At 62.7% G+C, this 56,396-nt stretch carries 53 protein-coding genes, 1 tRNA gene, 1 pseudogene and 1 riboswitch (2 of these 56 running past the window's edge); of the genes and pseudogenes, 40 read left to right on the top strand and 15 right to left on the bottom strand.

Annotated features, from left to right (window positions below; genetic code table 11):
* The 8 genes from NMG46_RS15925 to NMG46_RS15890 all read left to right on the top strand — a co-directional run.
* Positions 1–1,493, top strand: the 3' portion of a protein-coding gene (locus NMG46_RS15925; protein ID WP_254818582.1) for a Fic family protein. 52 nt of this gene lie to the left of the window's left edge; 1,493 of the gene's 1,545 nt are visible here — the last part of the coding sequence; the start codon falls outside the window, past its left edge; the stop codon is at positions 1,491–1,493.
* Positions 1,494–1,660: 167 nt separating this feature from the next.
* Positions 1,661–1,777, top strand: a riboswitch (TPP riboswitch).
* A 103-nt stretch (positions 1,778–1,880) separates the two neighbouring features.
* The gene (thiC, locus tag NMG46_RS15920) at positions 1,881–3,716 is read left to right on the top strand and encodes a phosphomethylpyrimidine synthase ThiC (RefSeq protein ID WP_254818581.1); all 1,836 of its coding nucleotides are present in this window, start codon (positions 1,881–1,883) and stop codon (positions 3,714–3,716) included.
* Positions 3,713–4,714: a glycine oxidase ThiO gene (thiO, locus tag NMG46_RS15915; RefSeq protein ID WP_254818580.1), complete on the top strand. Its 1,002-nt coding sequence runs from the start codon at positions 3,713–3,715 to the stop codon at positions 4,712–4,714. The genes thiC and thiO overlap by 4 nt, the downstream gene beginning before the upstream one ends.
* Entirely contained in the window at positions 4,683–4,880 is a 198-nt protein-coding gene (gene thiS, locus NMG46_RS15910) for a sulfur carrier protein ThiS (protein WP_254818579.1), read from the top strand. Before thiO ends, thiS begins: the two co-directional genes overlap by 32 nt.
* A 3-nt stretch (positions 4,881–4,883) precedes the next feature.
* Positions 4,884–5,657 (top strand): thiazole synthase, encoded by a 774-nt coding sequence (locus NMG46_RS15905; RefSeq protein WP_254818578.1) that lies wholly within the window; start codon positions 4,884–4,886, stop codon positions 5,655–5,657.
* Positions 5,654–6,259 carry a thiamine phosphate synthase gene (locus tag NMG46_RS15900; RefSeq protein WP_254818577.1) on the top strand — a complete coding sequence of 202 codons (606 nt, stop codon included), beginning with the start codon at positions 5,654–5,656 and terminating at the stop codon, positions 6,257–6,259. Before NMG46_RS15905 ends, NMG46_RS15900 begins: the two co-directional genes overlap by 4 nt.
* Entirely contained in the window at positions 6,250–7,011 is a 762-nt protein-coding gene (thiD, locus tag NMG46_RS15895) for a bifunctional hydroxymethylpyrimidine kinase/phosphomethylpyrimidine kinase (RefSeq protein WP_254818576.1), read from the top strand. Before NMG46_RS15900 ends, thiD begins: the two co-directional genes overlap by 10 nt.
* A 506-nt stretch (positions 7,012–7,517) precedes the next feature.
* Positions 7,518–8,540: a LacI family DNA-binding transcriptional regulator gene (locus NMG46_RS15890; protein ID WP_254818575.1), complete on the top strand. Its 1,023-nt coding sequence runs from the start codon at positions 7,518–7,520 to the stop codon at positions 8,538–8,540.
* On the opposite strand, the gene NMG46_RS15885 is transcribed toward NMG46_RS15890, so the two are convergent.
* Positions 8,528–9,322 carry an alpha/beta hydrolase gene (locus NMG46_RS15885; RefSeq protein WP_254818574.1) on the bottom strand — a complete coding sequence of 265 codons (795 nt, stop codon included), beginning with the start codon at positions 9,320–9,322 and terminating at the stop codon, positions 8,528–8,530. The genes NMG46_RS15890 and NMG46_RS15885 overlap by 13 nt on opposite strands.
* 75 nt (positions 9,323–9,397) lie before the next feature.
* Positions 9,398–10,546: a Gfo/Idh/MocA family protein gene (locus tag NMG46_RS15880; protein ID WP_254818573.1), complete on the bottom strand. Its 1,149-nt coding sequence runs from the start codon at positions 10,544–10,546 to the stop codon at positions 9,398–9,400.
* 179 nt (positions 10,547–10,725) lie between these two features.
* On the opposite strand from NMG46_RS15880, the gene NMG46_RS15875 reads away from it, so the two are divergent.
* From NMG46_RS15875 to NMG46_RS15810, 14 genes and pseudogenes are all read left to right on the top strand, one after another.
* The gene (locus NMG46_RS15875) at positions 10,726–11,526 is read left to right on the top strand and encodes a class I fructose-bisphosphate aldolase (RefSeq protein WP_254818671.1); all 801 of its coding nucleotides are present in this window, start codon (positions 10,726–10,728) and stop codon (positions 11,524–11,526) included.
* A gap of 3 nt (positions 11,527–11,529) precedes the next feature.
* On the top strand, positions 11,530–12,480 hold the full coding sequence (locus NMG46_RS15870; RefSeq protein ID WP_254818572.1) for a PfkB family carbohydrate kinase: 951 nt from the start codon (positions 11,530–11,532) through the stop codon (positions 12,478–12,480).
* Positions 12,481–12,569: 89 nt separating this feature from the next.
* Positions 12,570–13,715: an ABC transporter ATP-binding protein gene (locus NMG46_RS15865; RefSeq protein ID WP_254818571.1), complete on the top strand. Its 1,146-nt coding sequence runs from the start codon at positions 12,570–12,572 to the stop codon at positions 13,713–13,715.
* Between the two features lie 120 nt (positions 13,716–13,835).
* The gene (locus NMG46_RS15860) at positions 13,836–15,083 is read left to right on the top strand and encodes a sugar ABC transporter substrate-binding protein (RefSeq protein ID WP_254818570.1); all 1,248 of its coding nucleotides are present in this window, start codon (positions 13,836–13,838) and stop codon (positions 15,081–15,083) included.
* 137 nt (positions 15,084–15,220) lie between these two features.
* Entirely contained in the window at positions 15,221–16,117 is an 897-nt protein-coding gene (locus NMG46_RS15855) for a carbohydrate ABC transporter permease (protein ID WP_254818569.1), read from the top strand.
* A gap of 5 nt (positions 16,118–16,122) precedes the next feature.
* Entirely contained in the window at positions 16,123–16,965 is an 843-nt protein-coding gene (locus NMG46_RS15850; protein WP_254818568.1) for a carbohydrate ABC transporter permease, read from the top strand.
* Positions 16,966–17,152: 187 nt separating this feature from the next.
* Positions 17,153–17,974: a sugar phosphate isomerase/epimerase gene (locus tag NMG46_RS15845; protein WP_254818567.1), complete on the top strand. Its 822-nt coding sequence runs from the start codon at positions 17,153–17,155 to the stop codon at positions 17,972–17,974.
* A gap of 4 nt (positions 17,975–17,978) precedes the next feature.
* A complete protein-coding gene (locus NMG46_RS15840; protein ID WP_254818566.1) occupies positions 17,979–19,055 on the top strand; it encodes a Gfo/Idh/MocA family protein in 1,077 nt (358 codons plus the stop codon).
* A complete protein-coding gene (locus tag NMG46_RS15835; protein WP_254818565.1) occupies positions 19,055–19,873 on the top strand; it encodes a sugar phosphate isomerase/epimerase in 819 nt (272 codons plus the stop codon). The genes NMG46_RS15840 and NMG46_RS15835 overlap by 1 nt, the downstream gene beginning before the upstream one ends.
* Positions 19,873–20,700 carry an alpha/beta fold hydrolase gene (locus tag NMG46_RS15830; RefSeq protein ID WP_254818564.1) on the top strand — a complete coding sequence of 276 codons (828 nt, stop codon included), beginning with the start codon at positions 19,873–19,875 and terminating at the stop codon, positions 20,698–20,700. The genes NMG46_RS15835 and NMG46_RS15830 overlap by 1 nt, the downstream gene beginning before the upstream one ends.
* The gene (locus NMG46_RS15825; RefSeq protein ID WP_254818563.1) at positions 20,697–21,419 is read left to right on the top strand and encodes a ribulose-phosphate 3-epimerase; all 723 of its coding nucleotides are present in this window, start codon (positions 20,697–20,699) and stop codon (positions 21,417–21,419) included. Before NMG46_RS15830 ends, NMG46_RS15825 begins: the two co-directional genes overlap by 4 nt.
* A complete protein-coding gene (locus NMG46_RS15820; RefSeq protein ID WP_254818562.1) occupies positions 21,419–22,438 on the top strand; it encodes an ROK family protein in 1,020 nt (339 codons plus the stop codon). The genes NMG46_RS15825 and NMG46_RS15820 overlap by 1 nt, the downstream gene beginning before the upstream one ends.
* A 7-nt stretch (positions 22,439–22,445) precedes the next feature.
* A pseudogene (locus NMG46_RS15815) lies at positions 22,446–22,581 on the top strand (ATP-binding cassette domain-containing protein); the annotation flags it as partial.
* Positions 22,582–23,019: 438 nt separating this feature from the next.
* On the top strand, positions 23,020–23,187 hold the full coding sequence (locus NMG46_RS15810; RefSeq protein WP_368389300.1) for a hypothetical protein: 168 nt from the start codon (positions 23,020–23,022) through the stop codon (positions 23,185–23,187).
* A 183-nt stretch (positions 23,188–23,370) separates the two neighbouring features.
* Here NMG46_RS15810 and NMG46_RS15805 read toward each other — a convergent pair.
* Together NMG46_RS15805 and NMG46_RS15800 are read right to left on the bottom strand one after the other, a co-directional pair.
* Positions 23,371–23,467, bottom strand: a tRNA-Pro gene (locus tag NMG46_RS15805).
* 82 nt (positions 23,468–23,549) lie between these two features.
* On the bottom strand, positions 23,550–24,737 hold the full coding sequence (locus tag NMG46_RS15800) for a site-specific integrase (RefSeq protein WP_254818561.1): 1,188 nt from the start codon (positions 24,735–24,737) through the stop codon (positions 23,550–23,552).
* Positions 24,738–24,950: 213 nt separating this feature from the next.
* Here NMG46_RS15800 and NMG46_RS15795 point away from each other — a divergent pair, with 213 nt between their 5' ends.
* The 7 genes from NMG46_RS15795 (at position 24,951) to NMG46_RS15765 (ending at position 36,847) form a co-directional block, all read left to right on the top strand.
* Complete coding sequence (locus tag NMG46_RS15795) at positions 24,951–25,109, top strand: hypothetical protein (protein WP_254818560.1); 159 nt, start codon at positions 24,951–24,953, stop codon at positions 25,107–25,109.
* 333 nt (positions 25,110–25,442) lie between these two features.
* Positions 25,443–26,384, top strand: coding sequence for an ArdC family protein (locus tag NMG46_RS15790; protein ID WP_254818559.1), 942 nt, complete (start codon positions 25,443–25,445; stop codon positions 26,382–26,384).
* Positions 26,385–26,619: 235 nt separating this feature from the next.
* Positions 26,620–28,740 carry a ParB/RepB/Spo0J family partition protein gene (locus NMG46_RS15785; RefSeq protein WP_254818558.1) on the top strand — a complete coding sequence of 707 codons (2,121 nt, stop codon included), beginning with the start codon at positions 26,620–26,622 and terminating at the stop codon, positions 28,738–28,740.
* Between the two features lie 348 nt (positions 28,741–29,088).
* Entirely contained in the window at positions 29,089–33,447 is a 4,359-nt protein-coding gene (locus NMG46_RS15780; RefSeq protein ID WP_254818557.1) for a strawberry notch family protein, read from the top strand.
* Complete coding sequence (locus NMG46_RS15775; RefSeq protein WP_254818556.1) at positions 33,447–34,493, top strand: toprim domain-containing protein; 1,047 nt, start codon at positions 33,447–33,449, stop codon at positions 34,491–34,493. The genes NMG46_RS15780 and NMG46_RS15775 overlap by 1 nt, the downstream gene beginning before the upstream one ends.
* Positions 34,494–34,805: 312 nt before the next feature.
* A complete protein-coding gene (locus tag NMG46_RS15770; RefSeq protein ID WP_254818555.1) occupies positions 34,806–35,741 on the top strand; it encodes a DUF2493 domain-containing protein in 936 nt (311 codons plus the stop codon).
* Positions 35,742–36,517: 776 nt separating this feature from the next.
* Positions 36,518–36,847 carry a DUF736 domain-containing protein gene (locus tag NMG46_RS15765; RefSeq protein ID WP_254818670.1) on the top strand — a complete coding sequence of 110 codons (330 nt, stop codon included), beginning with the start codon at positions 36,518–36,520 and terminating at the stop codon, positions 36,845–36,847.
* 194 nt (positions 36,848–37,041) lie between these two features.
* Here NMG46_RS15765 and NMG46_RS15760 read toward each other — a convergent pair whose 3' ends face one another.
* Positions 37,042–37,257, bottom strand: a complete 216-nt coding sequence (locus NMG46_RS15760) for a helix-turn-helix domain-containing protein (RefSeq protein WP_023674290.1) — start codon at positions 37,255–37,257, stop codon at positions 37,042–37,044.
* A gap of 126 nt (positions 37,258–37,383) precedes the next feature.
* Here NMG46_RS15760 and NMG46_RS15755 point away from each other — a divergent pair, with 126 nt between their 5' ends.
* The 10 genes from NMG46_RS15755 (at position 37,384) to NMG46_RS15715 (ending at position 43,403) form a co-directional block, all read left to right on the top strand.
* Complete coding sequence (locus NMG46_RS15755; protein WP_254818554.1) at positions 37,384–37,662, top strand: DUF2285 domain-containing protein; 279 nt, start codon at positions 37,384–37,386, stop codon at positions 37,660–37,662.
* Between the two features lie 167 nt (positions 37,663–37,829).
* Positions 37,830–38,015 (top strand): DUF6499 domain-containing protein, encoded by a 186-nt coding sequence (locus tag NMG46_RS29915; RefSeq protein ID WP_352476789.1) that lies wholly within the window; start codon positions 37,830–37,832, stop codon positions 38,013–38,015.
* 46 nt (positions 38,016–38,061) lie between these two features.
* Positions 38,062–38,586 carry a DUF2285 domain-containing protein gene (locus NMG46_RS15750; RefSeq protein ID WP_352804556.1) on the top strand — a complete coding sequence of 175 codons (525 nt, stop codon included), beginning with the start codon at positions 38,062–38,064 and terminating at the stop codon, positions 38,584–38,586.
* Between the two features lie 114 nt (positions 38,587–38,700).
* The gene (locus NMG46_RS15745) at positions 38,701–38,991 is read left to right on the top strand and encodes an AlpA family transcriptional regulator (protein ID WP_254818552.1); all 291 of its coding nucleotides are present in this window, start codon (positions 38,701–38,703) and stop codon (positions 38,989–38,991) included.
* A 16-nt stretch (positions 38,992–39,007) separates the two neighbouring features.
* Positions 39,008–39,439, top strand: coding sequence for a replication initiator protein A (locus NMG46_RS15740; protein WP_254818551.1), 432 nt, complete (start codon positions 39,008–39,010; stop codon positions 39,437–39,439).
* Complete coding sequence (locus NMG46_RS15735) at positions 39,436–39,996, top strand: S26 family signal peptidase (RefSeq protein WP_254818550.1); 561 nt, start codon at positions 39,436–39,438, stop codon at positions 39,994–39,996. The genes NMG46_RS15740 and NMG46_RS15735 overlap by 4 nt, the downstream gene beginning before the upstream one ends.
* 45 nt (positions 39,997–40,041) lie before the next feature.
* Complete coding sequence (locus NMG46_RS15730; protein WP_254818549.1) at positions 40,042–40,368, top strand: DUF736 domain-containing protein; 327 nt, start codon at positions 40,042–40,044, stop codon at positions 40,366–40,368.
* A 262-nt stretch (positions 40,369–40,630) separates the two neighbouring features.
* Positions 40,631–41,416, top strand: coding sequence for a lytic transglycosylase domain-containing protein (locus NMG46_RS15725; protein ID WP_254818548.1), 786 nt, complete (start codon positions 40,631–40,633; stop codon positions 41,414–41,416).
* Positions 41,413–41,664 carry a hypothetical protein gene (locus NMG46_RS15720; protein ID WP_254818547.1) on the top strand — a complete coding sequence of 84 codons (252 nt, stop codon included), beginning with the start codon at positions 41,413–41,415 and terminating at the stop codon, positions 41,662–41,664. The genes NMG46_RS15725 and NMG46_RS15720 overlap by 4 nt, the downstream gene beginning before the upstream one ends.
* On the top strand, positions 41,661–43,403 hold the full coding sequence (locus NMG46_RS15715; RefSeq protein WP_254818546.1) for a VirD2 family relaxase/mobilization nuclease: 1,743 nt from the start codon (positions 41,661–41,663) through the stop codon (positions 43,401–43,403). The genes NMG46_RS15720 and NMG46_RS15715 overlap by 4 nt, the downstream gene beginning before the upstream one ends.
* A gap of 126 nt (positions 43,404–43,529) precedes the next feature.
* Here the strand turns inward: NMG46_RS15715 and NMG46_RS15710 are convergent, their stop codons facing one another.
* The 10 genes from NMG46_RS15710 to NMG46_RS15665 form a co-directional block, all read right to left on the bottom strand.
* Positions 43,530–44,579, bottom strand: a complete 1,050-nt coding sequence (locus tag NMG46_RS15710; protein ID WP_254818545.1) for an L-idonate 5-dehydrogenase — start codon at positions 44,577–44,579, stop codon at positions 43,530–43,532.
* Positions 44,576–45,982 carry a TRAP transporter large permease gene (locus NMG46_RS15705; RefSeq protein ID WP_254818544.1) on the bottom strand — a complete coding sequence of 469 codons (1,407 nt, stop codon included), beginning with the start codon at positions 45,980–45,982 and terminating at the stop codon, positions 44,576–44,578. The genes NMG46_RS15710 and NMG46_RS15705 overlap by 4 nt, the downstream gene beginning before the upstream one ends.
* Positions 45,983–45,985: 3 nt before the next feature.
* Positions 45,986–46,558, bottom strand: coding sequence for a TRAP transporter small permease (locus NMG46_RS15700; protein ID WP_254818543.1), 573 nt, complete (start codon positions 46,556–46,558; stop codon positions 45,986–45,988).
* A gap of 141 nt (positions 46,559–46,699) precedes the next feature.
* The gene (locus NMG46_RS15695) at positions 46,700–47,620 is read right to left on the bottom strand and encodes a sialic acid TRAP transporter substrate-binding protein SiaP (protein WP_254818669.1); all 921 of its coding nucleotides are present in this window, start codon (positions 47,618–47,620) and stop codon (positions 46,700–46,702) included.
* A gap of 105 nt (positions 47,621–47,725) precedes the next feature.
* Complete coding sequence (locus NMG46_RS15690) at positions 47,726–48,445, bottom strand: FadR/GntR family transcriptional regulator (RefSeq protein WP_254818542.1); 720 nt, start codon at positions 48,443–48,445, stop codon at positions 47,726–47,728.
* A 175-nt stretch (positions 48,446–48,620) separates the two neighbouring features.
* On the bottom strand, positions 48,621–49,526 hold the full coding sequence (locus NMG46_RS15685; RefSeq protein WP_254818541.1) for a DMT family transporter: 906 nt from the start codon (positions 49,524–49,526) through the stop codon (positions 48,621–48,623).
* Between the two features lie 87 nt (positions 49,527–49,613).
* Positions 49,614–52,214 carry a TRAP transporter permease gene (locus NMG46_RS15680; protein ID WP_254818540.1) on the bottom strand — a complete coding sequence of 867 codons (2,601 nt, stop codon included), beginning with the start codon at positions 52,212–52,214 and terminating at the stop codon, positions 49,614–49,616.
* Positions 52,215–52,270: 56 nt separating this feature from the next.
* Positions 52,271–53,224 (bottom strand): TAXI family TRAP transporter solute-binding subunit, encoded by a 954-nt coding sequence (locus NMG46_RS15675; RefSeq protein ID WP_254818668.1) that lies wholly within the window; start codon positions 53,222–53,224, stop codon positions 52,271–52,273.
* Between the two features lie 93 nt (positions 53,225–53,317).
* Entirely contained in the window at positions 53,318–54,649 is a 1,332-nt protein-coding gene (locus tag NMG46_RS15670; protein ID WP_254818539.1) for an aspartate aminotransferase family protein, read from the bottom strand.
* Positions 54,646–55,551: a MurR/RpiR family transcriptional regulator gene (locus NMG46_RS15665; protein ID WP_254818538.1), complete on the bottom strand. Its 906-nt coding sequence runs from the start codon at positions 55,549–55,551 to the stop codon at positions 54,646–54,648. Before NMG46_RS15665 ends, NMG46_RS15670 begins: the two co-directional genes overlap by 4 nt.
* Before the next feature lie 96 nt (positions 55,552–55,647).
* Here NMG46_RS15665 and NMG46_RS15660 point away from each other — a divergent pair, with 96 nt between their 5' ends.
* Positions 55,648–56,396, top strand: the 5' portion of a protein-coding gene (locus NMG46_RS15660; protein ID WP_254818537.1) for a 3-keto-5-aminohexanoate cleavage protein. 100 nt of this gene lie beyond the right edge of the window; only the first 749 of its 849 coding nucleotides appear in the window; it begins with the start codon at positions 55,648–55,650; its stop codon lies beyond the right edge, outside the window.

The raw sequence follows: 56,396 nt of genomic DNA, 5'->3' as shown, positions 1-56,396 counted from the left end.
AAATCCGCCTTCCTGAAAGGGCCACCCCGGCCGGGTACAGCGCCCTGATAGGAGCCTACAGGCTCCCCGTGCCCTTGCCCCGCACGTTGTTCGCTACTGGCGAGCATCATCGCATTACCGAACGGGATGGCTGGCGGATCATGACTCCCCGCCATGCCCCAAATCCTACCCTCGAAGGTCACCTGACCTTCGCGCTCAAGTACGAGGGACTGGACCTTGCCGTCCTCAAGCAGCTGTTCCTAGTGACCGGTCCCGCGCCGATCGAGGCGCTGGTCCGTGAAAGTCGGACCGGCAGTTATGCCCGCCGCATCTGGTTTTTATATGAATGGCTGAGGGGCGCGCGCATCGATCTGCCGGACGCGGATGCCGGACGATACGTTCCGGTTGTCGATCCTGAGCTGCAGTGGCCCGGACGCGAGAAGACCGCTTCGCGCTACCGTGTAAGGGACAATCTCCCCGGCACGCGTGAGTTCTGTCCTCTGGTGTTCCGCACCAAGATTCTCGAAAAATTCATCGGCCTTGAACTATCGAGGCGCGCGGAGGCAATCGTAGCGGACGTGCCGCGCGACGTCCTTGCTCGGACCGCCGCCTTTCTTTTGCTCAAAGACTCGCGATCAAGTTACGCGATCGAGGGCGAGCGGCCGCCGCAAGATCGCATCCAACGCTGGGGCCGCGCGATCGGCGAAGCCGGCCGCCGGCCCATAGATCGCGATGAGCTGCTGCGTCTGCAAAGAATTGTACTCGGCGACGCCCGTTTCGTCAGACTGGGCTTCCGAAAAGAAGGAGGATTCGTCGGTGAGCATGACCGAGACAACCGCATGCCCCTGCCCGATCATATCAGCGCTCGGCCCGAGGACCTGCCGCAGCTAATTGATGGAATGGTGGCCTTCGATCAAGGCTCGGCGCAAAACCTTGATGCAGTTATAGCCGCCGCAATTCTCGCCTTCGGCTTTGTCTATATCCACCCGTTCGAGGACGGAAACGGCCGCATTCACCGCTACCTAATCCACCACGTCCTTGCCATGCACGGTTTCAATCCACCGGGAGTGGTCTTTCCCGTCTCAGCGGCGATCCAGGACAAGATCAACGAGTACAGGGGCGTGCTCGAGAGCTATTCGCAACGCCTTCTGCCGTTGGTTGAATGGGAACCGACGCCCGAATTCAACGTCCGGGTTCTGAATGACACCGGTGATTTCTACCGTTTCTTCGATGCAACCCCACACGCCGAATTCCTCTATGCCTGCGTTCAGCGGACGATCGAACGGGACCTTCCGGAGGAAACCGCTTTTTTGCAGCGCTATGACCAATTTCGGCGGCAGGTGGACGCCTCTATCGACATGCCCGAGCGGCTGACGGACCTGCTCTTCCGTTTCCTTCACCAGAATGGTGGCCGTCTGTCCAATCGCGCACGCGAAAAGGAATTCGCCGCGCTGACCAATGAGGAGGCAGGGAGAATCGAGGCCATCTACGCGCAAACCTTTGGTGGCAAGTGAAGGCGTAACCTTCACAAGGATCTTCAGGCCAACGGTTGCGATCCTTATCCCGGCCTTCGTCACCAACTCTTGGGTTGTCGAGTTTTTTCCGCATGGTCTGACCGACCGCCGATCACGGCCTGGGCTCAAATGCGCTTGACAAATCAACGCCGGCCCGTTCAACCTGAGGTATTCACCAGGGGGGTCCCGGCAAGGGGCTGAGATACTGCTGGCTTTCGCGGCGCAGTGACCCGTTGAACCTGATCCAGTTCATACTGGCGTAGGGACGGTGCAAGCGCTTTGCGGGAGTTTACGCCCCAGGTCCTGTTTCGGCAGGTCAACCAAAGCGTCTTTTCATCCTTCCGGCACAGAACTGGGTCTCCAATGCATGAGCAAAGGAGCCTCAAGATGAATGCCCTCACCCCAGCCGTCTCAACGGGACCGCTGCCTGCCTCACGGAAAATCCACAAGCGCGGCACCATCAACCCACAGATCAGGGTGCCGATGCGCGAAATCTCCGTCCATCCGACGGCCGGCGAGCCGCCCGTCACCGTCTACGATCCGTCCGGCCCTTATACCGACCCGGCTGTCGAAACCAGCATCGAAAAAGGCCTAGCCCGACTTCGCCACGAATGGATTTTGGCGCGCGGTGATGTCGAGGCCTGTGACGGGCGCCATGTCCGGCCGGAGGACAACGGGTTCGCTACGGGCGAACGCCTGACGCCAGAATTTCCCATTCGCAACCGGCCACTCAGGGCCAGGGCCGGCAAGGCGGTGACACAGCTTGCCTATGCGCGCGCCGGCATCATCACGCCCGAAATGGAGTTCGTCGCCATCCGCGAGAACCTTGGTCGTGAGATCCTGCATGGCAAGCTTGAGCGTGACGGCGAGGCTTTCGGCGCGACGCTGCCCGATTTCGTGACGCCGGAATTCGTCCGAGAGGAGGTGGCGCGCGGACGCGCAATCATTCCCGCCAACATCAACCATCCCGAGAGCGAGCCGATGATCATCGGTCGCAATTTCCTGGTCAAGATCAACGCCAATATCGGTAACTCCGCCGTCACCTCGTCCATGGCCGAAGAGGTCGAAAAGATGGTGTGGGCGATCCGCTGGGGCGCCGATACGGTGATGGACCTGTCGACCGGCCGCAACATCCACAACATCCGCGACTGGATCGTGCGCAACTCGCCGGTGCCGATCGGCACGGTGCCGCTCTACCAGGCGCTCGAGAAGGTTGGCGGCATTGCCGAGGATCTGACCTGGGAGGTCTACCGCGACACGCTGATCGAGCAGGCCGAACAGGGCGTCGACTATTTCACCATCCATGCGGGCGTGCGGCTGCACTACATCCCGCTGACTGTTGACCGGGTCACTGGCATCGTCTCGCGCGGTGGCTCGATCATGGCCAAATGGTGCCTGCACCATCACCGGGAAAGCTTCCTCTACGAACATTTCGCCGAGATCTGCGACATTTGCCGCGGCTATGACGTGTCCTTTTCGCTGGGCGACGGCCTTCGTCCCGGCTCGATCGCCGACGCCAATGACGCAGCACAATTCGCCGAACTGGAAACGCTCGGCGAGTTGACAAAGATCGCCTGGGCCAAGGATTGCCAGGTCATGATCGAGGGGCCGGGCCATGTTCCCATGCACAAGATCAAGGAGAACATGGACAAGCAGCTCGCCGTCTGCGGCGAGGCGCCGTTCTATACGCTTGGGCCGCTGACGACCGACATCGCGCCGGGCTACGACCACATCACCTCCGGCATCGGCGCGGCGATGATCGGTTGGTTCGGCACCGCCATGCTCTGCTACGTCACGCCCAAGGAACATCTCGGCCTTCCGGATCGCAACGACGTCAAGACGGGCGTCATCACCTACAAGATAGCCGCACACGCCGCTGATCTGGCGAAGGGTCATCCGGCGGCGAAACTCAGGGACGATTCCCTTTCCCGCGCGCGCTTCGAGTTCCGCTGGGAGGACCAGTTCAACCTGTCGCTCGATCCCGAAACCGCGCGGTCCTTCCACGATCAGACCTTGCCCAAGGAGGCGCACAAGCTGGCGCATTTCTGCTCGATGTGCGGGCCGAAATTCTGCTCCATGCGTATCTCCCACGACATCCGCGCCGAGGCGCAGAAGGAGGGCATGGCGGCGATGGCGGCGAAATACCGCGAGGGCGGCAATCTCTACATACCGGCGGACGAGACCGGCGCACCGGCCATGCCACAGGCGCGTGCGCCATCATGAGGGTGCTGGTCAAAGGGGCCGGTGTTGCCGGCCTCACCGCCGCCTTCGAGCTCGCCGCACGCGGCGCGGTGACCACCGTTGCCGAGACAAGGCCTGCCATCGAGGGCAATGCGTCGTGGTTCGCCGGTGGTATGCTCGCGCCATGGTGCGAGCGTGAAAGCGCCGAGCAGCCGGTGCTGGATCTCGGACGCGACGCCGCCGACTGGTGGGATGCGGTGCTACCGGGTCAGGTGATACGTGCCGGAACGTTGGTCGTGGCCGCGCTGCGTGATACTGGCGAGCTCGACCGGTTCGCCAGCCGCACGTCGGGATATCGGCGGGTCGCCGAAGATGAAATTTCGCTCCTGGAACCCGACCTCGCCGGCCGCTTCTGGCGCGGATTGCTCTTCCCCGATGAGGCTCATCTCGACCCGCGCCAGGCGATGGTAGCACTTCATGACAAGCTCGCGGCCATGGGCGTCGAATTTCGCTTCGGCGCCGACGCCCAGCCTGTTTCCGATTTCGATCGTCAGATCGACTGCACTGGAATCGCAGCAGCCGATGACAGGCTGCGCGGCGTTCGCGGCGAAATGCTGATCCTGCGCACGCGTGATATCTCGCTGTCGCGCCCGGTCAGGCTGCTGCATCCGCGCTTTCCGCTTTATGCGGTGCCGCGTGCCGACACGCAGTTCATGATCGGCGCGACTATGGTTGAAAGCCAGTCCGCCGGACCGGTGACGGCGCGTTCGATGATGGAACTGCTCGGTGCCGCCTATGCCCTCCACCCGGCTTTTGGTGAGGCCGGGATCGTTGAAACAGGTGTCGGCATCCGTCCAGCCTTTCCCGACAATCTGCCGCGCGTGGAGGCACTTGGAACTGCCGTCGCGATCAATGGACTCTATCGCCATGGTTTTGTTCTCGCGCCTGCCATGGCGCGCCAGGCTGCCGACCTCGTTTTCAATCAAGACGCAACCAAGGAACTTGCTCATGAAACTGATGGTCAACGGCGAAGCGCATGAGGTTGCCGCCGCCACGCTGGCCGAACTGCTTGCCGCGCTCGACTATGAGGGCGATTGGCTGGCGACGGCGGTCAACAGCGACCTCGTGCACAAAGCCAAGCGGGCGGAATTCCAGTTGAGCGACGGCGACCGGATCGAAATCCTCTCGCCCATGCAAGGCGGTTAGACCATGTTAGAGCTTTATGGAACCGAGCTTCCGTCGCGCCTGCTTCTCGGTACCGCTCAATATCCTTCGCCGGCCATCCTTGCCGAGGCCGTCAAGGCGTCGGGAACCTCGGTGGTGACCGTCTCGCTGCGCCGCGAGATGGCAGGCGGCAGGGCTGGCGAAAAATTCTGGTCACTGATCCGCTCGCTCGGCGTCAGAATCCTGCCCAACACTGCTGGCTGTCACTCCGTCAAGGAAGCGGTCACGACCGCGAAAATGGCGCGCGAGGTCTTCGGCACCAGCTGGATCAAGCTCGAAGTGATCGGCAATCACGACACGCTGCAGCCGGACGTGTTCGGCCTGGTCAAAGCCGCGCGCATCCTGTGCGAGGACGGTTTTGATGTATTCCCTTATACCACCGATGACCTTGTCGTCGCCGAGCGGCTGCTGGAGGCGGGCTGCAAGGTCTTGATGCCATGGTGCGCGCCGATCGGTTCGGCGCTGGGGCCGGTCAACATCACAGCGCTGCGCTCGATGCGCGGACATTTCCCTGGCGTCCTACTGATTGTGGATGCGGGGCTGGGACGACCTTCGCACGCGGCCACCGTCATGGAACTCGGCTTTGACGCCGTCCTCCTGAACACAGCGGTCGCCAGGGCGGCCGATCCGGTCGGCATGGCGCGTGCGTTCGGCAAGGCGGTCGACGCCGGCCGTGAGGCTTTCAGTTCGGGAATGCTCGAACCGCGCGACGTCGCCGTGCCATCGACACCGACGATCGGCAGAGCAGTTTTTTCATGAAGCTCGATCCCTTCTACCTGATCGTCCACAGCGCTGCCTGGATCGAACGGCTAGTGCCACTCGGCGTCAGGCTGGTGCAGCTGCGCATCAAGGATAGGGACGAGGTCACGCTGCGCTCGGAAATCCGCCGCGCGAACGACGTCTGCGCGGTCCATGGTTGCCAACTGATTGTCAACGACTATTGGCGACTCGCCATTGAGGAAGGCTGCGACTTCGTACATCTCGGCCAAGAGGATTTGGCTGCGGCTGACCTGCTGGCGATTAAGTACGCCGGATTGAAGCTCGGGCTTTCGACCCACGATCATACCGAACTGGAAACGGCGCTAGCGGCCGAGCCGGACTATGTGGCCCTGGGGCCTATTTATCCCACTAGCCTCAAGAAGATGAAATGGGCGCCGCAAGGGCTCGAGCGGATCAGCAAATGGAAGCATCGGGTAGCGCCGATCCCATTGGTCGCCATCGGCGGCCTCAACCCCGACCGGCTCGACAGTGTCTTTGAGGCTGGTGCGGACAGCGCGGCCGTGGTGACCGACATCACGCTCAACGCCGATCCCGAAACGCGCACGCGAGAATGGATCGAAAGGACAGAGAAATGGCGCTGAGGCGAGAACCGCATGTGCTCGTCGTTAGTGGTTCGGACTCCAGCGGGGGCGCCGGAATAGGACGCGATATCGAGACGATCTCCTCCCTTGGTGTGCGCACCTGCCTGGCTGTCACCGCGCTGACGGTGCAAACGCACGAAACCGTCATGGCAGTCCATCCTTCTCAGCCCGATTTCGTGGCCGATCAGATGCGCGCTGCGCTGCAGGCCAACAATGTGACGGCCATCAAGATCGGCATGCTCGCAACCGCTGAGATCGTGGCTGGGGTTGCCGCCGTGCTGCGCGAAAATCCGCAGGTGCCGGCAGTGCTCGACCCGGTTCTGGTCTCCACTTCAGGTCGAGCGCTACTCGAAACGGACGCCATCGCCGCCATGAAACGTGATCTGATGCCGTTTTGCCGTCTGGTCACACCCAATCTTTTCGAGCTGGCGCTCCTTGTTGGCGCTGAACCGGCGGCGAACGAGAGCGATGCGGTGAGACAGGGGCGGAAATTGCTGGCCGCCGGCGCGCAGGCCCTGCTGATCAAGGGCGGCCACGCGGCGGGACTCCGATCGACCGATATTCTGTTGCACTTTGATCAAGAACCAATCCGCTTTGACACACCGCGACTTGCCGTATCGATGCGCGGGACGGGCTGCATGCTGGCCAGCGCGATTGCGGCGCATGTGGCGAACGCGAGCCCACTCGAAAACAGCGTGCGCAAAGGCAAGCTGTTTGTGTTCGAGCAGCTTCAGAAGAAGGCAGCCGAATGACCGCGGCATCTCCCGGCCCAGTCAAGCTTAAGTCCGCGTCGCTCGCCGCGAGATTCTCGACGATACGGCTCCCGCTCACATCTTCGATCATGCGCACGCGCGGTTCGCTGTCGAGAGTGACGCCAGACTCCTCCGGGGCGAGTAAGTTCGTTCACTGGCGCAGATCAGATCGTGCCAAGATAGAAAACAATCGTCGCACATGACTGTCGCACCTCGATACGGCTTGATCTGAGCGACGGTCGAGGGCGCTCAAAGCCCGAGGCCTCGTTTCCGGCCTAAACTCCAATCCACCGCGCCGCTCGCGCGTGCAACGTCCCCGATGTAAATACGGCTCGGTATTTTTCACGTCTATTTATAAATTTACGCATGCAATAATTTTTGTCCACGCGTTGATAATTTACAAAGCGTCCTGTAAAATTTCAACTTGCAGTCGCGCGCCGGCTCACCGTAGGGAATCATCGGGGACAACGCATGGACCAGGCCGAAATCCATGCTGCGAGGTTTAAATGGCGATGACGCACAAGACGATGGAGGATTTCGCCCGTTCGTGCGGCGTGTCCCGGCCCACGCTCTCCAAGTATTTCGACGATCCGACCAGCGTCAAGCCGGCGACGCGCAAGCGCATCGAGGAAGCGCTGCGCTCGTCCGATTACCAGCCTAATCTGTTTGCGCGGAACCTCAACCGCAAGCGCACGCGCAGCATTGGCATTGTCGTGCCGACTGTGACCGATCCGTTCTATTCGGAGATGGTCAGCCGCATCGAGCTTCGGCTGCGCGACGAAGGCTACTGGCCGATCGTGATCTCCTCGCACGGCTCGACCGAACTCGAAGTCGAGGCGACGCGGACCATCCTGTCGCTCAAGGTCTCGGGCGCGCTCGTCGCGCCGCTCGGGCGGCGCTCCGACCATCGGACGCTCGAAAAGCTGACGCAGGCGATCCCGATCGTCTATTTCGACACTTACCTCGAGGGCAACACGCCCTTCGTCGGCAACAACAACACGCAGAGCGTCGCGACCATCGTCGACTATCTCTGCCGCTCGGGCGACGCGCCGGTTTATTTCGACATCCCGCACGTCAACCACAATTCGCCCGAACGGCTGAGCAGCTATGTCGCCTCGATGAAGCGGCTCGGGCATGAGCCCATCGTGATCGGCAACACCAAGGACTACACTTGGGATTTCGAGCGCATCGGCTACGAGCAGACCGAAAGAATGCTTAGCAATGGCGACCTGCCGGGCAAGACCATCCTGTGCAACAATGACCGTCTGGCCTTCGGCCTGATGGCGGCAGCCTTCGCCCGGGGACTCAAGGTCGGCCGCAAGCCCGACTGCGACCTGCGCGTCGCCGCGCATGACGACCATCCGCTTAGCCGCTACGCATGCCCCGGCCTCACCACCATGGCACAGGACTTCGCGTCGATGGCCGGCCGCAGCGTCGAGACGCTGCTTGCCCTGCTCAATGAAGCCGAGACGGCGGTCGCGCCCAAGGTCAAACTCGACGCGAGGCTAGTGATGCGTCAGTCGGCTTGATCTTTCGTGAAAGCGCGATCGAAGCCTTGCCATGCGGCAACCGCCGCCTCGACCGCCTGCCGTGATGCCGGCCCGTGACGGCCCATCGAGACGAAGCCGTGGATCTGGCCCGGCCAGCGCCTGAGCACGACCGGCACACCGGCGTCCTGTAGGCGCCCGGCATAGGCTTCGCCTTCGTCGGCGAGGATGTCATGACCGGCGATGGCGATGAAGGCGGGCGCCACTCCCACAAGGCTTTCGGCTTTGAGCGGCGAGACGCGCCAATCGCCGACATCGGCGGCGTCGCGGACATAGTGGTCGCGGAACCAGGCCATGGTCGTGGCGGTCAGGCCAAAACCTTCGGCAAAGCGACGATAGCTGTCCGCCGTCTGCGCGGCATCGGTGTTGGGGTAGAGCAGCAGTTGCGCCGTCAGCGGATGTTTGTCCCCACGCGCAATGAGGCTGAGCACAGTGGCCAGATTGCCGCCGGCGCTGTCGCCTGCGACGGCGATGCGTTTCGGGTTGATGCCGACATCGGCGGCATGATCCTGCATGAGGGACAGCACGGCGCGGCAGTCTTCCACCGCGGCCGGAAACTTGTGCTCCGGCGCCAGGCGGTAATCGGGCGACACGACGACGCAAGCCGCGACATTGGCGAACCAGCGGCAGATCTCGTCATGCGATTCGAGATTGCCGATTACCCAGCCCCCGCCATGCAGATAGAGCAGCGCCGGAGCATCCGCATCAGGCGCGCCCTGCCCGCGATAGCGGCGTGTTAGCCCGGCGGCCGAGATCGAGAACATGTCGCGCCTGCCGGTCGAGCGCGGACGGGAACGGTGTTGCCATCAGTGGCGTTGTCGTCATCGGCGGACCTCCCGTCAGGCCAGCAGGCTCGCCGCTTCGTCCTCGCCGAGCAGCGGCGGCTGGTCGACCGTGCCGTTGACGGCAACCGAGCCGCGGCTTTCGCCCGAGGCCAGGATGGCTTCCATGATCTCAAGTACATGCAGCGCCAATTCACCGGACGCGCGGGGCTTGCGTCCCTCGACCAACGCTCGCGCCAGATCGGCGACGCCGAGCATGCGGTAGTTGGCACGGTCGGGCGCCGCATAGGGCCAGTTGCGCGCGCCGTAGACTTGGCTCTCACTCTCGTGATCTTTCCAGTCGGCGCCGCGCGCCGAGAGCGAAACGGTGCCGCCGAAGGTGTCGGGATCGGGCAGCCCCAGCGAGCCCTCGGTGCCGTGCAGTTCGATCGGATGGTTGGAGTGTTTGAAGACGTCCCAGGAGGCGCCGAAGGTGACCGTGGCGCCGGAGCGGAATTCGAGCAGCGACACGATGTTGGTCGGTGTGCCGACCTTGAAGGTGGTGTTCTTGTAAGGCCCGTCGGCGGTGATCAGACGCTCCTCCTGGCCGCGCGTCGCCATCGCCATGACGCGGGCGACCGGGCCCAGCAGGTTGACCAGCATGGTCAGATAGTAAGGACCCATGTCGAAGACCGGGCCACCGCCAGGCTGGTAGTAGAATTGCGGGTTGGGATGCCAGTGCTCCATGCCGCGCCCCATCATGAAAGCGGTGCCCGTCACGGCGCGGCCGATCGCGCCCTCATCTATGAGCCGGCGCGCCCGCCGTCCGGCGGCGCCGAGGAAGGTGTCGGGGGCCGACCCGAGCAGCAGCCCGCGCTTTGCCGCCTCCGCCACCAGCCGGCGGCCATCGGCAACGGACGTCGCCAGCGGCTTTTCGGTGAAGACGTGCTTGCCCGCTGAAAGCGCCGAAAGCGAAATGTCCAAATGCGCCGCCGGTATCGTCAAATTGAGGACAAGGTCGATGTCCGGATCGGCCAGCAGCGCGTCGACCCCGAGCGCGCGGATGCCATATTCCTTGGCACGGAGCGCCGCCATGTCGGCTGAAATGTCGGCACAGGCGCGCAACTCGACCCCGCCGAACAGGCCCGCATTGCGCAGATAGGTCATCGAGATGTTGCCGCATCCGATGATGCCGATGCCGAGCTTTGTCTTTGATGTCCCGTGCATTTCAGATCTACCTCCCCCACCGGTCATGGCCTGGCTGCACCCTTGCGCCAGCAATGGATCACAGTCGAAAGCCGCTATACAACATTTTAATTCTTGACGCGCGTAAAATTTTTATAGAGCATATGAAAATGCTGGCGCAGCAGGATTTTGAAAACAAACGATTGGGGAATTTTGAACACATGAGCCTAGGAACCAAGGTGCGTCTTGCGCGCCTCTTCTCGCATCCATCGGGGAACCTTTTTGGCGGCGCGGTCGACCACTTCGTCGGCTACGGCGACGTGCGCAAAGGCGGACTTGCCGACCTGCCGGGTGCGCTTGCCCGCGTCATGGCGGGCAAACCCGACTACGTCAGCATCCAGCCTGGCACCGCGCGCCATCTGTGGCCGCAATATGCGGGCAAGGCTTCCCTGGTGATTCAGGCGGGCTGCTTCACTCCGGACGATCGCATCAGCGAGTTGATAGCAACACCCGAGGATGCGGTGCGCGCGGGGGCCGATGCCTTGGCCGTGGCCATTCCGGTGCGCGGCGCGACCGAGGGCAAATACATACGCTGGCTGACCGATTCGGTGAATGCAGCGGCCCGCTACGGCATGCCTGTGGTCGCGCATATCTACCCTCGCGATTTCACCGACGGGGCAACGATAGTCTTCACCCCCGACGAGATCGCCTACGCGGCGCGCATCGGCTACGAGTCCGGCGTCGACGTGATCAAGATCGGCTACACGGGCGATTTCGAGTCGTTCCGAGAGACCGTCCGGACCTGCCCGGTGCCGGTTGTGATCGCGGGTGGTCCGAAAACCGATACGCTGCTCGGCGCGCTTAAGCAGACGGCGGACGCCATCCGTGCCGGCGCACGCGGTGCCGTGGTAGGCCGCAATCTCTGGGGACATGGCGATCCGGAGAAGGCTGCGCTTGCCTTTCGGGGCGTCATCCATGACGGCCTTTCGGCGCAAGACGCCCTGGCGAAGGCGGGTGCCTGAACGATGCCCACCGTCCCTTCAATCCTCGGCTTCGGCGCTATTGCGATCGACGACATCGTCTATGTCGATCAGCCGTTGTCGGCCGGCAAGGGGAAGGTTCTGCATAGTACCCGGTCTTTCGGGGGAAATGTCGCGACGGCGCTAGCCGCCGTTGCAAGGCTCGGCGGAAGCGCCGGGTTCGTCGGATGGCTGGGCAGCGCCGCTGACGACGCCGTGCTGCGCGATCTCGTTGCGAGCGGTGTTGAAACCGAATTCGCGCCGCGCCACCCGGACGCGCGCCCGGTGCGCTCGCGCATTACCGTCGGCTCGGACGGGGAACGGTTCATCGCGTATGACGACGACGCGATGCTGGGCACCGCGTCGGACTTCCCGGACGAGGTCCTCAGCCGCGCGACTGTCCTGATCGTCGATAGCTACGCGATCCGGTCGCTGGATGTCGTGGCTCGGGCTCGCGATCTCGGCCTTGCGATCCTCGGCGATATCGAATGGAGCTGCGGCCCAGCCACGGAGCGGCTGATCGCGCTCTGCGACCATCTCATTCTTCCCCTCGGCTTTGGGCGGACTGCCACAGGGCGCCGATCGCCCGCCGAGATGCTCGATGCATTGTGGTCGCCGTCGCGGTCCGCCGTGGTTCTGACCGATGGCGACAGGGGCGTGTACTATCGCGGGCGTCAAGAGACAGGTCTCTGGCATCTGCCCCCGCACCGGGTTGTGGTCGTCGACTCGACCGGCGCGGGTGACTGCTTTCATGGCGCCTACGCCCATGCGTTGATGCGCGGAGCCGACACCGCAGGCCGGGTGGCATTCGCGGCCGCGGCGGCGGCCCTCTCGATAACGGGACGTGGCGGGCGCGAGGCGCTTCCGACCGACGACCAGGTCACGGAACTCCTGGCATCGACGAACGCGCCGTCAGCAGTCGAACTAAAAAATGCGTATGTCGATACTGGAACGTAGCCTGAAACTATCCGAGGAAACATTTCGCCGATGAACATAGGCCGAGGAAATTATAAGAATCACTGGCTTATGCTTGTGGAGGGAGGAAGATGGCAGAAGTCATTCTTGAGAAGATCTGCAAAACCTACGGGAACAATTTTCGCGCAATCGACCAATTGAACCTATCGGTCGAGGACGGCGAGTTCTTGATTCTCGTCGGGCCGTCCGGCTGCGGCAAATCCACCGCGTTGCGAATGATCGCGGGATTGGAGGACATCACCAGCGGCAGCCTTCGGATCGGCGGATTCGATGTCGTCGACATGCCGCCCAAGGACCGCGACATCGCGATGGTCTTCCAGAGCTACGCGCTCTACCCGCACATGACGGTGTTCGAAAACATCGCCTTTTCGATGCGGCTGGCAGGCAAGCCGAAGGCCGAGCGCAAGAAGCGCGTCGACGAGATCGCCAAAACCCTTCAGTTGACGTCTTTGCTGGACAGCAAACCCGCGAACCTGTCAGGCGGACAGCGTCAACGGGTTGCCATGGGCCGCGCCATGGTGCGCGAGCCGGCCGCCTTTCTCATGGACGAACCGCTTTCCAATCTGGATGCAAAACTGCGCGTGCAAATGCGTGCCGAAATCACCAGCCTGCAAAAGCAACTCGGCGTCACGACCATATACGTGACCCACGACCAAATCGAAGCGATGACGATGGGCGACAGGGTCGCGGTGTTGAAAGGTGGCGTGCTGCAGCAGGTCGACACACCCAAGAGACTCTATGAATCGCCGGTGAACGCCTTCGTTGCCGGCTTCATCGGCTCTCCTTCGATGAACCTTTTCGAAGCGACCCTGAAGGGCAGCGAGCTCGTTTTTCGCGACTTCGCCATCCGGCTGCAGGATGCAGCCTTCGTACGCAGGCCGGGCTTGCGGTCCTATGCGGGGCGCAAGATCGTGTTCGGGATACGACCGGAGGATCTTTATGACAGCAGCCTCGAATCCGGCCGCAAGTATCAGACTATACCCGCAAAGGTGACTTCGATCGAAGAGCTCGGCTCTGAACATATCGTCCACCTGAACATCGACGCGGTCCGGGTCGACTCCGGCGATCCGGACGCGGTGGACGATTTTGGCCTGGCATCGAACGCGGTGGCGAGATTCGAGCCGGCCAGCGCCGTCCACTCCGGCTCGGAGATCCGGTTGGCCCTGGATGATTCCAAGTCCCATTTCTTCGATCCCGAGACCCATCTGGTGATCTGAGGATCTGCGGCAGACCGCAGGCGGGAGCGAGGCGCCTGCGAAAGATACTCGCAAGAAGGTTTCTGAATAAACCAGATGATCGTCCGCATTGTGGGGTCGATCTTGAAGAAGGAGGAGAAAATGATGTTTCGGATACAACCCGCGATGCTGAAGGTAGCCGCGGCCGCATGGTTGCTTGGCGCAACCAGCGCCATGGCGGATACGACGCTAGAATTCACCCAGTGGTGGGAGCCCGAATTGCCGGCCGGCTCGCTCAGGGCAATCATGAATGACTTCGAGGCTGCAAACCCCGGAATCAAGGTGACGCTGGTCAGCGGCCCCTATGCGACCACGCGAGACCAGATCTCGGTTGGTGCTGCAACTGGAACGCTTAGCGACGTCGTGGGTCTCGACGGCGCCTGGGTGAACAATCTGAACGCGCAGAATGCGCTGGCCGACATGAACCCGATGATGGATGCGAGCGGGTTCGACAAGACCCAGGTCGCGGATATCATCAAGGTGGACGGTAAGGCGGTGATGTTTCCCGTGGCTTCGTTCGTCTATCCGGTTTTCGTGAATTTGGACCTCGCCGCCCAGGCAGGCGTGACCAAGCTGCCGTCGACCCGCGCGGAGTTTCTCGAAGCCGCCAAGAAGATGACCCATGCCGACAATAACCAGTATGGCTGGGTGCTACCCCTGTCGCTGCAAACGCCGTCCGGTGTCCAGAACGACATGATGTCGTGGGTCTGGGCATCGGGTCAATCGATGATGGCGGACGGCAAGCCGGCTCTCGAGGGCAAGCCGGTGGTGGATATGCTCACCTTCGTCAAATCGCTGAACGACGCCGGCGTCATCTCGCCCGGCATCGCCACCAAGACCGAACAGGAAAAGGTCGAGGAATTCGTCAACGATCGGGTCGGGATGATGATCGACTCGCTTGCGCACGTGAACCTCATTCGCAAACGCAATCCCAAACTGAACTTCGATCTCATCCCGGTCCCGGTCGTGGAGAACTACAACGGCAAGCGCGGCCTTCCCTACGCCTCCTGGGGCATAGGCATCTCTGCCGCCTCGAAACATCAGGAGGAAGCCTGGAAGCTCGTCCAATATCTGATGGGTGAAAAGGTGAACGCCAAGCTCGTGTCGCTGGCAAACGCCTTCCCCGGCAACGTCAACGCCAAGCCCGATTTCGTGACCTCCGACAAGGCTTTCGGCAAGGCTTTCGAAATCTTCAAGACCGGTTATCTTGCCAATGAGTTCACAGGCCTGCCGGTGGCGGAAGACCTGATGACCCAGTTCGACGTGGAGGCCCAGAAGATGCTCACCGGCGAGCAGTCTCCGGAACAAGCCGCGGCCAACGCTCAAAAGGGCTGGATGGCGAAATTCTGATCGGCCTGTTTCCTCGTTTTCGATCCTCGACCGGGGGCCTGACTTCGGGCAGGCCTCCCGGCAACAACGGATCGGCAATGTGAGACGGACCTGTTTCCGAAGCCCCTTCTCTTGAAGGCGTATCCCAAGGTTGTCATATGACCCGGCAGAAGCGCTCTCGCCATAGACTGAAACGAGCGGTCGCACCCTATCTCTACCTGTCGCCCTCGCTCCTCATAATCGGCCTGCTGATGCTGCTGCCGATGGTGACGGTGATTGGCTATTCGTTCCAGAACAGCGCAGTGCTGCGTCGCGACCCGTCCTTTGCCGGACTGAAACACTACCAGGCGATCTTTAACGATCCCGTGTTCTGGGCTTCGCTGTGGCATACGCTCTACTTCACATGCATGAGTGTGGTTTTCCACATGACCATCGGCATGATCTTCGCGCTCATGCTGAACAGCGACCGCATCAATCCCACGCTGCGCAATATCCTGCGCGTGCTCTACATTCTGCCCTGGCTGTTCACCGCGGTGATTATCGCCGTGATCTGGCGCCTGCTGCTCGAGCCGAATGGTGTCGTTAACAGCGTTCTCATGCAGATGGGCATCATCGGTTCCAAAGTCGAGTGGTTTTCCTCGCCTGAGACCGCGCTGCACGCCGTCACCTTCGCCAATATCTGGGCGGGCTATCCGCTCTTCATGGTCAGCCTGCTCGCGGGTTTGCAGGGCATTCCCAAGGATTTCTACGAGGCCGCCGATATCGACGGGGCGAAGGCCTACCAGAAGCTGATCTTCATCACCATCCCGCAGCTGATGCCGATCATCATCAGCATCTCGCTGCTGGATTTCATCTGGACGATGCAGGTCTTTCCATTGATCTGGATAACGACGGGCGGCGGTCCGATCTACTCGACCGAGGTCCTCAGCACCTACACGTACAAGCTGGCGTTTTCGAGCTACAACCTGTCGCAGGCGTCTGCAAGCGCCGTGGTCATCCTGCTGATCTCTCTCGGCCTGACGCTGTTCTACATCCGCTATCAAAAGGCTCGGTAGCCACCATGAGGAAAAGGCACTCGCCGAAAGACAGGCTGATCACCGTCGCGCTCCATGTCGCGCTTGCCGCAGGGCTCTTTTTCGCGGCCTTCCCGATCTACTGGATGCTGAGCAGCTCGTTCAAGTCGAATACCGAAATCTTTGCCCTGCCACCAACCGTCTTGCCGAAGGCTTTCACGCTGGAAGCGTATGCGGCCATCCTTGGCGACCCGGTAAAGCTGCGCTTCTTCTTCAACAGCTACTTCGTGGCCGGAGCGGTGACAGTGTTGACGGTGCTGATCGCCTTGCTGGCGGCCTATGGGTTCAGCCGTTTCAATTTCCGCGGCAAGGGCAGCCTCAACACGCTCATCATCAGCACGCAGACGATCCCGCCGATCACGCTTTTGATCCCCTTCTTCGGGCTTGTCGTCTCGTATGGCATCTTCGACACCTACGTCGCGCTGATCCTGACTTACCTGGTGTTTACGCTGCCCTACGCGATCCTGCTGATGACGGGATATCTGAACACCTTGCCCCGCGATCTCGATGAAGCGGTGGCTGTCGACGGCGGCAGCAGCTGGACGGCACTCTGGCGGGTGATCGTCCCGATTTCACTGCCTGGTATCGTGGCGACGTCGGTCTACACCTTCCTGTTGTGCTGGAACGAATTTCTGTTTGCGCTGACGCTGACGAAGTCAGCGTCCATGCGCACCGTCCCGATCGGCATCCAGCTGTTGATGGGGCAGCACGCCTTCGAATGGAACCAGATGATGGCGATGAGCGTGCTCGGCTCGCTACCGCTCTTGCTCATCTACCTCGTTGCCCAGAGATTCTTCCTCGCCGGCATGACCGCGGGCTCGGTCAAGTAGCATGTCCCTCCCACGGAGAACTGATGGAGTAGGCCGCGCATCGAAATCGATGGATTGGACCTTCTCTGCTGACAGCCGATATTGCCGCGGCCTCGGGCGTCGTCACAGCGCCGCTGATCGTGCCGATGCTGTTCTTACAGCGCCACATCATCGAAGGCCTACGCAGGTAGAATCAAGGAATGAAAGGATGAATGTGAAAGACCTCAAAATCGGCTGCCAGACCTTCACCTGGGAAATGCTCGGAGACCGCTTTGCCGGCGGCCCCGACGACCTGCTCAAAGCGATCGCCGATGGCGGCTATGCCGGTATCGAGATCACCGACACGATGATCGGCCGCTATGCCGGCAAGCCGGCGGAGTTCGCTGCGGCGCTGAAGAGATCCGGCCTGACGCTGGTCTCCTTCGCCTTCGGTTCGGACAGCGGCTTCACACTCAAGGAGACGATCGGCGCCGACCTCGAGACCGCCAAGCGCTGGATCGATTTCGCCGCCGCCTTTCCGGGCGCGATGGTGTCCATGGGCTCGGCCACCGTCGTGTCGGACGGTCCGCGCGACGACAAGTTCGCCATTGCGGCCGAGGTCTACAACAAGGCTGGTGAACTCGGCCGCGAGGCCGGCGTCCAGGTCGCGGTGCATCCGAGCTCGCACCACAACACGCTGCTCTACGATCGCGCCGATTACGACCGCATCTTCGGGCTGCTCGATGCCTCGCTGGTCGGCTGGGTGCCGGACACCGGCCACATCCTGCGCGGCCACAGGGACATGGCCGACACGCTCACCACCTATCGCAATCGCATCTGCTACGTGCACCTTAAGGATGTCGATGCGAGCGGCACCTGGGCGATGCTCGGCAAGGGCGTCTGCGACACGGCGAAGGTGATCGAGATCGCCAGTGCGGCACCCAACTTCAATGGCTGGCTGGTGCTGGAGGAAGAGTCCAAGACCGCCGCCGCCGATCCGGCCGGCGCGGTCAAGACCAACCGCCAGACCATGCGCGGCTACGGAGCCTGACACGATGATCCGCAAGAAAGACCGTCGCCTTCGTGTCGGTGTGCTCGGCTGCGGGCCGATCGCGCAGTTCGCGCATCTGGCGTCCTGCGTGAAGGCGAGCAATGCCGATCTCTACGCGATCTGCGACGCAGCACCCGATCTGCTCGCGCGTATGGGCGCGACCTACGAGGCGCAGAAGATGTATGGCAACTATGACGCGATGCTCGCCGACCCTGCGCTGGAAGCGGTGATCGTCGCCACCTCCGACGCCTATCACGTGCCGATGTCGATCAAGGCTCTGGAAGCCGGCAAGCACGTGCTGTGTGAAAAGCCGATCGGCGTCTCGGTCGAGGAAGGTGAAAAGCTGGCCGATGCGGTCAGGCGTTCCGGCAAGGTGCTGCAGGTCGGGCATATGAAGCGCTTCGATCCGGCGCTCGAGGCAGCGCGCGATTTCGTACGCGACGAGATGGGCGAGATCCTCGCGCTGAAGGCCTGGTACTGTGACTCAACCCATCGCTATACCAACACCGACGCGGTGCAGCCGCTGCCCGTCACCAGCAAGCTGGCGCGCAAGCCGGCCGGCAACCCGAAGGCGGATCCCAGACAGTATTTCATGCTGGCGCATGGCTCGCACCTCGTCGATACGGCGCGCTTCCTGTGCGGCGAGATCACCGCCGTGCGCGCCCGCCTCAACGAGAAATTCGGCGCTTATTGCTGGTTCGTCGAAACGGAGTTCGCCAATGGCGCGCTCGGCCATCTCGACCTCACCGTCGCCGTGCGCATGGACTGGCACGAGGGTTTTCAGCTCTATGGCGAGAACGGCTCGGTGGTCGCGAAGACCTTCAATCCTTGGTACTTCCGGGCGAGTGAAGTCGACATTTTCCACGAGAAGGACGCCACCTCGCGAAAGCCGCTCGGCGCTGACGGCCATTTCTTTCGCCGCCAGCTCGAAGGCCTCGCTGAGACGGTGCTCGACGGCAAGCCGATGCGCGGCGCCAATGTCGACGACGGGCTCGCATCAATCCGCGCCATGGTGGCGATCGCGCGCTCGGTCGAAAGCGGCGAACGCGTCGAGGTCGCCAGCGTGACTGGAGCGGTTTGATGCAGATCGGGGTGTTCGCCAAGACCTTCCCGGGCAGCGAGCCTGCCGGCGTGCTGGCGTCTGTCCGTGACGCAGGTTTTGCGGTCACCCAATTCAATCTCGCCTGCGCCGGCCTGCCGTCGATGCCGGATGATGTTCCCGCAGCGGCGATCCGGGCAATCGATGCCGCAGTCGACAGCTCCGGCGTCGGTCTCGTGGCGCTGTCCGGCACCTACAACATGGCGCATCCGGACAAGCAGGTACGCGACGATGGCTTGCGCCGGCTGGCGGTGGTGATCGAAGCCGCCGCAAGGCTTTACACGCCACTCGTCACGCTCTGCACCGGAACGCGCAATCGTGACGACCAATGGGCGCACCATCCGGACAATGCCGATCCCTCGGCATGGACCGACATGGCGGTCGAGATGGAAAAGGCGCTCGAACTCGCCGAGCGTTACGGTGTCGATCTTGGCATCGAGCCTGAACAGGCCAACATCGTCACCTCCGCCCGTGACGCGATGCGGCTCATCGCCGAGATGGGTTCGAAGCGGCTGCGCATCGTGCTCGATCCGGCAAACCTGTTCGAACAGGCGGATGCCGCGCAGGCGCGCGCCATGGTTGCGGCTGCAGTCGAGCGCACGGCGAGCCATGTCGCCATGGCCCATGCCAAGGACCGTTTCGCCGACGGCCGCTTCGCCACCGCCGGGCAAGGCGTCGTCGACTTCGCCGACTTCATCGCCCGGCTGAAGGCAACAGGTTTCGACGGGCCGTTGGTGACGCATGGGCTTTCGGCCGGGGAAGCGCCCGGCGTCGCCCGTTTCCTCAAGGGGCTGCTGTGATGGCGCGCCCGACGATCCTGCTCCGCGATGGCGCCGCGCTTCGGGTTTCCGATACGGGCGACGGGCTGGCGGTTGTCTTCCAGCACGGGCTGGGTGGCGGCGAGGCGCAGGTTGCGCAGACCTTCCCCACCGGCTTTCGTCGCATCACGCTGGAATGCCGCGGCCATGGCGGCTCCGGCATTGGCGAACGACGGCCATTTTCGTTCGAGATGTTCGCCGACGATGTGCTCGCGGCCGCCGACCAGGCCGGCCTCGACCGCTTCGTTGCCGGCGGCGTCTCGATGGGTGCCGCGATCGCGCTCCGCCTCGCCTGCCGCCATCCCGACCGCGTCGCCGCGCTGGTGCTGGTGCGGCCGGCGTGGACGTTCACGGCAGCACCGGTGAACATGCAGCCTATAACCGAGGTCGCCGAACTCATCCTCGACCGTGGCGCCGACAGGGCGCGGAGTATCTTCGCGCAATCCGAGACGGCGACGCGGCTTTGCCGCGAGGCGCCCGAGAACCTGTCCTCGCTGTTCGGCTATTTCGACCGATCGGACGCCCACACCTTTGCGCAGGTGCTCGCCAACATCGCCGCCGACGGGCCCGGTGTTTCCGAGCGCGACGCCGCCGCCCTGCGCATCCCGACGCTGGCCATTGGCAACGCCAGCGACGCGGTCCACCCGCTGTCGGCCGCCTATACGCTCGCCGCAGTCATCCCCAATGGGATCTTCGCCGAGATCACCCCCAAGGCGCTCGACAGCGCCAGGCATTTCACCGAATTAGACGCCGAGATCTCGGCCTTCCTTCACGCCCACTCGAACGTCCGGAGCCTCGTTCCGTCATGATCAGCAAATCTCTCTCAGGCCCCGCCGCGATAGCCGCTCTGCCGCGCAACCGGCTGCTCGGCGAATTCTCGCTGTGGTCGGCCGACCTCGCCAATATGGAGCGCGACCTGAAGCGCATCGAGGCCCATGCCGATCTACATCACATCGACGTCGCCGACGCCCGCTTCACCCCCGGCTTCCTGTTCTTCCCGGATCTGGTGGCGCGCATCGCCAAGCTGACGGCGAAGCCGATCCATGTGCATCTGATGGTCGAGGCCGAAATCGTCGAGGCGCAGACGCGGCAGTTCATCGAGGCCGGCGCCGACCTCATCACCATCCATGCCGAGAATGGCGAGGCGGGCTTGCGCGCCGTCAAGCTGGCGCATGAGCTCGGCGCCGAGGCCGGCGTCGTGCTCAGGCTGGAGACGCCGGTCGCGGCAATCGTGCCTTTCCTGCCCGAGGTCACCTTCGTCACGCTTCTCGGCACCTCGATCGGCGTCAAGGGCCAGAGCCTGTCCGAGCAGGCCTGCCCCCGTCTCATCGAGGCGCGCGCGCTGATCAGGAAAGCCGGCCGCGAGGCCGACATCGTGCTCGCCGCCGATGGCGGCATCCGCCATGAGACGGTGCCGCTGCTGCGCGCCGCCGGCGCCGATACCGTGGTGCTGGGCTCGCTCGCCTTCGGTGACCCTGACCTTGCGCAACGCATCGCCTGGCTGCACGGGCTGAAAGCAGCCGCCTGATGAGCACGCTTGCGCTTGCCTTCGATCTCGGCGGCACGGAGCTGCGCGGCGCGCTGGTCGAGCGCGGTGGCGACGTCGTCGCCCGCGTCTCGGCGCCGACGCTTGCCGGCGCAGGATCGAAGGCGGTGATCGCCCAAATCATCACGCTAGCGGACACGTTGCTCAAGGAGCACCCACAAGCGAAAGTCACCGGTATCGGCATGTGTGCGCCCGGTCCGCTCGACCCCAAGGCGGGCATCGTCATCGGGCCGCCGACACTGGCCGGCTGGCACAATGTGCCACTGATCGACATCCTCAGCCGGCAGTTCGGCCTACCGGTGCGGCTGGAGAACGACGCCAATGCGGCGGCGCTTGGCGAATGGCGCTTCGGCGCGGGCCGCGGCACCGGATCGCTGGTATTCGTGACCGTGTCGACCGGCATTGGCGGCGGCGTCATCGCCGACGGCCACGTCTATCACGGCAGACGCGGGCTGGCGGCCGAGATCGGCCACATGACCATCACCGGCGAAGGCGACCGCTGCTTCTGCGGCGCCGTCGGCTGCTTCGAGGCGGTCGCCTCCGGTACGGCGCTCGGACGCCGGGCGACACGGCTGACCGTGCCGGGCGACGGCTCGCTGCTCCGGCGGCTTTCCGCCAATGGCGACGTTTCGGCGCGACACGTCGTCGAGGCCGCGCGGGCGGGTGATGTGGCGGCTCGCGGACTGATCGAGGCCGAGGCGCAGTGGCTGGGCATCGGCTTCACCAACCTCCTGCATCTCTACTCGCCCGACCTGATCGTCATGGGCGGCGGCCTTTCCAATGGCTTCGACCTCTTGGCACCGACCATCAGGGCGACCATCGAGCAGCGCGCCATGCAAGCCTATCGCGACGTGCCGATCGTTCCGGCCGAACTTGGCGATCGGGCGGGCCTGGTCGGCGCGGCGAGCCTGATCCTATGGGCGGGCGAGCCCGGCACGGCGTTGGCGATGGTGCAGAACGACGAGACGACGACCGGCGCCAGGGAGGCAAGCCAAGACTGAGCTCAAGCTGCGCGGCGCGCGCAAATCCTATGGAGCCGCCGAGATCATCAAGGGTATCGGACCTCGACCTCCAGGACCGCGAAGTCGTCGTCTTCGTCGGCCCGTCCGGCTGCGGCAAGTCCACGCTGCTGCGCATGATCGCCATCGGGACTAGGCAGCGTCGTGATGTTCGACCAGCGCTTTCGGATTATCGAACAGTACTTCCGTTGGAACCCCGCCGAAGCGAAGGAAGGCTCCTTCCATCCACCTTGGTCACGAGCTCCTGCTAAACGGCACCCCTTGACGAGAGCGGTCAATCCCGCGTCTCGGCCGCGGCGGCGCTATGCTGACGCCTCCTTTAGGCCGCCCCATTGAACCGGACTCGGGATCACGAACTGCCTCCGTTAATGAATGAACGCTGTCCGTCTTACGGACATTTCATCGTCACCCCGGTCTGCTCAAGCGATACAGGCCATCGCCTGTCATTCAAGGGATTATCGGCTTCGAAAAACAGTGAAGCTTCATCCGTCCTTGCATCCGCTTCGCTCAGGCTCAGCACACGTCAGCAGATTCTTCACAATCTACGCAAAGAGCGAGGGCGTGTGGCTCAAGCCGGCGTGGCTCGAGGGCCGGAAGTGATCGCGGTGTTCGAGACCGAGCTGACGCGAAGCCCAGTCGGCTATGTTGCCAATGACGCGGAGCTGGCGCTGGACGCCAGATCCCACGGCGACGGCGCTTATCGCGATGTTCTCTGCCTCATGCACCACTGAGCTGCGCTACCCGGCGTCCCTATCGACGCGACGGGCAGCAAAACATCATATGGAGCAGGCCCGCTACGTAGCAGGGCAGTTGATCCCCTCGATCGCGCTGTGCCCACTCCCGGCGATCTCGTCGAGCGTGCCGGACGCGAGTGCTCGCAGGTCTTTACCCATCGTGCCGAAGAATGAGCGGGGTGCGAGTGGCAGGATTTAAACCTGCGACCCCATCGTCCCGAACGATGTGCGCTACCAGGCAAAGCCGCAGGTTTCTGGGCTCTTTCGTCACGCTCGCTCCGCAATGATTGCATTTCCTTTTGGGCTTTGTGTGGGGAACCTGTGGTGCCACCGCGCCGACTTCACGTTTTCATCGTCACCTATCCCGCGAGAGGTTTTCGTCGCCTTGGCGCAACGTGCTTCTTCGCGATCTTCTCGGCGGCGTCTGCCTGGAAGTCGGGATGATGGTGGCCATAAGTATCGATCAGAACATCCACGGTGATGCCGAGAAAGCCCGCCGCCTGCCACATGTCGGCGCCGGCCCGCATCAGCCAGGTCGCAGCGGTGTGGCGAAGCGTGTGCGAAGTGACGTCGGGACCGAGGCCGGCTGCGTCGCGAGCTCTCCTGAAGCTCTTCTTGACCGACCCCACCGGCTTTCCATTCCACTCCACCACAAAGTCTTGCGATATCTTACGACCAGTATTTGCGCTCTTGCCGCGCGCCTTGGTCCTGATATCGAGATCTGTGCACGCCCAGCGGCGGAGATGCGCCAAAAGCCTGTCGGGCAAGCGCACAGGCGGCTGGCGTTTTTTGGTCTTCTTTGCGCTAGCGGCGCGGCGGTAAAAGATGCCGCGGTCGAGGTCCACGTAACCATGCCCTTTGGTTGGACGGATGGCGGCACCGCAGACTGCGGCAGAGCGCGTTCCTGTATAAAGCGCGACAAGCATGAAGCGGGCGAGGTGTCGTCCGGTACGCCGGTCGCTCTCCCGGCCCTTCCATTTCTGCTTCATACGCCACGCGGCCCAGATGAGGGCGGCCGCCTCGCTGCGCGTCAACCAGCGCTCGCGCGCACCGGCCTTGTCAGGCAGGACAATCGTCGGTGCGGCAGTCGTGTGGCCTTCCCTGCGGTAGTAGTTGATGGCCGCACGAAGATCCTCGAGTTGGCGGCGCGCAGCGGCTTCGGTGGGACAGAACGCGACGTAGTCGCGGCAAAGCTTGCCATTGATAGCGGCGAGCGTCTTTTCACCGAAAAAATCGAGGATCTTGTCCAGCCGAGCCGCCGTTTCTTCCGGCGCGGCATGCTTCGGTGCAACCTCTCTCAGGTAAACGCTGACGACATCGGCTATCAAGACATCTTCGGCACCGCGCGCTCGGTGGTACTTGCTGGCGATGTAGGCCGCGAGCGCCTTTTCAGCTTCAGGTCCTGGACGGCCTTTTTCGCTGCTGCCAGCGCTGATGAACGTTGTTCGATCGCGGATAAACCATCCAGCTTTGTTTCGGAGCGTTCCGTCTTTCTTCCGGCTTTCGTCCCGCCAGACGATGCGTGGCCCTTTCGACGTCCGCGGCATAGTTCCCTCATTTTGGCGATCGCCAGCAAGGTGACGTACTCCTTTCCGGCGATTAGCTCCGTTTCAAGTCGACCGGCGTTACGTTCCTTGCGCAGGCCCGCAGCGCCCAACGAGCCATCGGGAAAGGCAATTCGTGCTGCAATCTCGACGCGCAGAGGCGTGGTCTCGTCGAATTGGTCGGGAACTTTCAAACGGAGCCCTCAGCAAATCTCTATGACCCGATCGTTTGGCCTGAAAACAGACCGATCGCGGGTCTCATTGAGCGCACGTTTCTATCTCGCCATTTCAGATGCTCTGCCGCGCGATCTTTCTTTAAATATGCTGCTGCGAAAAGCTTCAACGGCAGCGGCTGCGGCAAAGATGCTCCTTTGACCTGCTAATCGGAACGATTGCCCTGACGCGCACTCCACGAGCCTTGTGGCTAGCTCCCCACTTCCGTGGCCGGTGAAACGGCTCTTCAGCTATCCGTGCTGCTTCGTTTCTATGGGCTAACTGCCGGGTCTCTTGGGCCTACTGCCGCGCGCCCGGGTTAGGGGGTTCTGCTGATCACCTCACGCTGCGGTTTCGGACGGTGCCTCCCACCTCGGAGTTGGTCGGCAACCGAAGTCTTCTTGCCAGTCCATCAGAGTTAGAGGACCGCGCTTGGCGCACTGACGGGTTGAAGGCTGGGAGAGAGGCTCCCAGCGCCCGGCGCGGAGACTCGCAATGACCAAGCATCGGCACCAAGCTGCCCCGACCCGGGCCAGCCTATATGACGACATCACCAACAAGATAATCGGTGAGCTGGAGGACGGTCGCCTGCCCTGGGTTCAGCCATGGGGAACGGCGGCTGCGAAGGCGCCGCTCGCCATGCCGAAGAACGCCGCCACCGAACGGCAATACTCTGGAATCAATATCCTGATCCTCTGGGGTTCGGTGATCGAGCAGGGCTTTTCCGGACAGAGCTGGCTGACCTTCCGCCAGGCGCTCGCGCTTGGCGGCAGCGTCAGCAAGGGTGAGCATGGAACGACGGTGGTCTACGCCGATCGGTTCGTGCCCGATGACGAAAAAAAACGTGCCCACGAAACCGGCGAGCAAGCCCGATCGATTCCATTCCTCAAACGCTTTACGGTGTTCAACGCCGCGCAATGCGACGGGCTGCCCCACGATGGTGCGATGGCCACGCAACCGCCCCTGCCCGGCCTGATCGAGCCAAAGGTCGAGACACTGATCAAGCAGACGGGGATCGATTTCCGGGTTGATGGCAGCCGCGCCTTCTACGCTCCGGCCCACGATTATGTGCGGGTCCCGCCACCCCAAGCCTACTTCGAGCCGATCAACTGGCACCGGACCGCCCTGCATGAACTCGGGCACGCCACTGGTCATGCGTCACGCCTCAACCGGGATTTGTCCGGTTCCTTCGGCACCAAGAAGTATGCCTTCGAAGAGCTGGTTGCCGAGATAAGTGCAGCTTTCTGCTGCGCCTCGCTGGGCATCACGCCGACCGTGCGTCACGCCGACTATATCGGCTCGTGGCTGGAGGTGCTGCGCGAGGATAACCGTGCGATCGTTCGCGCGTCCTCTCTGGCGAGCAGGGCTGCGGATTATCTCTTGGGGTTCTTGCCCGACAAAGTCGCCGCTGACGACGATCGGCGGGAGGCAGCGTAATAGCCGCCCGCTTTCAGTTCGGCGTCTTGCCGCGGATGCGTTCGTGATCGAAGTCTGCCTCGATGCCGGACCCGCTGCGGCGAAGTCGTTGCCGAGCGCCAGGGCCGACCTCCTGCTCCGCGACAAATGTCGCGTGGCTGCCGAGCACATCAGAGGGAGAGGAGTGACGGAATTCTCATGACGGGTTTGGAGGTCGAGAGGGAGGCTCTCGGCCGCCCGTCGCGGAGTACATCCGATGGCTACTGCCGTTCAGAAGATCACCCTGTCGTCCTCGCGCGACATTCCCTTCAACAAGCTGGTGCTCTCCCAGTCCAATGTCCGGCGCGTCAAGGTCGGCATCTCGATCGAGGATCTGGCGGCCTCGATCGCCCGACGCGGCTTGATCCAGAGCCTCAGCGTTTTACCCGTCGTCGACAGCGACGGTAACGAGACTGGCATGTTTGAGGTACCTGCCGGAGGCCGGCGCTTCCGCGCGCTTGAGCTGCTGGTGAAGCAAAAGCGCCTCGCCAAGACCGCCCTCGTGCCCTGTGTCGTGCGCGCTCGTCACAGTGCGATCGTTGCCGAGGAGGTGTCGCTCGCCGAGAACATTGAGCGAGCGCCGCTGCACCCGCTCGATCAGTTTCGGGCCTTCCAGGACATGCGCCAAAAAGGCATGAGCGAGGAGGAGATTGCCGCAGCCTTCTTCGTGCCGGTCAACGTCGTTAAGCAACGGCTTAGGCTGGCTTCCGTCTCGCCAGTGCTGCTCGATGTGTATGCCGATGACGGCATGACACTGGAGCAACTCATGGCTTTCACGGTCTCCGAAGACCGCGCCCGCCAGGAGCAGGTCTGGGAGGCGATCAGGGATGCCTGGTCGAAAGAGCCCTATCAAATCCGGCGCATGCTGACCGAAACGACGGTGCGTGCCTCCGACAAGCGCGCCGTCTTCGTGGGGACCGACGCCTATGAGGCCGCGGGTGGTATCGTGATGCACGACCTGTTCCAGTCGGATGACGGCGGCTGGCTGCAGGATGCAGCGCTGCTGGACTGCCTGGTTACCGAGAAGCTCAAGGCGGCTGCCCAGGAAGTTGCAGCCGAGGGTTGGAAGTGGGTCGAGGTCGCTGTCAGCTTCCCCTACGACGCAACGCGTGGGCTGTATCAGCTGCAGAGTAACCCGCTCGATCTCTCGTCCGAGGAGCAGGCTACCATCGATGCCCTCAACGCCGAGCATGCCAAGCTTGAAACCGAATATGAGGGTGCTGACGAGCTGCCCGATGACGTCGATCAGCGACTCGGTGAAATCGAGACCGCGCTCGCCAATTTCGACAAGCGCCCAAAGCAGTTCGATCCGGCCGACATCGCCATCGCCGGCGCGTTCGTCAGCATCGACGCCGATGGCTTGCTCTCGGTCGACCGCGGGTTTCTCCGGCCTGAGGACGTGCCGCCGATGTCATTTGACGGCGCGAACGAATCAAAAAGGGACGGCGGATCCGGGGCTGCCGACGGCTCGTCGGTGCACCGTGCCGTTGTCACCATTGGCGGGCAGGCAGTCGAGTCCGAGCAAGACGAGGACGATGCGGTCAAGCCCCTGCCGGACCGACTGGTGACAGAGTTGACCGCACACCGGACGCTGGCGTTGCGCGATGCCGTTGCCGGCAACCCTCAGGTCGCCATGACAGCGCTCTTGCACAAGCTGGTCACTGACACGTTCCAGCACCGCACCACGACGGGGTGCCTTGAGGCCTCGATCCGCCACGTCTTCTTCCCTGTGCAGCCAGGTGACCTGAAGGACAGCCCCTCGGCGAAATCGGTGGCTGAACGCCATGAGGCCTGGAAATCGGACCTGCCGACCGAGGACAATGCACTTTGGGACTGGATCGCCTCACTTGATGAGACCAGCCGCGAGGCGTTGCTCGCCCATTGCGTCAGCTACGGCCTGAACGCGCTCCACGAGAAAGGCGACCGCTATGGCGGCGCTATCTCGGCACACGGCGTTCGGCAGCGGATCGCGCAAGCTGATCGACTGGCACGCGCGGTCGGCCTCGATATGGTTGACGCCGGCTGGACACCGACAGTCGAAAACTATCTCGGCCGCATCACCAAGTCTCGCATTCTCGAGGCAGTGCGAGAGGCGAAGGGCGAACAGGCCGCGCAGCTGATCGAGCACCTGAAAAAGGAAGATATGGCGAAGGAAGCCGAACGCTTGCTGACCGGTAGTGGCTGGCTGCCCGAGCCGCTGCGCCTGGTCGACCTCGACGGCAGTGCTGGCGCTGATAGGAGCGCCGGCGCCGACGGCTATGGGGACGAGCTTCCCGAATTCCTCTCAGACGACGATGTGCGGGTTGAAGACAGCGTACCGCACAAGGCCGCTGAATAGATCGCCTCGCGCGGAGCGGCTTCGGCCGCTCCGCGCCCTTTCCTACCCCTACCGGATCACACTGGCAAAGCCAATTGGCCGCTTCTGCCGCGTCCTTCTCGCTCGGCGGCTGCTGCCCGCAGTCCCCACTGCGTGCCAAGGTGTCGCCCCGGGGCTGCCAACCGCGTTGCCGCTGTCGTCGTTGGACTGACGGCGGGTAGCGGCGCAGCGCCTGGATCGAAGAAGGATCGTTATCGGCAGGACCGCAGTCCAGAGGGGAGAGGCCGGCCAGGGCGGATTTGAGCCGGATTGGTCGAGAGAGAGGGCCGCCCGGTTCATTCCCGTTCCGCTCTCCTTGAGGTTTTCTCCATGCTTGATGCTTCTTCGAAGACTGCCGCTCCGGCAGTACCGCTTCCGCTTGTCTCATCCCCCGCGGTCGAACCAGCTGCCGCCATCCACCGCGCGGCGCAGTTCCTTCTACCCGATCTCCAACGCGGTCAGCGCCTCGACGCCCCGAACCTTCGCTTGGCCATGGAAGCTGCCTTCGGTGCCTCCGACGCATCCGGAGCATGGGACTGGAAATCAGCCTATGAGGCTTGCGAAGTCGCGACGGTGCTGTTCCTGCGCAAATTCGGAAAGTCGCTTTTCCGCAAAGCCGGTTCTCCGGCCGCCGCACTTCCGATGCTGGGCAAGATCGCCGGCCTGTTCCCAACTCACACGCGCCGCTCCGAAGAGACCGAAGCGCTTCAGCAGTTCAGCACCCCCATTCCGCTCGGTCTGGCGGCCGTGACTGCTGCGGCAATCACCCCTGCCGATCGCGTGCTGGAGCCCTCCGCCGGCACCGGGTTACTTGCTATTCTGGCCGAGATCAGCGGCGGCACACTGCTGCTCAACGAACTGGCCGAGGCCCGCGCCGGGCTTCTTTCGTTGCTCTTTCCGGCCATCCCCGTCACCCGCTTCAACGCAGCGCATATCGATGATCATCTCGATCCAGGCATAGTGCCGAGCGTCGTGCTGATGAACCCGCCATTCTCGGTGCTTGCTAATGTCAGCGGCCGCATGCCCGACGCTGCCTACCGCCACGTCGCCTCTGCGCTGGCCCGGCTCGCCGAGGGTGGGCGGCTTGTCGCAATCACTGGGGCAAATTTTTCCCCAGAGCTGCCCATCTGGCGCGGGTCCTTCGTCAGGCTCCAGGAGCGCGGTCGCGTTGTGTTCACCGCCGCGATCGACGGCGCCGTCTACGCCAGGCATGGCACCACCGTCGAGACCCGGCTGACCGTCATTGACAAACTGCCGGCCGACAATCCAGGCACCTTTCCAGCATCAGCCGGCACGGCGCCCGATGTCGCCACCCTGATCGCCTGGATTGGCGAACATGTTCCCGCGCGGCCGCCGGTCAGCGCTTCGGTCTTTGCGCCCGCCGTCAAGGCACTGGGGCCCACAGCGCGCATCGTGCGCGGTGATCTCGCCAGATCCGCAGGTTCCACTCCGGTGCGCAGCCTTGCCACGCCGGAAGGCACCGAGCTTGCTTACGAGACATTGGACTGGACGCCTGCCGAAAGTAGGCACATCACCGATGGCATCTATGAGGAGTACGGGTTGCAGGCGATCCGTATTCCGGGCGCCCATCCGCATCCGACCAAGCTGGTCCAATCGGCGGCAATGGCATCCGTTGCTCCGCCGAAGCCGAGCTACCGGCCGATTCTTCCTGCCAAGGTTGTCAGCGACGGCCTCTTGTCCGACGCGCAGCTAGAAACAGTCATCTATGCCGGCGAGGCCCATTCGGAGTTCCTCGCCGGTTCCTGGACGGTGGACGACACCTTCGACCTTGTCTCTGCCGCGCGCGACGATGCCGCGCACGCCGTGCGATTCCGCCGTGGCTTCATGCTCGGCGACGGGACGGGCGCCGGCAAGGGCCGCCAGTCCGCAGGCATCATCCTGGACAGTTGGATGCAGGGCCGCCGCAAGGCGGTGTGGATCTCCAAATCCGACAAGCTGATCGAAGACGCCCAGCGCGACTGGTCTGCTCTCGGCATGGAGCGCCTGCTGGTCACGCCGCTGTCGCGGTTCCCGCAGGGCAAGGCCATCCGCCTCGATCAAGGGGTCCTTTTCACCACCTACGCAACGCTGCGCTCCGACGAACGCGGTGAGAAGATGTCGCGCGTGCGGCAGATCGTCGAATGGTTGGGCACCGACTTCGACGGAGTGATCATTTTCGACGAGAGCCACGCTATGCAGAACGCGGCAGGCGGCAAGGGAGAGCGCGGCGACGTCGCCGCCTCACAGCAGGGACGCGCCGGGCTCCGCCTCCAAAACGCCCTGCCGAACGCCCGCGTCGTCTATGCCTCGGCGACGGGAGCAACCACCGTCCACAACCTCGCCTACGCGCAGCGTTTGGGCCTGTGGGGTGGCGACGATTTGCCCTTCGCGACCAGGGCCGAATTTGTCGAGACGATCGAGGCTGGCGGCGTTGCCGCCATGGAAGTGCTGGCCCGAGACCTTCGCGCACTCGGTCTCTATACGGCCCGATCGCTCTCTTACGACGGTGTCGAATATGAGCTGGTCGAGCACCAGCTTACCCCCGAGCAGACCCGCATTTACGACGCCTACGCCGGAGCGTTTAGTGTCATTCATAATAATCTCGACGCCGCGATGCGGGCCGCCAACATCACAGGCGAGACCGGCACACTAAACCGTCAGGCAAAGTCGGCTGCCCGTTCGGCTTTCGAGAGCACGAAACAGCGCTTCTTCGGCCATTTGCTCACCGGCATGAAGACGCCGACCCTGATACGCTCGATCGAGCGCGATCTGCATCAAGGTCATGCCGCCGTCATCCAGATCGTCTCGACCGGCGAGGCACTGATGGAACGGCGTCTCGCTGAAATTCCAACCGAGGAATGGAACGACGTTCGCGTCGACATCACGCCGCGCGAATATGTCCTCTCGTATCTGCAGCATTCGTTCCCGGTGCAACTCTATGAGCCGTTCACCGACAGCGAAGGAAATTTGTCGTCACGTCCGGTCTATCGCGACGGCCAGCCCGTGAAGAGCCGCGAAGCGGTCGCCCGCCGCGATCGCCTCATCGAGCAACTCGCTTCACTGGCCCCCGTCCCGGGGGCTCTCGATCAGATCGTACAGCGCTTCGGTACCGACCTCGTAGCGGAAGTGACAGGCCGGTCGCGCCGCATCGTGCGCAAGACCAGCACTCGAGGCATCGATCGCCTTATCGTCGAAAACCGCGCCGGATCGGCCAATCTCGCCGAGGCACAGGCATTCATGGATGACTGCAAGCGCATATTGGTGTTTTCCGACGCTGGTGGCACTGGCCGCAGCTATCACGCTGATCTCACTGCGAAGAACCGCCGCCTTCGAGTTCACTATCTGCTCGAGCCGGGCTGGAGGGCCGATACCGCCATCCAGGGTTTGGGGCGCACCAACCGCACGAACCAGGCGCAGCCGCCGCTGTTCCGGCCGGTTGCAACCGATGTGAAGGCTGAGAAGCGCTTTCTCTCGACGATAGCCCGGCGCCTCGACACATTGGGCGCCATTACGCGCGGCCAGCGCCAGACCGGCGGACAGGGCCTATTTCGCCCTGAGGACAATCTGGAGTCGCACTATGCCCGCGACGCGCTGCGGCAGCTTTACCTGCTGCTGGTTCGCGGCAAGGTGGACGGCTGCTCACTCCAGATGTTCGAGGAGGCGACCGGCCTCACGCTGACGGATTCCACCGGCATCAAGGACGAGCTGCCGCCGATCACGACCTTCCTCAATCGGCTGCTGGCGCTCACCATCGCGCTTCAAACCGTCCTGTTTACGGCCTTCGAGCAATTGCTAAATGCGAAAATCGAGGGCGCCATCGCCTCCGGCGCCTACGACATCGGCTTGGAAACACTGCGTGCGGAGAGCTTCGTCGTCACCGAGCGACGCGTCATCCATGTCCATGCCGCCACCGGTGCGGAAACGCGACTGCTGACCATCGCCCAGCGCAAGCGCAATCGACCCGTTTCACTTGCCGATGCCCTTGCCCAGCTTCACGATCCCCGCGCGAAGCTCCTGGTCAACAACCGATCCGGCCGCGCCGCCGTACAGGTGCCAGCGCCCGCGCTGATGCTGGACAACGGCGAGATCGAATGGCGCGTCCGGCTGATCCGGCCGATGGAGCACCATCAGGCCTCATTGAAGATGATGGCGGAGAGCCACTGGGTTGAGGCTGAGCAGGCTGCATTCGCTGACGCCTGGAGTGTCGAGACGGCTGACGTGCCCGAATTCACGGACAGCACTATCCATGTCGTTGCCGGCATGCTGCTGCCGATCTGGAAGCGTCTGCCCAGGGAATTCTCACGTGTGTACCGGCTCCAGACTGACGATGGCGAGCGCATCATCGGTCGTCAGGTCCCGCCAGCATGGATCGCGGGCGCACTGCCAACAAGCTCGCCTTCGATCACAGCCAGTGATGCTTTCGTTGCGCTTCTGGGCGGTCGAACGATCCTCGATCTCGCCGATGGTCTGCAGCTTCGGCGCAGCCGCCTCATGGGCGTCAGCCGAATCGAGCTGACGGGCTTCAATGACACAATGCGTGACCGTCTTTCGGCTTACGGCCTCTTCCGAGAGATCATCTCCTGGAAGCTGCGCATGTTCGTGCCCGCCGACTCATCTGGACCCGCAATTCTGGGCAAGTTGCTGAAGGCTTATCCAGTCCAGCGCATCGACACGCGGGAGGACGCGTGATGGCCCGCCACGGTGCGTCAGAACTGGCGCACCGCCTCGGCCAGCAGGCTGAGGCGGTTTGTCGCTATTATCTTTCGAACGGGCATCGTGAGGGCCGCTACTGGCTTGTCGGCGATGTGCAAAACACACCGGGCCGCTCAATGTTCGTGCGTCTCGTCGGGTCAGCGAACGGAAAAGGAGCCGCCGGCAAGTGGGCCGATGCGGCGACTGGCGAGCATGGCGACCTTCTAGACGTCATCCGCGAAAGCCGCGGCTTCAGCAACTTCAAGGACGTCGCGAATGAAGCAATGACGTTTCTCGGCTTGCCGCATCCCGAACCAGAGCAGACGTCTCCCCCTTCGAAATCGGTAGACACGCCATCCGGATCATCGGGAGCAGCGCGTCGGCTGTTTGCGATGTCGCAGCCGATTGCGGGTACAGTCGTAGAGGCGTATCTGCGCAACCGCAGTATTACCGCTTTGCACGGGACCGAAAGCCTGCGTTTTCACCCGCACTGCTACTACCGGCCCGACGAACACGCGCCGACCGAGACCTGGCCGGCGATGATCGCTTCCGTCACCGATCTCGACGGCCATTTGACTGGCGCACATCGCACCTGGCTTGATCCTTCCGGCAGGGGCAAGGCACCGGTCGGTACGCCGAAGCGCGCGATGGGCGATCTTCTTGGTCACGCGGTTCGCTTTGGCCTGCCGGGCGACGTCATGGCGGGCGGCGAAGGCATCGAGACCGTCTTGTCGCTTCGGTGCATCCTGCCCGATATGGCTATGGCAGCGGCACTCTCGGCAGCCCATCTCGCTGCCATGCTGTTCCCCCTCACGCTGAGACGGCTCTACATCGTGCGCGATGCCGATCCAGCCGGCGACGGCGCACGTGACACCTTGATCAAAAGAGCGAATGCTGCCGGGATTGAGGCGATTGTGCTCTCGCCGACACTTGGAGACTTCAACGAAGATCTCTGTACGCTTGGCGTGGATGATCTTCGAGCACGCGCGCGTGTCCAGCTCGCGCCGCAGGACATCGCCCGTTTCATGGCAGTGGCGGGATAATTTGGAACGAACAACCTGTCCGCTGTCGCTTGCATCGCTCGGATGCCCCCGAAGTCGGAGAGAACCGCGCCTGCGGGCCTTCGAGAGGGCGATCGGCCAGCAAACGAGCCAGACCCGCAATGTCTTCGGCCGACTATTTTCCGGCGCGCTCCCAAGGGAGCGCTTTCCATCGCGAAGCAAAATAGCCGGCCTTCCCCCTCCTCCGCTGACACTCCGGCCCTTCGCTTCGCTGCGGGTGCAGGTCCGTCCCGTCCGCCGGCTTCCGTCGCCATGAAGGCCGCGAGGGTCGCGGTCCAACCGGCGGAGCATCCAATGAGCGAGCATAACGACTACGAACCACAGCACTCGTCTTCACCCATCGACCAAGTCCTCACCGAACTCCAGCTCTATGGCTACCGGCCCTTCGCAGATGAGCCTGATCCTCGACCGCTTCCAGAGGGCCACTGCGTCGCCGGCGCGATCGCCGACATCTTCGACGCCCTCATCGTGGCACTGCAAGACACTCGCCTCGAGCCCGATCTCGACGATCTTCTATGGTCGACCGTCAACATCTTTCACCGCGCCGCAGATCGGATCGAGCGCGAGCTCGACCACAACGAGCAGGCGCAACGCCGCAGCCAGTGTGAGCAGGACGGCAGCGAAGTGAAATCCGTCGAGCTGGAACGCCTGACGGCCGAAGGGCAGACGCTGATCGAACGCCAAAGCGCCTTCGAACTGATGCGTGATCAGGCCGCGGAGCACTATGAGCGCCACACCGGATCCAGTTGGCGACCGCGCAGCGGATCGATGGTCAACCACCGCAACCTGACCTCTGCGCTGATCGACAGCCGCGACTTTCTCAGCGCCAAGAAACGTGCCTCGCAGGAAGTCCTTCTGCCACCTGGCCCGAAAATCGCCTTCACCGCTGGGCTCGACTTCAATGACCACCAGCTGATCTGGGCCAAGCTCGACCAGGTCCACGCCCGGCATCCCGACATGGTCTTGATGCACGGGAAATCGCCGAAGGGTGGCGAAAAAATCGCCTCCTGTTGGGCAGATCATCGCAAGGTACCCCAAATCGGCTTTGCCCCTGATTGGACAAGGCATGCCAAAGCCGCTCCGTTCAAGCGCAATGACGCAATGCTGGAGTTGCTGCCGATAGGCGTCATCGTCTGTCCCGGGACCGGAATTCAGGACAATCTTGCTGACAAGGCAAAAAAGCTCGGCATCCCAGTCCTCGACTTCCGCCCCAAGGGAGGCGGCGCGTAAGCGCTGCCCGCCCTACCCTTTGTCGATTGTACAATACGGTCGGGCGGCGCGGCGCCGCCCGTCTTATGCGATACTCAAGTCCGCGCCCTGGCAAAGGCGCGCGACGCCGTCACGCTTGCCGTCAACGTTTCAGCTGCGTCGCAGCTGGCATCACAGCTGCGAATAACGACGCCTGTTCAACCGAACAGGGGCCGGATCTGGGCGAACTCATCGAACACCGGCGTGGGCAGGATGCTTGTTCTTGAGCGGCCGTCGCATTGTTAGCGTTGTCGCTGACACGGCATCGCGCGACGCACAGTTCGAATCCACCACGGCGTGCCGTCTCGTTCCAGAGATAGCGGATATCCGGTGATGCACGTCAGCCGTGACTTGAACCCTGTCTTAAGCGCGGTGCTGACAACAGCTTGCGACTCGCAATGCCTGTACAGAGGAGCATCGACGCCGCTGATCGTCGTAGCCGGGATTTCGCCAGCGACGGTATCGCCAGGTTCTCCGTTGATGTCTCTATCTGGTGGGCCGCTCCAAACGGCCTCTTTAATGGGCTGATCCGGCCGAAGGTCGGCTGCGCCTCGATCGCCTAAGCCGCAATGGCGCCGATCGACTTTCTTCCCCTGCCGGCTGCGCCGTCATTCCTCGCCAAACAACAAAGTCGCCTGGCTGCCATCCTCCGCTGGCGCTGCGGTCGCAAGCGATGCGGCGTCGATCGCCTCCGGCCCGCCGATCGCCATCGAGGCCGCAATGGTGCGGGCTCGAAACAGAGTTCAAGGAGAAAACTCATGGCGATAATCGGAACCTTCAAGAGGGCCGGCAACAACGAGTTCACCGGCGAAATCGTGACCCTCTCGCTCCAGACCAAGAACGTCCGGGTTGTGCCCGAGACCAACCGCTCTGGCGACAGCGCCCCCAGCCACCGTGTCTTCGTCGGGCAGGTCGAGATCGGCGCCGCATGGTCCAAGCGCTCCAATGACGGCCGCGACTATCTCGGCATGAAGCTGGACGATCCGAGCTTCACTGCTCCGATCTACGCCAACCTCTTCAACGATGAGGAAGGCGAAGGCTTCAGCCTCATCTGGTCCCGCCCCAACGGGCGCCGCGACGCCGAGTAAGGCCCCGACCAAGGCTCCGCCCGGACGAACAGGGCGGGGCCGCTCTCCTTTTACCCGACAAGTTGAGCGCAGTCGCTGCGCAACGAGCTCCGTCGGTCTGTGGGGCGACTACCGGTCGTGTTCGCGACTGGAGACTTCATTCCTGCATGTTGCCTCGCCGATCATCGAAAATTCGCGGTGCTTCCCGCGTCAACTCACGGTGCCGATTTTCTGATCAACTCGCATGGGTCCACATTCAGCGCAGTGGCGATCCTGCCAAGAACACTGATGCTGGCCGAGACCCGAGCGCGCTCGATCGATCCCACGTAACGCATGCTCAGTCCAGAGCGGGCGGCCAGTTCCTCCTGCGTCACGTTCTGGTCATGGCGCAGACGACGCATGTTGGCCGCCATGATCTCCTTGAGGTTCATGACGGATTAGGGATCAGAAAGGGAACTATCGTTCTAGGAATGATCGTTCCTATTCGCTATGATTGGTGGTCGATCTGCAGGACGGCTCCTTCGAGATCGCGATCGAAATATGAACGGTCAAATACCATGCCTAAACCGCTGCTCGATCCTGATGTCGCCGACATTGCGCCGGATGCACCGGTCCTGACCGGCTATGACGAGGAGCGTCTGCTCACCTATATTCGCCTGCTTGACGCGGCAGCCGAAGATGCCGATTGGCGAGAGGTGGCCAGGATCGTCTTGCATATAGACCCGGAGCAGGAGCCGGAACGAGCGTTCCGGTCGTGGGAGACCCATCTTGCCCGCGCGCGATGGATGACGACCAGCGGCTACCGATATCTTCTCGCCGGCGGCGCTCCGCACTGACGCGACCGGCGCTCCACTTGGCTGAATCGGCATAATGTTTTGCCGACTCTCCAACTATCCAACTTCCTTATCCCCCTGAATGTTGATGCCGACGCCTCACATCCGGGTACGCGGCGAGGACAGGAACAGTGCAAGGCGATTGGACCGATCCGGCGGCGTATGCACATATGTGCAGCTACCAGGCCACGGAGTTCGCTGCCGAGTATCTGATCCGGAATGACGAATTCGTGGCAGAGTGCAGCCAGCTTGCATCGCAACCCGCTGGTTCTGGAGAACCTGCCGGTCAGCCCGATCTCGCCGCCCGTTGGGGCGCGCGATTTCAAAACTGCCGCTGCCGGAGTTCCGAAAGCTGACAATATCATCTGGACGGAACAGGCCTCGCCGCGCGTGCTCCGGGCCATGCGGGTATCTGCATCCGATCAGACAGTTCGACCTTCCAGCCTAGGCGGAGCCAGCGTTTGGCCGCAGGACGAAGGCCTTCACATTATTTGGTCTACCTTAATTGGGAAAAGTCATCTCGTCGCTAACGACCGCGCCGGTGAATTCAACGCTATCCTTCTGCCGCTCGACGCTGCATTCGAGACGCGGCTCGATGCAGCGCGCCGGTTCTGGCGCGCACTGAACGGCCGGGCAGCCGGTCCATCCTACGGCGCACTGCCGCAACAGACCAAGACCAGGCATATCCTCAATTTACGCGCACATGATGGTCACCGCACGGGTGCAACCTATCGTCAGCTCGCGGAGGTGCTGTTCTCGCAAGAGCCGATTGTGCCGCGAGATTGGCGTGATCATCATCTCCGCCACAAGGTCCGAGCTATCTTACGCCGTGCAGCTTTTTTAGTCGCCGGCGGCTATCGCGATCTTCTCTTCTACCCCCACAACCGCAGCGAAAAGTCCGGCCGCCGAAGTCCTTCTTCGGGGTAGCAAAAACGCACCCCCCAATCTTTGCCCTCCCTCGCCTTTCCTCATTTCGATCATGGTCCACTTCGCGCGTCCCGGCAGGCCAGGACGACAGCAGAACCGAATGGAGATCGAGCGATGTCGAAGGGTCCCGCGGACGCGCCCCAAAAGTATTTGCGCACGAAGGAGGCAGCAAACATCGTCGGGCTCTGCGCCCGCACACTCGAAAAGCACCGGACCTACGGCACCGGCCCAAAATACCGAAAGGTCGGCGGGCGCGTTCTCTACGACATCAACGACCTGCACGCTTGGATAGATCTGGGCGCACGCACCTCCACCAGCGATGCCAACGCGACCTATGTTCCGCCGGCAAAACCCCATGCAGCCCGCGCGCCCGCCTATGTCGGCAGGCGCGACCGCAGCTCCTGATCTGTGGCGCACCGAAATGCAGTATCGCGAGACCGTTCAGCAGCAATTTGCCCTGCCTCATGTCCCCTCATCCGGCTTCCCTCCACCCGGCACGCAGGACGTTGTGGCGTGGCAACTCGTCTTGTTGGTGAAATCCCGCCACCTGAGACCGATCCATTCTCATGCGGGCGAAGAATCGACCTGCGTTGAGGCGGCAAGTGTGCACGGCATAGCAGCGATTTGGAACGCTGCCATCCTGGTCTGGGCTGCGTCGCAAACCATCCACGCGCAAGCCAGGAGATTGCAACTGCGGCGCGTGGTAGCGGCGAAACAGCAGCAAACCCTGACGTTCATGTCGCCGCGTAATCGGCGCCATGTCCACAGCCGGATAGCCCCACGCGAGCAGCCGAGCCGATACACGGCCCAGCGTCATAAAACTTGCCTGCTGCGCCCCGGGATCGAGTCATGAGCAAGCGCACAAAGATCATCGCCACGATGATTGGCGGCGCAGTGCTCGCGGCGGCGCCGGCATGGATTAGCCCTCCGCCGCTGTCCATCTGGAACGCATCGGCGAGCATCCCCGTCGGGGTCTATCGCGTCCAGCCGGCCGACAAAATCGGTATTGCCGATATCGCCGTCATCATGCCGCCCGAGCCATTGGCGGCCTTCATGGCAAGACGCGGGTATCTGCCGAAAAATGTGCCGCTCCTGAAGCGTATTTTAGCACTGGGGGGCGCAACCGTCTGTCGCCAAGGCACAACGATCATCGTCAACGGCAAGACGTATGGACATGCGCGCGAGCGTGACAGTCGCGGTCGACCCCTGCCCATCTGGCAGGGCTGCCGCGACATTGCCGAGGCGGACGTCTTCCTTATGAACCCGGGTGCGGCCGACAGTTTTGACAGCCGCTATTTCGGCCCGCTCCCGCTCTCATCAATCGTTGGCCGCGCGGTTCCCGTCTGGACCACGGAGCCCACCACTCCGGTGCTGGAGGTCACCAACGATCCCCTTTCTAGCGAGCCGTGACGGCTCGGCTGAACGCGCACTAACACTCATGAAAGGAGCACTGCAATGACCCAGATCGGAACCTTCACGCGCAATGATGACGGCTTCTTCGGCAATCTTTCCACGCTAACAATCGAGGCGAAGATTGCCATTCTGCCTGCCGAGAAATCAAAAACCGAAAACGCGCCCGACTATCTGATCTATTGCGAAGGGATGGCGGTCGGTGCGGCTTGGGACCGCGCCGGAGACAAGGCGGGGGATTACCGCTCCGTCTCAATTGACGACCCGTCCTTTACGCAGCCGATCCGCGCCAAGCTGTTCCGGTTCGATGCAGAGAACAGCGTCTGGAGCCTGCACTGGAACCGATCCTCGAAGCGCGACGGGCGAGGCTGAACAGATGCTTCTGGAGCCCTTCGACGAATCTTTCTCGCCAACCCTTTTGATCCATTGCGTGCCGGTCAAACCCTTCGACCCGATCGCCCGCGACGCAGCCCAGAGGGGGCCGGACACTTGCCTGTGGCTCCGGACACCGATCTCATCACAGTTTTGGCAAAGCCGGTTCGATCGGCGAGCCCCTGCCCTTAACGGAAGCGAACACCGTCGCAGGCCGGCGGTGCATCGGTTCTGCGGTCTGCGGGATGCAGTCCACAGAGGCATGACGACGTTTGCCGCATGTGTCATGCTCGGCTTCGTGGCGCCCGAAACTGGTGCAGCGGCTTCCTCCGGTGAACGGCCGGCGCACTCCGAGTCGACGATCTTGTCGGCTGGCCCGTGGTCGCGGCATATCCGGGAAGCGTCAAAGCGCTTCGCGATTCCAGAGCGGTTGCTGCGCGGCGTCATGCATGTTGAGAGCGTCGGCGATGTTCGTGCGCTTTCAAGCAAGGGCGCAATGGGCTTGATGCAGATCATGCCGGCGACGTGGGAAGAACTGCGCATCAAATACCGTCTCGGTGACGATCCCTATCGACCGCGTGACAACATTCTTGCAGGTGCAGCATATCTTCGCGAAATGCTCGACAGCTTCGGGCGCAGCGGCTTTCTTGCCGCTTACAATGCCGGTCCTGGTCGGTACACGGAACATCTCTCGACCGGCCGTCCGCTCCCACGCGAGACGGTCGACTACGTTAGGAAACTCGCGCCGCTGCTCGATGGTGCAGTTCTCAGTCCGCGGCGCCCGCGGCAAAGAAGGGGCAGAGCCAGCTCACTCCGTGCAACGATCTTTGCGCATCCCCATGACATTCGGAACGCCGCTGTATCGGATGGCAATGGTTATGCCGAGACGATCTTTGCGGCGATTCATTCGTCAGCGATGCAGTCGCCAATGGGCCACCCTGTTGCGGACCTGACCGCGATCGAGCCACGGCGGAGTGAAACCGATTTCCAATCCAACCACGCTGTTTCCGGCCTATTCGCTCAGCCCTCTTTAGCCATATCGCGATGATCGCCACGTTCCTCCTCAATTCCATTCCGGCCTGTTCCGTCGCGGAAATTGCGGCGGAAGGGTTGGCCGCAGATGAGGACAGAGAGAGTGGCAGGATAAAGGGCCGCGAGGTGCGGCTCGGTTCGGCCGATTGTTTTCCTTACAATTTTCGACTCATTTCGCGATGTGCTGCCACAATCAGCGATGTGCGCTATCCCCATTTTTTCAGTCTTTCAATGGAAACCGCACCTCGTGGCCGCCTAGCATGAAGCGTGACGATACCTTTCGCGTCCGCCCCGGTCGTATCCGCTCCCGCGCCGGCCAGCGCGCACGACCCTTCATCTTCCAGGCTCTTGCGGCCACACAGCGCGCCGGCGGTCACCTTACGCGCGAGGGTCGGATCACCTCCCCGCGAGCTTCAACGTTTGGCCGCGGCAGGTCAGCGAGCATCCGCGCCAGTCGCCTCATCTCTGACCGCTCACGCGGCGCCGTCGTCAAGACCCGTGTGGTGCGGCAGTTCAGAGGGTCTGCGCCACTCGCCACCCATCTCAAATATCTTCGCCGCGAAGGTGTTACACGTGATGGTGAGAAGGCCAGGATGTTCGGCCCTGAGACCAAAGAGGCAGATCATGACGCCTTCTGCGATCGCTGCAAGGACGATCGGCATCACTTCCGTTTCATCGTTTCACCGGACGACGCAATGGAGCTCGGCGACCTCAAGAACTTCACTCGTGACCTGATGGTCGACATCGAGCGCGACCTCGGCACGAGGCTCGACTGGATAGCCGTCGATCACTGGAACACCAAACATCCGCACGTTCATATCCTCGTTCGCGGCGTTGCCGACGATGGCGAGAGTCTTGTCATCTCGCGCGACTACATCCGCCAAGGCATGCGCGATCGGGCGAGCGACATTCTCACCCAGACGCTTGGGCTCCGCACCGACCTCGACATCCGCCAGGCCATCGAGCACCAAGTCGACAATGAGCGCTGGACGCAGCTCGATCGCCAGCTTGTTCGTGACGCCGACCGTCATGGTATCATTGATCTCGCGCCACACCCTGATCGCCATCCCGACCAGTTCCTTGGGCTCAAAGTCGGCCGGCTGCGGCAACTGGAGTGCCTGGGTCTCGCGAACGAGATCCGTCCCGGCCAATGGATGGTGGTCGAAGAGGCCGAGGCCACTTTGCGCGCCCTCGGTGAACGCGGCGACATCATCAAGCGCATGCACCGCAGTCTCACCGTGCATGGGCTAGAAAAGGGGACAGTCGACTACGTGCTGGCCGCCGAAAAAATTGATGCGCCCGTGATCGGCCGACTGCTCGAACGCGGCCTTGATGACGAACGGCGCGGCGCGGCCTATGCCATCGTCGATGGCATCGATGGACGCACGCACCACATTCGCTTCCATGATCCTGATGCGGCAGGAGATTCCGACCCGGGCTCGGTCGTGGAGTTGTGTCGCCATGCGAGTGCAAATGGCGGTGGCCGGGTCACGCTCGCCGTCCGCTCCGACCTCTCAATCGAACAGCAGGTCCATGCTTCCGGCGCGACTTGGCTCGATCGCCAACTCGTTGCACGCGAGCCCGCCGAATTCGGTGACGGCGGCTTTGGCAAGGACGTAAGACAGGCACTGCAAGATCGGGTAGATCACCTTGTCAGCCGCGATCTGGCCAGGCGCGAGGGACAGCGCGTCATTCTTGCCCGCAATCTGATCGATACACTACACGATCATGAGGTGGAATCGCTTGGTGCCCGCATCGCCGCCGAGACGGGCCTGTCATTCACGAAGGCTGCCAACGGCAATCATGTGGCTGGGATTTACCGGCGGCGTTTCTTGCTGGCTTCAGGCCGGCTCGCAATGATCGATAATGGACTCGAATTCAAGCTGGTGCCCTGGTCGCCGTCGCTCGAAAAGCGATTGGGCAATCAAGTTACCGGGGTCGTGTGTTCAGATAGGGGGGGCGTGGATTGGAGCCTGGGAAAGAAGCGCGGCATCGGCTTATGATGGTTACACGCGTATGCTCTATCCTGATGCTGGGAAGCCGGCACGGTCCGTCGCACATCCTCTGTTTGTACCTGCACGGTGAAGCGCCAATGGGCTCGTAAAAAACAGGGACGTTGCGATCCTCAATCAGTCCGCGGTCAGCACGACCTTGACACTTTGAGCGCGGTCGGCGCCAAGTCGGAAGGCATCGGGGGCGGAGGAAAGCGTGCGCTCCGCCGTCACCAGCTTCAGGACGTCCACCTCCCGCGACACAATGAGGTCGACTGCGCGAGCGAACTCGCTGCCGAAGCGGAAGGTGCCTTTGAGGTCGATCTCTTTGGCCATCACCGCATTGGCGGGCAGCGGGATCTGGCCACCGGGAAGATTGCCGACCTGGACCACCGTGCCGCCGCGCCGGACGCTGGCGATTGCCGCGGCAAGGCCTGCGGCAGTGCCTGAAATCTCGAACGCCACATCAAGCGAACCGCCGGCCGCGAGCGACTGGATCTCGGCGTCCCCGCTGGCAAGGTCGATCGTCCTGTCGGCGCCCAACCTGCGGGCGAAGGCGAGCGGCGCGGCGGCGATATCGACGACGGTCAGTTCAGTGCAGCCGGCAAGCCTGGCCGCGAGCATGGTCAAGAGGCCAATGGGACCGGCACCGAACAGGACGACGTTGCGGCCCCTGATGTCGCCGGCCCGCGCAACGGCGTGCAGGCTGACCGCCAGCGGTTCGGCAAGTGCGGCCGCCTGGTAGGCCACATCAGACGGAACCTTGAAACATTGCGCGGGCGTGACGTCGAACAGACTGGCGAAGCCGCCCTGCATATGCGGCGTCTTCGACGCCGAGCCCATGAAGTAGATGTTTTCGCAGAGATTGGCGCGGCCTTCCAGGCATCGCGCGCAATGCCCGCACCAGCGTGACGGATTGACCGCGACGTGGTCGCCGACGCCCAGGCCGGGTGCCGCGCCGTTGATCTCGACGATTTCGCCGGAGATTTCATGGCCGAGGACAAGCGGCGAGGTCACAACGAAGTCGCCGGTGCGGGCATGGCGGAAATAATGCAGGTCGGAGCCGCAGATGCCCCCGGCCCCGAAGCGCACACGCACCATGCCTGGCGCCAGCGGTTCGAGCGGATGCTCCACGACGCGGAGGTCCTGCGGGCCGAACAGTGTCGCGGCGATCACCTGGCCACTCACCGGATCAAGCCCATCTCGGTCGGCAGCCAAAGCGTAATGGCGGGTATGAAGGTGATCAGAAGCAGCGCCACGATAAGCGGCACCAGCCACGGCAGGATCGCCATGGTGGTGCGCTCGACCGAGAGCTTGGCGACGCGTGACAGCACGAACAGCACCATGCCGAGCGGCGGGTGCAAAAGCCCGATCATCAGATTGAGCGTCATAATCAGCCCGAAATGTACCGGGTTGATGCCGTAGACGGCAGCGACCGGCAGCAGGATCGGCACCAGAATCGTGATCGCGGCGATCGTATCGAGGAAGCAGCCGACCACCAGCATCAGGATGTTGACCAGGATCAGGAAGACCCACTTGTTTTCGGTGAGGGCGAAAATGAAGTTCGAAAACAGCTGTGCCGCCTGGCTGACGGTAAGCAGCCAGGCGAAGATCGATGCGGCGGTAACGATGAACAGTACGGAGGCGGTCGTCTCGATCGTGTCAAAGCTGGCCTTGGCAAGCAAGCGCAGCGTCATCGTGCGGTAGCGCACCAGCCCGAGGAAAAGCGACCAGATCACAGCCGCCATTGCCGCCTCGGTCGGCGTGAACCAGCCCATCGTCATGCCGCCGATCAGGATAACCGGCGTCATCAGCGCCATGACCGCGGAGAAATCGAAATACCAGTCCGCGGCGATCAGCAGCAGCAGCGCGATGCCGACCGCGACGTTGATCGACAGGCCAAGCTGCACAAGCACGTAACAGCCAATCGGAAAGGCGGCCACCACCAGCACCTCGCCCGCCGCTTCGGCGAGCCGCCGAAGCTCGAAAGGCGTGTCGGACCCCCAGCCGCGATTGTAGGCAAAGATGGCAACCGTAATCATCATCAGCATGGTCATGACCACGCCGGGCAGGATGCCGGCCATGAACAGCGCGCCGATCGAGACATTGGCCATCATGCCGTAGATGACGAACGGCAGCGAGGGCGGAAAGATCGGCCCGAGCGTGGCGGAAGCGGCGGTGACGCCAACCGCAGCGTCGATCGGATAGCCGTGGTCCTTCATCGCCTTGATCTCGATGGTGCCGATACCGGCGGCGTCGGCGAGCGCGGTACCCGACATGCCGGAAAAGATCACCGATCCGATGATGTTGACCTGCGCCAGGCCGCCCTTCATCCAGCCGACCAGGGCAAGGGCGAAGGAATAAATACGCCCGGTGACGCCGGCGATGTTCATGAGGTTGCCGGCCAGAATGAAGAAGGGCACGGCGAGCAGTGGAAAGCTCTCCACCCCGGCGATCATGCGCTGGGCTGCGATGATATCGGGCGCAACGCCGTAGATGACGAGGTAAAGGATCGAGGCGGCCGCCATCGAAACAGCGACCGGCACGCCGATGAGCATCAGGACAAGAAAGCCCCCGACCAGAAGCAGCATCGCTCAGACCCCCGCCGTCTCGAACGCACCAGGACGCTCGAGCACCGAATAGCCGCGCCGGTAATTGCCGATAAAGACCTGGATCGAGCGCAGAAGCATCAGCACGAAGCCGGCCAGTACGGCGTAGAAGAACCAGCGCCGCGGCAGGTTGACGGTGACCATGCGCTCATGCGCCACGATCGTGACATAGCGCCACATCAGCCAGGATCCGTAGGCGAAGAATGCGATGCGGATAATATCGACGGCGAGAGCCAGCCAGCGGCCGACGCGCTCCGGCAGATAGTGGTAAAGCACGTCGACGTGGATATGGCGCGAAAGGCGCACGCACATGGCGGCGCCGAGAAAGACAACGACGACGAGCGCGTTGATGGCGATCTCCTCGGTCCACGCAAAGCTGTTGTTCAGCGCATAACGGGTGAAGAACTGCAGGAAGACACAGACGACCATGCCCCAGAACACGGCAAGCGTGACCCAGTCCTCGATACCGTGGTCCGACAGGTCGACGCGCATCGGCACCTCCTCGAAGGCGTGCGCAATCTCTTCGACGGTGATCTCGGTGTGGTGTTCCTCGGCCATTCGCGCGCACTCCCGAAGCTGGTGGATCATCAAGGATTGGAAGGCCGTCCGGCGCAATTTGAAGCCGGACGGATGGGCAGGTTAAAGCGGCGAATCCGATTGCCGCTCTATCCTCTTGCTTGAGCATCCAGTTTCCCTGCTCTACTTGATAGCGCGGATCGCTTCCCAATCGGCCTTGTTGTACCCGAACTCCTCGAAGGTGACCTTCTCCAACACATTCTTCTCGAAGTCGGCACGGTCGACATCCGTTACGGTGATGCCGCGGTCCTTGAATACCTGCACCAGTTCCTTTTCGCGGGCGACGATCTTTGCAGTCGCGCGGGCGGCAGCCTCCTGCATCACCTCGGTGAAGATCTTCTTGTCCTCGTCGGACAGCGAGGCCCAGCGCGACGCCGATATGATGGTGTTGAGATGATCGACGATATGGCCAGTTAGCACGATATTCTTCTGCACCTCGTAGAATTTCTTCGCCTCGATCGTGGTCAGCGGATTCTCCTGGGCCTCGACCGTGCCGTTCTGCAGAGCCAGATAGACCTCGGCGAAGGCAATCGGCGCCGTGTTGGCGCCGCAGGCACGCGGCATGGCCAGATAGGCCGGCACGTCGGGAACGCGCATCTTCAAGCCCTGCATGTCGGAGCACTTGGCGATCGGCCGGTTCGAGGTGGTCTGCCGCGTCCCGTAATAAGTGGTGGCGACGATGTGATTGCCGGTCTTGTCCTCATAGCCCTTGGTCAGGGCCTTGTAGACGTCGCTTTTGGTGTATTTCAGGAGATGGTCGGCATCGCGGAAAGTGTACGGGAAATAGGTGACGCCGATCGGTGGATATTCGCGCGCCGCGAAGCTCGATCCGGAAATGATGATATCGACGGTGCCGAGCATCAGGCCCTGGTTGATGTCGGCTTCCTTGCCAAGCTGCGAGGCCGGATAGACGTCGATGGCATAGCGGCCCTGGGTGCGCTTCTTGATTTCGTCGGCAGCCCACACGGATTCGGTGTGGAAGGGCTCCGTCGTCTCGTAGACATGTGCCCATTTCAGGACCGTTTCCGCCGAGGCCGACGCCATAGGTATGGCAATTGCGGCGATCGCACCGAGCAGAACTGCGTATTTTCTCAGCATCTAATTCCTCCCTGGTTGAATTTGACGGCCGGATCTCCCCCAGGCCAACTGCTATTCCGCAACCTCCTTGGCTGCGGCTCTCTCATCGAAATTGCGTGAGAATCTGATTTGCGACTGGCGCAGATGCTGCTGCATGGCGGCCTTGGCCCGCTCGGGGTCGCGCGCGGCAATTGCATCGCGCACGGCACGATGTTCCCTTGCCGCGACCTGCCAGGAATCGCTGGTCTCGAAATAGATCGACAGGCGTTCGAAGTACGGGTTCATGCGCTGGTCGAAAAGCTCGCCGATGAACCGCACCAGCACCGCGTTCTCGAGAATGCCGGCGACAGCGGTATGGAATTCCCGGTCGAGCGCAATGGTCATCTTGTTGGGGTGACGCATGGCCTCCATCCGGCGCAGCACGTCGTCGAGCCGTTCGATGTCTGCAGGCCGGACATGGAGGGCCGCTTCGGCGGCGATCGCGCCTTCGACGAATTCGCGCGCGCGCAACAGTTCGAACGGGCCTTCCTCGACTTCGGGTTCGGAGGCGGCGGCGCTCGGCGGATCGGTGACGTAGATACCCGAGCCGACGCGGATGCGTATGCGGCCTTCGACCTCCAACGCTATCAGCGCTTCACGGACCGTCGGGCGGGAAATTCCGAGTTGGTCCGCCAGATCCCGCTCGGTCGGCAGACGGTCGCCGACGGAAAACTCGCCGGCATCGATCAGCTGCCTGAGCTGATCGGCGACCTGTCGGTATAGCCGGCGAGGTTCAACAGCTTGGATCGGCATGCGCGTCTAATTCCCCTCACCGGCCGCCCTGGTACATTGGTCTGACCCATTGACCGCAGCCTAAACTGACGACCCAGAGAGTCAAGCTGGATAAACAGACAGAAGAAGAAGGCGCCCTGCCCCATCTATCCGGTGCACCTATGTGGCGGGGGCACGCGCAGCGGCATTGCATGCGTCAGCGTCGTCCTCCTCGAATGACCAGGACGTTTCCGGCGGCGACGAGGACGAGCCCGATGATCGCATACGCAGTCCAGGCATAGCCTTCCAGCGCCGTGGAGATCAAAAGCGCAAAGACGGGAAATATGACGGTCGCATAACCGGCGCGGGCGCCGCCAATGCGTCCGAGCAGCGTCAGGTAGGCGGCGAAAGCCACGACCGTCGATATGACGGCGAGGAAGACCAGCGAGCCGATATAAGAGGCGGTCGTCGCGAACACGAACGGCTCACCGAGCAGGAAGGCCAGGAACGCCGACCACAAAGTGCCGTAGAGCATGCCCCAGGCGTTGGTTGAAACGAGCGGCAGGTCGCGGCGCTGGTTTGCGACGGAGACGAGATTGCCGGCGCAGAAGCTCAGGGTGCCGCAGAGGCACAGAAGAAGGCCCACCAACGTGCCGCCGGAAAGCCCGTTGGCAGCGATTTCGGGGAAGAACATCAGCGCTATGCCGGCGAAGCCGATGACGCCGCCGGCGAGAATGCGCGGCGCCGGGCGCTCGCCGATGACCAAGGCACCGAGCAGCATGTTGATGACCGAGGCGAGCGAGAAGACGACCGAGAGCAAGCCGCTGACGAGATAGCCGGCGCCATAATAGAAAAACAGGAAGTTCGACGAGAAGATGAGGATGCCAAGCACAGCAAAGCGCAAATGATCGGTGATCGGAAAGCGGAGCCGCCGACCGGAAAAAGCCGCCCAGGCAAACATCAGCAGCGTGGCGATGGCGAAGCGCCAGACCAGATTGACCTCGTTCGACACGCCGCTGCCGACCTGAAGTTCGATCGCGAACCACGATGCGCTCCAGGCAATGACCGTCAGCGCGTAAAGCCCGTAGTCGACGGGTTCGAAGGGGCGGTCGCGCGTCGTCATGCGCATTTCCGCATTAGCCGGTTCCGCGGCGCCGTTTGGTTCTCTTGTTACTGACATGCTGGCGAGCCTCTTCCGCTCACAAGACGCTTACGGGCCGACTGTCCGCCTTCGCCGCTTCTGAACCCAGAAGACGAGACCGAGCAACAGCAGGGCTGGAACCGCGAACCAATAGCGCGACGGCCGCTCCGCGGGCACTAGCACCTGGTTGATTTCGTCGCCGGGCTGCAGGCCGAATTTGGCCGCCTGGCTGCCCAGTCGCACCACGCCGACCGTCACGCTGTCGCCGAGCGCGCTGACGTCCAGCCCCACAGCCTTCAGGCGTTCGGCCGATGAATTTGCGGGCCCGAGTTGTAGCCGGACCAGCTTCGATATCTCATCGCCGTTGAGGTTCAGCGTCGTCAGGCGCAGGCGAACCGCTCCGCCTTCGGCTGTCTCGTCGACGATACGGCCGAGTTCGGAGGCAGGCACTGCCCGATAAGGTTCGCTCACCTGATCGAGCAACAATCCCGGTCTGAACAAGATGAAACAGGCCAGAAGCAACGCAATCGTCTCGTACCAGCGGTTGCGCACGAGCATCCAATTCTGCGTCGCTGCTACAAACGAGACCATGGCCAGCGTCGATGTGACCACCATCGCCACGAAGTCGAACGGCCCTTCGAGATCTATCATCAGCAGCCCGGTGTTGAAGATGAAGATGAACGGCAAGAGGCCGGTACGGATCTCGTACTTGAAACCCTGAATCCCGGTCTTCACCGGATCGGCGCCGGAAATTGCGGCAGCAGCATAAGCCGCCAGCCCCACCGGCGGCGTCACGTCCGCCATCAGCCCGAAATAGAAAACGAACATGTGGACGGCGACCAGCGGCACGGCAAGATCGTTCTGCGCCGCCAAATCGACGATGACCGGCGCCATCAAGGTGGCGACGACGACATAGCTCGCGGTAGTCGGCATGCCCATGCCGAGAATGATGCAGATCACCGCGGTGAACAAAAGCATGACGATGAAGCTCCCGCCCGAGATGAATTCGACGAGCTCGGTCATCACCAGCCCGATGCCGGTGAGCAGGACCGTGCCGACGATGATGCCGGCCGTCGCAGTGGCAATGCCGACCGTCGTCATGTTGCGCGCAGCGGCGGACAGGCCACCGACCAGATCGTCGAAACCGTGAAGCCAATGCCGTGCCAGCGCTTGGTCCTTGCGGAAAAAGGCGGTGAGCGGCCGTTGCGTGACGATCAGCGCCATCAGGGCGACAACGCCCCAGAATGCCGAGAGGCCCGGCGACAGCTCCTCCACCATCAGGCACCAGATCAGCAGGATCACTGGCAGCAGAAAATGCAATCCGGTGCGCGCCGTCTCGCCGAAGTGCGGAATCCTGACGATCTCGCCCTCCAGATCCTCGAGCGGCAGGTCGGGATAGCGCGCCCGGTAGGCGACAAGGCCGATGTAAACGGCGATCAGCGCGGCAGTGATCATCCAGGTCGCGGCCGCGCCGAAAACGATCTTCGTCCAGCCAATGCCGTAATAGACAAGCCCTGCGAGGACGATGAAGCCGCATATGCCCATCAGCCCGCGCAGCGCACCCTGAAAGGCGGAGCGCATGCGGCGTGACGGCAGGCCCTTCATCCCTGTCTTCATCGCCTCGATATCGACGATGTAGAACAACGATCCATAGGTCAGCAGCGCCGGATAGAAGGCGTGCTTGACCACCTCGGCATAGGAGATGCCGACGTATTCCGCGATCAGGAACGCGGCGGCGCCCATCACAGGAGGCATCAGCTGACCATTGACGCCGGCCGCGCATTCGATGGCGCCCGCCTTCACCGCAGAATATCCGACCCGCCGCATCAGCGGGATAGTGAAGGTTCCGGTGGTCACGACATTGGCGATCGAAGAGCCGGAAATCATGCCGGTCAGGCCGGAAGCCACGACACCGGCCTTGGCCGGACCGCCGCGGTATTTGCCGAGCAGCGAGAAGGCAAGCTGGATGAAAAAGCCGCCGGCGCCGGCGCGCTCCAGCAATGTTCCGAACAGAACGAACATGAAGACGACATTGGTGGACACACCGAGGGCGACACCGAACACCCCCTCGGACGTCAGCCACATCTGCGAGGCTGCGCGCGATAACGTCGCGCCCTTGTGGCCGAGCAGGCCAGGAAGGTGAGGCCCGGCGAAAATATAGATCAGCATGATCGTCGCGATGACAGTGATGGCAGGCCCGACGGCGCGACGGGCGGCCTCGAGCAGGATGAGGACGCCGGCGATCGATACGACCAGGTCAGCTGTAGTGGGAAGACCCGGCCGGTGGGCGATATCGCTATAAAACACCAGCAGATAGAGGGCGGACGCCGCCCCGGCGATGCCTAGCACCCAGTCGGGTAGCGGCACCCGGCTGCGCGATGAGGTCTTGAAGGCCGGAAACGTCAGCATCGCCAGAAACAGGGCGAAGGCCAGATGGATGGAGCGGGCGATGCCGTCGCTGACAACGCCGAAATTGAGCATGAACGGAAGGGGCGAGGCATACCAGAGCTGGAACAGCGACCATGCAAGCGATACGCCGAGGATCAGCTTCGCGGTGCGGCCGGTCGGCTTGCGCCCACCGGTGTCGGCTTCCGCGACGATCTCGCTGAGCTTGTCGATGTCGATAACGGGTTGGTCAGGCGCTGCCGCCCGCTGGCTTTGATCTGTCATCGTTCCCCACAATTATCTGCGATGCGAGGCGCCCTTGGCGCCTCGCATTGAAGGCCTCAGAGCCAGCCCTTCTCCTTGTAATAGCGCTCCGCGCCCGGATGCATTGGCGCCGACAGACCGGTCTTGATCATCTCCTTGGGATCGAGATTGGCGAAAGCCGGATGCAGTTTCTTGAAGTCGTCGAAATTTTCGAAGACCGACTTCACCAACTCGTAGACCACCTCATCGGGGGTACTGGCATTCGTCACCACGGTGGCGCGGACGCCGAATGTCTTCACGTCGTCCGGGTTGTTGGCGTACATGCCACCCTTGATGGTGGCGACTGAATAGTACGGATGAGCTGCCAACAGCGCGTCCACTGCCGGACCGGTCAGCGGGATGAGTTTGGCGCCGCAGGCCGTGGTCGGATCCTGGATCGCGGCGGAAGGATGACCAACGCCGTAGAAGAAACCGTCGATCTTGTTGTCGCACAGCGCGCTGCCCTGCTCATCCGCCTTCAGCTCCGCGGCAAGCGAGAAATCGCCGAGCGTCCAGCCCATCTGCTTCAGCAACTCCTCCATCGACGAGCGGGTGCCTGACCCGGGGTTGCCGACGTTGAAGCGTTTGCCTTTGAAGTCCTCGAATTTGGTGACGCCGGCATCGGGCCGCGCCAGCACGGTAAACGGCTCGGGATGGACGGAGAAGACGGCCCGCAGATCCTTGAACGGCTTGCCGTCGAAATTTCCGGTCCCCTCATAGGCCTGGTACTGGACGTCCGATTGGGTCAAGCCGAAATCGAGGTCCCCTGTCTGGATGGAGTTGACGTTGAAGACCGAACCGCCGGTCGACTCCGTCGAGCATCGGATGCCGGTTTTCTGCCGGTCCTTGTTCATCAGCCGGCAAATGGCGCCGCCGACAGCATAGTAGACGCCGGTGACCCCGCCGGTGCCGACCGTGACGAAGCGCTGCTCGGCTCCGACGGACGGCAGCGCCAGCAGCATGCAAGCCGCCGCGCCGATCAGGGTTTTCATCGAACTGTACATGGTTGCTACCTCTCTGGTGGATGTCCCGGCCCATCGCCGATGACGCGTTGGAACTGATTGAGGCGGTCCGCGTCGCGCGGGTCAGGCCGCTGAAGCGATCGCAGCGTCGATCGCCTCACCGAGCCGTTCGACGATCCGATCGATATCCTGTCTGGAAATGATGAAAGGCGGCGCCACAAGCACATGAACGCCCCGCACACCGTCAATCGTCCCGGCCATCGGATAAATCATCAGGCCGCGGGCCATTGCTTCGCGCTTGATGCGAGCGTTGAGTTCAAATCTCTGGTCGAACGGTTCCTTGCTGGCGCGATCGACCACCAGCTCGATTCCCCTGAACAGACCTCGTCCGCGAATGTCGCCGACGTGATGGTGATTATCAAAGCGCTGGTGCAGGCGCTCGTCGAGCTGCGCGCCCATTGCACTGACGTTGTCGAGCAGGCGGTCGCGCCGGATGACCTCCTGCACGGCGAGGCCAGCCGCCGCCGCCATTGGATGCCCCATATAGGTATGTCCATGCTGGAAGAAGCCTGAGCCCTGGGCAAAGGCGTCGAAGATATGCCGGCCAAGCAGCACCGCGCCTATCGGCTGGTAGCCACCGCCGAGCCCCTTGGCGATGGTCAGCAGGTCGGGAGCGATGCCGTCCTGCTCGCACGCATGCAGCGTGCCGGTACGGCCCATGCCGCACATCACTTCGTCGAGAATGAGCAGCACGCCGTAGCGGTCGCAGATCGCGCGAATGTGCTTGAAATAATCGGGGACCGACGGCACGGCGCCGAGCGTGGCACCCACCACCGGCTCGGCGACAAAGGCGATGACCTCGTCCGGGCCGAGTTCAAGGATCTTGTCTTCGAGCTGCTGGGCGGCGCGCGCCGCATAGGCTTCGTCGCTTTCGCCATGCTTTTGATAGCGATAGGCGTAACAGGGGTCGACATGGTGGGTCTCGATCAGCAACGGCCTGAACTGGGCGCGCCGCCATTCGTTGCCGCCGGTGGCGAGAGCGCCGAGCGTATTGCCGTGATAGCTCTGCCGGCGTGCGATGAGATGGCGCCGTTGCGGCTCCCCTTTCTCGACGAAATACTGCCTGGCCATCTTGAGCGCGGCCTCGACCGCCTCCGAGCCGCCGCTGACCAGATAGACGTGGTCCAACCCTTTCGGCGCGTCCTCGACCAGCCGATCCGCCAAGCGCTCCGCCACCTCGGTGGTGAAGAAGCTGGTGTGGGCGTAGGCGATGCGGTCAAGCTGGTTGTGCAGTGCAGCGATCACGTCGGGATGGCTGTGGCCGAGGCAGGACACCGCGGCGCCGCCCGACGCGTCGATATAGGACTTGCCCTCGGCATCGAACAGTTCGATGCCTTGGCCGCGAGCGGCGACCGGCAGCGTCGAGTGGATGGTTCGATGAAGAATGTGTGTCATCGACGGTCCCTCATGGGCATTTTCTTCGGCGGACGCTGGTTCAGATGGGTCTTGAGGGCGGCGCCCTGCTCATCGAAACGTCGCAGCGACTCAACAGCGCCCTCGCCTGCCTGCCCCGCGACAAGAGCACCGAGGACCTCAGCAACGATGAAAGCTGGCGTCATGGTGTGGAAAAAGGACGGGCTGTCGGTCGGCACGACGACCAGGTGATCGGCAAGCAGCGCCAAGGGCGCTACCCCGCTGTCGGTGATCGCAATGACCGGTACGCCGCGGCCGGCAGCGTACTCGACAAGCTCGATGGTGAAGCGCGTGTAGGGCAGGACGCTGGCGGCGATCAGCACGTCGTCCCTGGTCGCATGGGCCAGAGCGTCGCCATCGGTTCCGCCGATGCCGTGCAGCAGCACCGACTTCTCGCCGATCAGCGACAGGATGTAATGCAGATGCCAGGCCACTGCGTGGCTCGAGCGCAAGCCGAGGCAATAGACGCGCCTTGCCGCACTCAGCGCCCTGGCCGTCTCAACCAGACGGTCGATCGACCTGCCTTCCGCGAGATGGGCAAGCTGGCTGGAAATCGAATCCAGAATATCGGCCGCCAGCGCGTGGTCGCCCTTGAGCTTTTGGCTGGCGACCTGAAGGCCCGCCTTGCCGGCGAAACCGATTTCGCCGTCCCGGATCGCGGCGGCGTAGATATCGCGTACCGCCTCGTAGCCATCAAGGCCGAGATGCTGGGCCAGCCGCGTCATCGTCGCCGGCTGCACTCCTGCGTGCCGGGCCTGCTCGCGCATGGACAACAGCGCGACATCATACGGCTTATCAAGGACATAGCGCGCGGCGGACCGAAGCTGCGCCGACATGCCGTCGAATGCAGTGACGATCTGTCCAGCAAGCTCTTCCTGGTCCATGGATATTGCTAGCTCGCCAGACCAGCGATTGCAACGTCTGTTTCAGTGTGATCAAAGATTGATTCATATGAATCTTGTCGCTCGCAGAACGTTCCTATGAAGCCGACCCATGGTCTCGACCGCATCGCCATAGCCGTCGCCCCGAATGGGGGACGTCGCAGCAAGGCCGACCATCCGGCGATTCCGCTGACACCAGCCGAACTTGCGAGGACGGCCGCGGAATGCGCCGATGCCGGTGCGGCTATGATCCACGTTCATGTCCGCGACCGAAGCGGCAATCATCTGCTCGACGCCGACGCCTACCGCCAGGCGATCGCCGCCATCCGCGGTGCTGCCGGCGACCGCTTGGTAATCCAGATCACCTCCGAAGCACTCGGTATCTATTCGCCGGCCCAACAGATGGCCGTCGTACAAGATGTGAAGCCGCAAGCTGTCTCCCTGGCGCTTCGCGAAATCGTTCCTGAAGCCGGATCGGAACTCGCCTTCGTGCGCTTCATGGCCTGGCTGCACACCGAGGGGGTTGCGCCACAGATCATCCTCTATTCGCCCGAGGAGGCCGTCAGGCTTTCGGACATGCAGCAGCGCGGACTGATCCCCTGGGCAAGCATACCGGTTCTCTACGTGCTGGGCCGCTACACGCCGGGACAGACGTCCGTTCCTGCCGATCTCTTGCCATTCCTCGCGGCGAACATGCCGCACTTCGACCATTGGAGCGTCTGCGCCTTCGGCCGCAACGAAGCAGCGTGCGTGACCGCCGCCGCATTGCTTGGGGGCCATGTCCGGGTCGGCTTCGAAAACAATCTTTTCCTTCCGAACGGCAGCACAGCCTCGTCCAACGCCGAGGC

The sequence above is a fragment of the Mesorhizobium sp. LMG 17147 genome (genome assembly GCF_024297145.1).
GTDB lineage: Bacteria > Pseudomonadota > Alphaproteobacteria > Rhizobiales > Rhizobiaceae > Mesorhizobium.
Note: the sequence above shows the minus strand (reverse complement) of the source record. Positions and strands in the feature narration are given on the sequence as shown.

Excerpts from the sequence above, each read along its gene's own strand:
- thiC (WP_254818581.1), top strand. The coding sequence starts at position 1,881 with ATGAATGCCCTCACCCCAGCCGTCTCAACGGGACCGCTGCCTGCCTCA.
- thiO (WP_254818580.1), top strand. The coding sequence starts at position 3,713 with ATGAGGGTGCTGGTCAAAGGGGCCGGTGTTGCCGGCCTCACCGCCGCC.
- thiS (WP_254818579.1), top strand. The coding sequence starts at position 4,683 with ATGAAACTGATGGTCAACGGCGAAGCGCATGAGGTTGCCGCCGCCACG.
- NMG46_RS15905 (WP_254818578.1), top strand. The coding sequence starts at position 4,884 with ATGTTAGAGCTTTATGGAACCGAGCTTCCGTCGCGCCTGCTTCTCGGT.
- NMG46_RS15900 (WP_254818577.1), top strand. The coding sequence starts at position 5,654 with ATGAAGCTCGATCCCTTCTACCTGATCGTCCACAGCGCTGCCTGGATC.
- thiD (WP_254818576.1), top strand. The coding sequence starts at position 6,250 with ATGGCGCTGAGGCGAGAACCGCATGTGCTCGTCGTTAGTGGTTCGGAC.
- NMG46_RS15890 (WP_254818575.1), top strand. The coding sequence starts at position 7,518 with ATGGCGATGACGCACAAGACGATGGAGGATTTCGCCCGTTCGTGCGGC.
- NMG46_RS15885 (WP_254818574.1), bottom strand. The coding sequence starts at position 9,322 with ATGTTCTCGATCTCGGCCGCCGGGCTAACACGCCGCTATCGCGGGCAG.
- NMG46_RS15880 (WP_254818573.1), bottom strand. The coding sequence starts at position 10,546 with ATGCACGGGACATCAAAGACAAAGCTCGGCATCGGCATCATCGGATGC.
- NMG46_RS15875 (WP_254818671.1), top strand. The coding sequence starts at position 10,726 with ATGAGCCTAGGAACCAAGGTGCGTCTTGCGCGCCTCTTCTCGCATCCA.
- NMG46_RS15870 (WP_254818572.1), top strand. The coding sequence starts at position 11,530 with ATGCCCACCGTCCCTTCAATCCTCGGCTTCGGCGCTATTGCGATCGAC.
- NMG46_RS15865 (WP_254818571.1), top strand. The coding sequence starts at position 12,570 with ATGGCAGAAGTCATTCTTGAGAAGATCTGCAAAACCTACGGGAACAAT.
- NMG46_RS15860 (WP_254818570.1), top strand. The coding sequence starts at position 13,836 with ATGATGTTTCGGATACAACCCGCGATGCTGAAGGTAGCCGCGGCCGCA.
- NMG46_RS15855 (WP_254818569.1), top strand. The coding sequence starts at position 15,221 with ATGACCCGGCAGAAGCGCTCTCGCCATAGACTGAAACGAGCGGTCGCA.
- NMG46_RS15850 (WP_254818568.1), top strand. The coding sequence starts at position 16,123 with ATGAGGAAAAGGCACTCGCCGAAAGACAGGCTGATCACCGTCGCGCTC.
- NMG46_RS15845 (WP_254818567.1), top strand. The coding sequence starts at position 17,153 with ATGAATGTGAAAGACCTCAAAATCGGCTGCCAGACCTTCACCTGGGAA.
- NMG46_RS15840 (WP_254818566.1), top strand. The coding sequence starts at position 17,979 with ATGATCCGCAAGAAAGACCGTCGCCTTCGTGTCGGTGTGCTCGGCTGC.
- NMG46_RS15835 (WP_254818565.1), top strand. The coding sequence starts at position 19,055 with ATGCAGATCGGGGTGTTCGCCAAGACCTTCCCGGGCAGCGAGCCTGCC.
- NMG46_RS15830 (WP_254818564.1), top strand. The coding sequence starts at position 19,873 with ATGGCGCGCCCGACGATCCTGCTCCGCGATGGCGCCGCGCTTCGGGTT.
- NMG46_RS15825 (WP_254818563.1), top strand. The coding sequence starts at position 20,697 with ATGATCAGCAAATCTCTCTCAGGCCCCGCCGCGATAGCCGCTCTGCCG.
- NMG46_RS15820 (WP_254818562.1), top strand. The coding sequence starts at position 21,419 with ATGAGCACGCTTGCGCTTGCCTTCGATCTCGGCGGCACGGAGCTGCGC.
- NMG46_RS15800 (WP_254818561.1), bottom strand. The coding sequence starts at position 24,737 with ATGCCGCGGACGTCGAAAGGGCCACGCATCGTCTGGCGGGACGAAAGC.
- NMG46_RS15795 (WP_254818560.1), top strand. The coding sequence starts at position 24,951 with ATGACCCGATCGTTTGGCCTGAAAACAGACCGATCGCGGGTCTCATTG.
- NMG46_RS15790 (WP_254818559.1), top strand. The coding sequence starts at position 25,443 with ATGACCAAGCATCGGCACCAAGCTGCCCCGACCCGGGCCAGCCTATAT.
- NMG46_RS15785 (WP_254818558.1), top strand. The coding sequence starts at position 26,620 with ATGGCTACTGCCGTTCAGAAGATCACCCTGTCGTCCTCGCGCGACATT.
- NMG46_RS15780 (WP_254818557.1), top strand. The coding sequence starts at position 29,089 with ATGCTTGATGCTTCTTCGAAGACTGCCGCTCCGGCAGTACCGCTTCCG.
- NMG46_RS15775 (WP_254818556.1), top strand. The coding sequence starts at position 33,447 with ATGGCCCGCCACGGTGCGTCAGAACTGGCGCACCGCCTCGGCCAGCAG.
- NMG46_RS15770 (WP_254818555.1), top strand. The coding sequence starts at position 34,806 with ATGAGCGAGCATAACGACTACGAACCACAGCACTCGTCTTCACCCATC.
- NMG46_RS15765 (WP_254818670.1), top strand. The coding sequence starts at position 36,518 with ATGGCGATAATCGGAACCTTCAAGAGGGCCGGCAACAACGAGTTCACC.
- NMG46_RS15760 (WP_023674290.1), bottom strand. The coding sequence starts at position 37,257 with ATGAACCTCAAGGAGATCATGGCGGCCAACATGCGTCGTCTGCGCCAT.
- NMG46_RS15755 (WP_254818554.1), top strand. The coding sequence starts at position 37,384 with ATGCCTAAACCGCTGCTCGATCCTGATGTCGCCGACATTGCGCCGGAT.
- NMG46_RS29915 (WP_352476789.1), top strand. The coding sequence starts at position 37,830 with ATGTGCAGCTACCAGGCCACGGAGTTCGCTGCCGAGTATCTGATCCGG.
- NMG46_RS15750 (WP_352804556.1), top strand. The coding sequence starts at position 38,062 with ATGCGGGTATCTGCATCCGATCAGACAGTTCGACCTTCCAGCCTAGGC.
- NMG46_RS15745 (WP_254818552.1), top strand. The coding sequence starts at position 38,701 with ATGTCGAAGGGTCCCGCGGACGCGCCCCAAAAGTATTTGCGCACGAAG.
- NMG46_RS15740 (WP_254818551.1), top strand. The coding sequence starts at position 39,008 with ATGCAGTATCGCGAGACCGTTCAGCAGCAATTTGCCCTGCCTCATGTC.
- NMG46_RS15735 (WP_254818550.1), top strand. The coding sequence starts at position 39,436 with ATGAGCAAGCGCACAAAGATCATCGCCACGATGATTGGCGGCGCAGTG.
- NMG46_RS15730 (WP_254818549.1), top strand. The coding sequence starts at position 40,042 with ATGACCCAGATCGGAACCTTCACGCGCAATGATGACGGCTTCTTCGGC.
- NMG46_RS15725 (WP_254818548.1), top strand. The coding sequence starts at position 40,631 with ATGACGACGTTTGCCGCATGTGTCATGCTCGGCTTCGTGGCGCCCGAA.
- NMG46_RS15720 (WP_254818547.1), top strand. The coding sequence starts at position 41,413 with ATGATCGCCACGTTCCTCCTCAATTCCATTCCGGCCTGTTCCGTCGCG.
- NMG46_RS15715 (WP_254818546.1), top strand. The coding sequence starts at position 41,661 with ATGAAGCGTGACGATACCTTTCGCGTCCGCCCCGGTCGTATCCGCTCC.
- NMG46_RS15705 (WP_254818544.1), bottom strand. The coding sequence starts at position 45,982 with ATGCTGCTTCTGGTCGGGGGCTTTCTTGTCCTGATGCTCATCGGCGTG.
- NMG46_RS15700 (WP_254818543.1), bottom strand. The coding sequence starts at position 46,558 with ATGGCCGAGGAACACCACACCGAGATCACCGTCGAAGAGATTGCGCAC.
- NMG46_RS15695 (WP_254818669.1), bottom strand. The coding sequence starts at position 47,620 with ATGGCGTCGGCCTCGGCGGAAACGGTCCTGAAATGGGCACATGTCTAC.
- NMG46_RS15690 (WP_254818542.1), bottom strand. The coding sequence starts at position 48,445 with ATGCCGATCCAAGCTGTTGAACCTCGCCGGCTATACCGACAGGTCGCC.
- NMG46_RS15685 (WP_254818541.1), bottom strand. The coding sequence starts at position 49,526 with ATGACGACGCGCGACCGCCCCTTCGAACCCGTCGACTACGGGCTTTAC.
- NMG46_RS15680 (WP_254818540.1), bottom strand. The coding sequence starts at position 52,214 with ATGACAGATCAAAGCCAGCGGGCGGCAGCGCCTGACCAACCCGTTATC.
- NMG46_RS15675 (WP_254818668.1), bottom strand. The coding sequence starts at position 53,224 with ATGAAAACCCTGATCGGCGCGGCGGCTTGCATGCTGCTGGCGCTGCCG.
- NMG46_RS15670 (WP_254818539.1), bottom strand. The coding sequence starts at position 54,649 with ATGACACACATTCTTCATCGAACCATCCACTCGACGCTGCCGGTCGCC.
- NMG46_RS15665 (WP_254818538.1), bottom strand. The coding sequence starts at position 55,551 with ATGGACCAGGAAGAGCTTGCTGGACAGATCGTCACTGCATTCGACGGC.